Raw genomic sequence first — 55,894 nt, 5'->3', positions numbered from 1 at the left:
GGCGGGCGAGGGCGCGCACCTGGCCGTGGTCACGGACGAGGAGGCGGACACCGGGCTCGTCGGGCACACCATGGGCCGGCTCGTGGAGCAACTCGGCGAACACCTGAGCGCGCGGCCACGTACGCCATGAGACGGCCGGGCAGGGACGACGCGCCCGACCGGCTCTACACCCTCACCCAGGGGCGTACCCGGTCCGCGCGAGGCACCCCCTTCGACCTGCTGACGCTGGTCGTCGCCGAGTGCGATCCGGTGCCGGGCATGCAGTCGGAGCACGCGGCGATCCTGCGCCTGGCCGGGCGGCCCACCGCCGTCGCGGAGGTGGCCGCCGAGCTGGGGCTGCCGCTCACCATCACCAGGATCCTGCTCTCCGACCTGCTCGCCGAGGGCCGCGTCAGTGCCCGCCACCCCCGCCGGGCCGCCCTGGGCGGCCGTCCCGATCCCCACATCCTGGAGCAGGTGCTCGTTGGCCTCCGCAACCTCTGAAACCACCGCCCGACCGCTCCGGGCGGCCCGGTGAACCACCGTCCCGTACTGCTCGGCGGACGCCGGTTCCGGTCCGAACCGACCGCGCTCTACCGGGAGTTGCGGCGCGAGTACGGCGCCGTGGCCCCCGTGCTGCTCGACGCGGACATCCCGGCGTGGCTGGTCCTCGGCTACCGAGAACTGCACCAGGTCACCGGCGATCCGGCGCTGTTCAGCCGTGACTCCGCCCTCTGGAACCAGTGGGACCGCGTCCCCGACGGCTGGCCGATGCTGCCGATGGTCGGCCGCGGGCACGCCTCCGTCCTGCACTCCTCGGGCGAGCACCACCGCGCGCGTGCGGCGGTGATCGGCGGCGCGCTGGACGCCGTCGACCCCTTCGAGCTGCGCGCCCTGGCCGAGCGGTACGCCGACGAGCTGATCGACGCGGTGTGCGCCGACGGCACCGCCGACCTGGTGGCGCAGTACGCGGCGCTGCTGCCGGTACGCGTCCTCGCCGCCCTCTTCGGGTTCGCCGACGAGCAGGGTCCCGGCCTGGTCGCCGCCCTGAACGACATGGTCGACGGGCGCGAGGAGGCCGGCGCCGGCCAGCGGCACGTGGCCGCCTGCATGGCCCGGCTGGTGGCGGACCGGGCGGCGCTGCCCGCGGACGACGTGGCCGGCTGGATGGTCGCCTCGGGGCGTACGGCGCCGGGGCACGCCCTCACGCACGAGGAGATCGCCCAGGACCTGATCGTGATGCTCACGGCGGGCCACCAGCCGACCGCGGGCTGGATCGCCAACTCGCTGCGGCTGATGCTCACGGACGACCGCTTCGCGGCGTCGCTCCTCGGAGGGCGGCGCAGTGTCGCCGAGGCCATGAACGAGGTCCTGTGGGAGGACACGCCCACGCAGAACGTGGCCGGGCGGTGGGCGGTGCGGGACACGTGGCTCGGGGGGCGCGCCGTCCGGGCGGGCGACCTGCTGCTGCTCGGCGTCCAGGCCGCGAACCACGACCCGCAGGTCCGCACCTACGGCACCGCCCTCACCGGTGGCAACAGTGCCCACTTCTCTTTCGGACACGGTGAGCACCGGTGCCCGTTCCCGGCGCAGGAGATCGCGGAGGTCGTGGCCCGCACGGCGCTGGAGGTGGTCCTGGACCGTCTCCCGGACCTGGACCTGGCGGTCCCGCCCCGGATGGAAGCGTGGAGTCGCACGGCGGCCGACGGGACGAGTGTGCCGACTGCCCGACTCTTCGTTCGCCGGAGCCAACCGTGTGTCACACCCGATCGTCAAGTGAACGCCCGCATGGCCGGAGATGTGCACTTTTGATTTGAGCCGGCCCTGAGGATACGTGGGTCCCCCGCGCCCTCAGGGGCGCGGGGAACTGCGCGCTCAACCCCCACCGGGCCGCGGCCGGATCACCGCGCACCCGGCCGGAGGCTACCCCTTGCGGGCAATCGCCCCGTACATCGCGATGTCCTCGTCCCGGACACCCGCCTCCCCCGTACCGTCCGGACACCACTTGTGCACCTGCACGATCCCGGGCTCCACGAGGTCGAGCCCCTCGAAGAACTCCTCGGCCTCGCTCATCGTCCGCAGCCGCATCGGCATCCCGCGGGCCGCGTACTCGCGGGCGACCCGCCCCACCTCCTCGGGCGCGAACTCGGCGGTGCCGATGGTCATCGCCAGGTAGCTGCCCGGCGGCAGCGGGTCCAGGAGGCGGCGGACGATGCCCACCGCGTCGTCCTCGTCCAGCACGAAGTGGACGATCGCGATCACGGTCAGCGCGACCGGCTGCCCCAGGTCCAGGGTCTCCCGGAACTCCGCGGAGCCGAGCACCGCCTCCGGGTGCTGGAAGTCGGCCTCGATGTACGCCGTCCGGCCCTCGGGGGTGCTGGCGAGCAGCCCCTGGGACAGGGTGAGGACGATGGGGTCGTTGTCCACGTAGACCACCCGGGACTCGGGGGCCACCGACTGGGCGATCTCGTGGAGGTTGGGAGAGGTGGGGATGCCGGTCCCGATGTCCAGGAACTGGCGTATGCCCGCGCTCTCGGCGAGCCAGCGCACCGCGCGGTTCATCCAGTCGCGGTTGGCCCGCATGTGCACGGGCATGGCGGGCCACTCCCGCACCATGGCGTCGCCCGCCTCCTTGTCGGCGGGGTAGTAGTCCTTGCCTCCGAGGACGTAGTCGTAGATGCGTGCCGAGTGCGCGCTCTCGGTGTCGATCCGGTCGGCAGGCCATCCGTCGTTGTCGGGCAAGGCCGCTCTCCCCTCATGTCGTCGGTCCACGGTGAACGCTCCCGCACCGGCGGAAGTTTCGGAACGGCGCGCCGCACGACGGCGCGTCGGAGCAGGATGTCAGAGCAGGAAGTCCGCGCGGCCGGCTTTCACGCCCGCCAGGAAGCTCGTCATCTCGTGAGGGGTGAAGACCAGAGCGGGGCCGTCGGGGTCGGTGGACTGGCGCAGGGCGACCCGGCCGTCGCCGAGCTTCTTCGCCTCGACGCAGGCGCCGCCCGCGTCGTCGCTCCACGGCTTGGACCAGCCGCGGGTACCGAGGTCGCGGGACGGCATGCCGTTGCGTATGGGCTGGTGCACGTCAGAGCTCCTTGCGGATCGCACCGAGGACGGCTTCGGTCTTCCTGGCGGGCGCCGCCTGGGCACCCAGGCGGTCCAGGGCCTCGCGGTAGACCACGACGTCGTCGACCTTGTCCAGGTACACGGCGCCCACCAGGCCGTTGAGGTAGACGATGTCGGGCAGCTCGCGGGCCCGGAACCGGAAGAGGTGGAACGCGCCGGCCCGCATGGCGGGGTGCGGGCCGTTCCTGAACGGCATGATCTGCAGCGTCACGTGCGGCAGCGCGTTGACCTCGATCAGGTGGTCGATCTGGGCGCGCATCACGGCGGGGCCGCCGACCGGCCAGCGCAGCACCGTCTCGTCCATCACGATCCACACCCGCGGCGGCGAGGGCCGGGAGAGCAGCTCCTGGCGCCGCATCCGCAGCGCCACCCTGCGGTCCGTCGCCTCCTGGGAGGCGTGCGGGTTGCCGGCGCCCAGGAGTGCACGCGCGTAGCTCTCGGTCTGGACCAGGCCGTGCACGAACTGCGACTCGTACGCGCGGATCTGCAGCGCCGCCTGCTCCAGGCTCAGGTACGCGGCGAACCAGTCGGGCAGGACGTCACGGTAGGTGTGCCACCAGCCGCGCTTGTTCGCCTCCCGGACCGACTTCAGGAAGGTGTCGATCTCCTGCTGGTCGGTGACGCCGTAGATCTGGAGCAGCTTCTCCGCGTCCGGCAGGCGCAGCCGGGCCACCTTGGCGGCCTCCATGCGGCGGATGGTGGAGTGGCTGACCCCGAGCGCCTCACCGGCCTGCTCGAACGTCAGTCCGGCGCGGGTGCGCAGCTCCTCCAGCTGTCGGCCGAGGATCATGCGCAGCACGGAGGGCGCGCCGCCCCAGTCGGTTTCCGCGGTCACCCCGTACCCCCTCGCAGCGGCTTCGAAGTCGCAGTCTGTCACGATCACCCGTTCGACAGGCGAAGCATGCACGGGGCGGATTGCAAATTTCAACTTGCTGGTTGCGGGGTGATGTTGGCGGATGCCACAGTAGGGCGTACCGTCCGGCCCGGTGAACGGCGTGGCGAAGCGGCCCAGTTGGGGGAGAACGGGCCGCGGACCGTCACGGTGCGCAACGAGGTGCTCGTGCCTCGTGGTCCAGCCGTCCCGGCGGTACCGGCACCGGCTGACCACTGGTGCGAAGGCAGACGAAAGGCGAACGGCGATGGCTCCGCCCTCTCTCCCCAAGCCATTGGGCCGACTGCCCGCTGACCCGACCCGGAACAGATCAGGCGCGTTCGGCGTCCCCCCGGTGCCCGCCTCCGTGGGGCTGGCCCGCCGCAACGTGCGCGAGCTGCTCAGCACCTGGGGCACGGACCCCGAAGCATCCGACAACGCTGTCCTGGTGACCTCCGAGCTCGTCACCAACGCGCTCACCCACACGGCCAGCAAGTGGATCGTGTGCCGGCTGCGCACCGACGGACACCGCCTCCACCTGGAGGTCGAGGACCAGAACCGCGGGCTGGCGATCCCCGCGCAGCGCACCGCCGGACCCGACGACCAGGGCGGCCGCGGGCTGCTGCTGGTCGGCACGCTCAGCAGCGACTGGGGTGTGCGGGACACCGCGCACGGCTCCGGGCGTGTCGTCTGGGCGGTCCTGCCGGCGCGCGCCGTCGCGGCGCCGTCCGTGCCGGAGCCGCGGGACCTCGCCCCCACCGGGCTGCCCTATTTCGTCCCGGTCCCGGTCCGCCCGCGCCTCAGACGCAGTTGCGGACGAGCCATTCGTCGTCGTTGTACGCGGTGCGCGCGGGGTCCGGGGCGACGGCCTGCTTCTCCTCGACCGTGTCCGCGAGGCGGATCCGCTCCGGGAGCGCGCCGAACCGTGCGCGGCGCGCCGCCTCGGCGGCGTCCGGAACCTGCTCTTCATGCGTCATACCGGCCTCCTGCGTCTCGGACCCACGACTGCACGGTGTCAGTTGTCGGACTGTGATGATCGTCGCAGGGAATCCGTCACCGGTCAAGGGGGTGACGAACGGGCCGGGTCCGGGGCCGGGCCCTGCCAGGGTGCGGCGACCTGTCAGGATGCGACGGCCTCGCGTTCGCTCCGGGACAGGGGCGGGCCGGTGAGGGGCGGTTTCTTGGGGCCCAGGCAGATCAGGGCCAGCATGTCGGGCATGAGGAGCCGCGCGGGCGGCTTCTCCATGCTCATCACGTCCAGCAGGATGCGCAGGGCGCGGGGGTTGCGCGATCCGGCGTCGACCGCCCGGTCCACGAAGGCGGCGAGGGCCTTTTCGCGCCGGGTCGGGGGCTGGTCGCTGGCGCCCGGATAGAACACGTCCTGGCCGACGGCCAGGTTCCAGGCGTTGTCGACCGGGCGCGCCGCCCCCTTCTGGATGCGCCGGGCCGTGCCGGGCGTGCGCAGGTCCTGCTGTTCCAGGACGTGGCGCAGCGCGAGCACGCTCTGCGCGGCGGCGCTCAGCCCGTGGCCGTACACCGGGTTGTAGCCGGCCACCGCTTCACCGAGGACGGCGAACCCGTCGGGCCAGCGGGCCGCCTTCTCGTAGTAGCGCCGCCTGTTGGCCGTGCTGCGTGTAGTGACGACGTCCGTCAGGGGTTCGGCGTCTGCGAGAAGTTCGCCGATGACCGGGTGCGGCAGTGTCCGGGCGAAGGGCACGAACTGCGCGTTGTCGGCGCTCGGCCTGCCCTCCCGCGTGCCGGCCAGCGTGACCAGCCACCGGCCGCCCTCGATGGGGGTGATGATGCCGCCCCTGCCGGGGTTCTGCCGCGGGTCGGCCTGCACGTTGACGATCGGGAAGCCGTCGGCGGTCGTGCCGGGGGCGCGGTAGATGCGGCTGGCGTAGCCGAAGCCGGCGTCGACCGTGCGCTCCGCCACCGGCGGGAGCCCGAGGTCCCGCAGCCAGCCGGGGGCGCGGCTGGCCCGTCCGCCGGCGTCGATCACCAGGTCGGCCGCCAGGGTCTCCTCGGTGTCCGCCGAGCGGACGCGGACCCCGGACACCCGCCGGGCACCGCCGTGCAGGGCGAGCACCTCGGTCCCCTGGCGCAGGGTGATGCGGCCGTCCTCCAGCACCCTGGCGCGGATCACCGCGTCGAGCAGATCGCGGCTGCACAGGAGGGTGACGTGCCGGGTGTACGTGAAGCGGCGGAACCACTGGCCCGACGGCGCCTTGGACACCAGGCCGCCCATGACGGGGGTGCGGCGGGCGCCCCGCCGGACCAGTTCGTCGACGATGCCGGGCAGGAGCTCCTCCAGTGCTCCCACCCCGCCGGACCMCAGGACGTGCGCGTGCCGGGCCTGCGGCAGGCCCTTGCGGGGGCCGGGTTCCTCGGGGAGGAGGTCGCGCTCGACGACGGTGACGTCCGCGTGCCGCGCGAGCACCGATGCGGCGAGCATGCCCGTCATGCCCCCTCCGACGACGATCGCGCGGCGCACGGTGGCGGAGTGGGTGTCAGGCATGGGTGGGCCCTCTCTGTCGACGTCCGGCGGCGCACGGCTGCAGCACGCGGGTCGCGCGTGTGTCCGCGCTCGCCGGTGGGAACGCGGGAGCCGGGATCCCCTCGGCCCCGACCCGTCGATCGAACCATGATCGATCCACAAACCGCCATGGGCCTCCGGCGGTTGGTCGGTCCGGCGACCGGGCGGTCCGACGGCCGGGCGGTCCGGACCGACCAGCCCCCAAGCGTGCGCGCAGCCTTCACGTGAAGGGACCTGGGGGCGGTTCAGGCGTCAGGGGTTCGCTGACGTGTTGCGCGTTGGCGGGCCTCGGCCACCAGGGGGGACGAGGACAGGGCTCGGGCGAGTGCCACCATCAGGTGCGGTTGCGCGACGGAGCGCAGTCGGCCCACGTCGGAGGGGCGTTCCGCGTCCGGGCCCGCGGACACGCGCGTCCTGGCCACCGCGAGCATGGCCGCCTCGGCCACGATCTCCGCGTGGTCCGGCACCCGCCGCCCGCCGGAGGACGGATGCGGGTACGGGGCACCGGGCGCGGGGGCCGGCAGGGCCGTCTGCGCGCGTAGCGCCGAACAGGCGGTCCGGCCGACCTCGTTGTCGAGGTAGGGCGAGCACACCAGGATGCCGTCGAGGATCGCGATCTCCTGCTGGACCAGGCGCACCACGGGCAGGTCCCACCAGTGCGTGTCGGCCACCGGCGTCCTGAGGTCCCGCATCTCCAGCCACAGCGGCCGCAGCAGCCGGGAACGCCGCCAGGCACGGAAGTTGGCCGCGGCGGTGGGACCCACGCGCGGCAGCGCGAACCCGGCCGCGACGGTGACGCCCGCGACCGCCACCAGGGGCGGAGAGACGCTCGTGGAGAGGAAGTCCCAGTCGTGCCCCTGCCAACGGGCCCCGATGGCAAGGTACTTGGCGATCTGGTACGACAGGTCGAACAGCACACCGACCGCGATCAGGGCCAGCCCCGTACGGGTGAGGTCGCGTACCTTCCGCAGCCAGCTCAGGCACATGCACGCCAGGGCCGCGGTGGCCGCGGTGTGGGCCACCAGGTACAGCAGGATCATCTCGCGCATGTACGGCGTCCCGGCGTAGTACGTGTCCAGGTCACGGGTCCGCTCGACGGGCGCGTCGGCCAGGCCGAAGAGGACGACGATGCCGACGACCACCAGCGCGTAGACCCGGATCACCAGGCCGGACGAACGGGCCACCCGCCCGGGCTCCCCGCCCCGCCAGGCGATCATCAGAACGAGGTAGCAGGCGCTGAGCGCCGACATCCCCGAGTAGACGAGCGGCGCCGAGAAGTTCGCGATCCCGGTGAGCGCGTTGACGACGGCGATGGTGGGCGGCGCCGACAGGATGCACACGACGGCGCCGATGAGCAGGACGCAGAAGCTCGCCGCCATCAGGGGGTCGCGCCAGTACCCGCGCATGCCCGGCAGGTTGAGGACCGCGGTGACGAGGAGGATCACGCCGGGGACGTAGAAGACGAGGTCCATGGTTTCACCGGCCTTTCGGGACGGGCCGGCCGGTGGGGCCGGGTTCGGCTGCGGTGCCCGGACGGCTCATGTGGGGGACTTCTCGCCGTCCGCGACCGGTGCGGCCACGAGGTGCGCACGGGCCGCCGCGACGATCGGGGACGTCCGCAGCGCGGCCGACACGCCCACCGGTGCGGTGCGCACCGCGGTGATCCCGGCCTGGTCGGGGCGGGTGCGGGCGCCGACGGGCMCCCCCCGCCGGACGGCGCGGACGGCGGCGGCAACCATCGCCGCCTGCCCGATCCGGACGGCCTCGTCGCCGGTGCGGCCCGCGGCGGCCGCCTCGGCCTCGGCGCGCGTACGGACCTCGGTGTCGAACCACGGTGCCACGAGGCTGAGCCCGTCCTGGATGCCTGCCTCGCGCCGGGTGAGCCGCACCTGGGGCGAGGAGTACCAGGCGATGGGTCCCGCCAGCGGCGTACGGGGCGAGGCGCAGCCCAGTTCGCGCCAGAGCGGGCCGAGCCTGCGGTAGGTCCTGGCCGCCCGCCAGTTCCACACCACCCAGGGCCCCACCAGGGGCAGCAGGAACCCGACGGTGGCGCAGGGCGCGGACAGCGCGGACAGGAGGGGCGCCAGGGTCGTGCTGAGGGTCCCCCAGTCCTGGCCGGCCCAGCGCGCCGCCACCGCGGCCAGTTTGAGGCCGCTGAAGGCCAGGTTCAGCAGCCAGCCCGCGACCAGGATCCACAGCCCGGCCCGCAGCCATCCGCCGACCTGGCGCGCCCAGCGCCAGCACAGCACCGTCGTGACGAGCGCGGCGGACATGTGGGCGACCAGGTACAGCACGATCATCTCGCGGATGAAGGGCGTCGTCGCGTAGTAGGTGTCGAAGTCGGTGAGCCGGTCCTCGGGGGCGTCGCCGAGGGCGAAGAGGACGACCAGCAGGAGGACGACCAGGGCGTACGCGGCCTGCCAGCGCCGCGAGACGCGCCGCACGTACGCGGGCGGTCCCCCGCGCCAGTGGACGATGAGCAGCAGACAGGCCGCGCTGAAGGCGCTGATGATGCAGTACACCAGCGCGCTGGAGAAGTTGGCGGTGCCGGTGGCCTCGTTGACGGCGGTGATCGKGGGGGGCGCGGCGAAGAGGAAGCCCGCCCCGCCGAGGGCGATCACGAGGCAGACGGACCGTACGAGCGGGTCGCGCCAGTCCTTGACCAGGCCCGGCAGTTTGACGGCCAGGCCGATCAGCGTGGCGACGGCCGGTATGTAGTAGTCCGAGGAGTCCACGGCTCAGCCCTGTGGCCTGCGCTGTCCCAGTGACGCACCGATACGGCCGGCGAGCCGGCCCCGGTCCACGGCCGTGTCCGCGGCCTCCCCCTCCAGCCAGACGCGGAAGCGGGTGACCGCCAGCAGGCCGAACCGCTCGGCGTCCGCCTCCTCCCGCCGGTCGAACTCGGTGCGGGCGGCCACCTTGCGCACCGGCTCCTGCAGTTCGGGCAGTTCGGCGCCGGTCGAGAGCATCCGGGCCGCCACCGCCTTGCCCACCCCGTGGTTGCCGCAGTCGCCCTTGAGCATGTGCCAGACCTCGTGGAAGAAGATCGCCAGCTGGTGCAGCGGCGTGGCCCGCTTGTCCACCACGACGAGGTCGTAGGCGGGGAGGTCGAGCCACAGCCCGCTGGCGGTCTGCTGCGGGAACTCCTCCTTGACCAGCCGGACCTCCCGGCCCCGCAGTTCACTCACCCGCGCGATGAGCGCGGCGAAGAGCAGGTCGGGGTCGGTCGGCACGGGCAGACTGATCCCGTCGACCAGTTGGCCGATCAGGTTCCGCATCTCTCTGGTTCTGCCTGTGCGCACCGCTCTCCCCGTGAACCCTCAGCACGGGCACCGTCGCACGGCGTCCGCCGAATTCTCGATACTGACCACCGGCACGGGCTCCAGCGCGCCCCACTCGGTAGGCAAATATGTCAAACAAGAGCCGCGTCGGCCACACCGGTCGGGAAGAAGTGCGTCGCGCGGGGGCAGTTGAGACACCGGATTGTCTCGATCCGGCCGTTCCCCGCACGGGACGGCGCAGCGGCGTACGGAGTCTGCGGGGCGTACGAGGCGTATGCGGGGCGGTCCGCGGAACGCGAAGGGCGGCCGGGCCCGTGCGTACGGGTCCGGCCGCCCTCCTGGAGCGCGTGCGCCGGGGTCAGTTCGACCTGTTGGAGATGCGGCGCAGCAGGACGAAGCCACCGAGCACCAGCAGTGCGCCGGCCGCGGCCGGCCACAACTGCGTACCCGTCTCCGCGAGTCCGCCCGTGACCGCCTGGGGTTCGGTTACTCCGCCGGCCTCCGCGGGCTCGGGTCCGGGCAGGGCGGTGTCGGCTCCCGAACCGCCGGTGGAACCGGCCGCGTCGGTCTCGGCCGCCGACGGGGACGTGGCGGCCTTGGGAGCGTTGTCCTTGACCGCGTCGCCGTTGTCCGCGTTCCCGTTGTCCGCGTTCCCGTTGCCCTCGTCCGCATTGCCGTTGCCGGCGTCGCCCTGGTCCGCGTCGTCCGCGGGCGGGGCGCTGCTCTCGGAGGGCTCCGGCGCGTCGTCGCCGCCGTTGTCACCGCCACCGTTGTCGGCGCCGTTGTCGCCGCCACCGTTGTTGCCGCCGTCGTCCGCCGGGTCCTCGTCCTGGCCGCCGTCACCGGGCTGGTCGTCGCCGCCCGGCTGCTCGTTGCCGTCCGTCGGGTCCGGGGCGGGCTCCGTCGGAGCCGGCTCCTCGCCGCCACCACCGTTGCCGCCGTCGTTCCCGCCGTCGCCGTTGCCGCCGTCGTCGGCGCCGTCGCACTTACGGCCCTCGTTGATGCACTCCACCATCTCGTTCATCAGCGCCTCGTCGAAGACGTTGATGAAGTCACCGTGGTCGGTGACCGGCTTGTGGAGCTGCTCGGGGAAGGAGTCGACCGCGAAGAGCGGCTTGGTCTTGCCCCCGTCGGCGATGCTGGGCGCGTCCACGTCGTACACGATGCGCTGGACCAGCTGCGGAATGGCCTTGAAGTCGTTCGCGCAGTTGCCGTTGGCGTCGGCGAAGGCCACGTGCGTGCGGTGGTTGGCGCTGTCGATGTTCCGGCCGTCCCAGCAGCTCTGGAACCTGAAGGTGCGCACCACGTCGCTGCCCTGGGGGCAGAGGGGGTACTTGTCCTTCAGCTGCCGGTCCTCGAAGCCGGTGCAGCTCCACGAGGCGTTGGCGTTGGCCGGGCCGTTGACGAACGCCTTGGCGTCGCCGGTGATGATGCGCAGCAGCTTCGGCATGGCCGTGACCTCGCCGGTCGGGCTGCCCTCGAACGACATCGTGGCCGCCTTGGGCGTGACGATCTCGCCGGCGTTGCCCTCGATGCCGCCGCCGGGAGAGGCCGCGTCCTTCTCCTCGGTGCCGTTCTGCAGCCGCAGCACGGGCCAGAAGTACGAGGACTTGTCGCCCTGGTTCTCACAGGTCGTCTCGGCGTTCGCCAGGTCCTCGTCGCTCGCGAAGGCGTTGTTGGACTGGTTGCCGACGTAGTCGTGGAAGTGGTGGGCGCCGTTGGTGACACCCGGGGCCACGATCACGTTGTCGGAGTTGAACAGACCGTTCTCGTTCACACCGCAGGCGGTGGTGAAGGAGCCCTTGGAGGCGTTGCCCTGGGCGGCCGGCTTCGACACGTTGGGCTGGACGGTGGAGATGTCCACGAAGTCCGCCGCCACGGGGCCGTTCCCGGCCTGGCCGCCGTTGCCGGGAGGCTGCTCGCCCTGCCCCTGGTCGCCGCCCTGGTCCTGGCCGTCGCCCTGGTCCTGGCCTTGGTCCTGACCGGCACCGTCGCCCTGACCCTCGCCCTGGCCGTCGCCGTTCTGGCCGTCGCCGTTCTCCCCGCCGTCCTGGCCGTTCTCCGGCTGGTCCTGGTTGCCGGAGGCACGCAGGATGCAGGGGGCGAAGGCGTCCAGCCCCTCGGGGCGGTCGCCCGCGGCGTCGACGGCTCCCACGATGCGCTCGATCGTCGCCGCCCGCTTGTCCTTCAGCGGGTTCATGATCGAGTTCTCGGCGAAGGCGCCGTCCTGCCTGATGGCGTCCGCGGAGCTCTGCAGCTTCTGGTACGCCTCGGCGATCTGCTTGTCCAGGAGGGCGAGTTCCTTGTCGACCTCCGTCTTGGCACCTTCCGGCACCGCCGCCAGCTCACTGCCGACGTCCGGGCAGTCGATCGTGGCGGCGCCCGAGGCGAGGACCTGACCGGCCTGCCCCGACGTGCCTTCGGAGGCCGTGGCGTAGACGTTCGCCGCTACGATCCCGCCTCCTCCCAGCATCAGTGCGACCGCCCCGATGGTCGCGCGTCGTGCGCCTGTTGGGCGTCTGCGCGTGTTGCGTCCCAAGGATCTACTCCTACGCTTCGTTGCCGACCGTCATGGCAATCCCCCGCTTCATACGGAGATGAAGCTCCGAGTGTTCAGAGGCAACTCGAATTCTTGGAAACCTCTCATGAACCAGACGTTTACGGGGCCCGTGTCCGGGCAATCACGTTTTCCTGCGGTCCGGCCCCGGAAGAGACGTTCCGGCCGATGTCGGCGGCTCGATCACGCGGACACCGCCAAGGCCCGGCTAAGCGGGGCGGTTTGACCGACACGGGCCTGCGGGACCGACAAGGCCGACGCAGGTCGGCGAGGTCGGCAGGGCCGACGCGGACCGGCGAACTCGGCGCGGACCCGCGAGGCGGCGCAAGTCGGCGGGGCCGACGCGGACCGGCGGGGTCGACGCAGGTCGGCGGGACCGGCGGGATCGGCGGGACCGCAAGTCGGTGCGGACCGGCGAATCCAGCACAAGTCGACGGAATCGGAGGGGCCGACGCGAACCGGCGAGGTCTACGCAAGCCGTCGCGGACCCGCGAGGCCGGCGCAAGTCGGCAGGCAAGCCCGGCGGGACCGGCGAGGCCGACGCAAGTCGGCGAGGCCAACGGAATCAGCGCGCAGCGGCTCAGTCCCCCTCCGGGGAACCACCCCGGGGCGGCCGGGGGGTGGACAGCGGGCAGCGGGCTGCCGGCGTGCGCGGGGCCGACGGAGCCGAGGAGTGCGCGCATGCCGACGCGGCGGCCCGCCGTCGTGCGGCGGTCACGAGTCTTGGGCGCAAGTGCCCCTGGGGGCACTGCGACAACCACTCGGTCGTCCTGGCGGGACCGGGAGCGGTCGATCCGTACGGCGTGGGGGCGGGGCACCGAGTGCCACGGGAGCAGGAACAGGAGCTGAGGCGGCGGCTCKCAGCAGACTCTCCTTGAAGACAGAAGGGTACTTTTGCGGAGCCGCTTCCTGACTTCCCGACCATCCATTATGCCCTGTGCCGCGGACACGGACGGACGCCTCGGGAGGTATACGACGCCCACCGGCCGAACGCGCCCGCACCCGTACCGCGGACGCGTCGTACCTGCTCCGGGTGGTGGCGGGCGTCGGACGGCGCGGCTCGGCCGCCTCCGAACAGGGCGATCGTGCCGGCGTCGGTGAGACGCGGGGATTCCGCTTGTGCGACCACGGGGGCGGTGACGTCCGCGCGCGGCGCCACGGGCGGGATCGCACGCGGCCTGAACTCGTCGGCATGCAGGGGCCGTCCGTCGCCCTGGCAGGGCCGGTCGGTGGACGGCCCGGGGCGGACGGCGGTCCCGCCTGCCTCGCCGAGTGCTCCTCGGGTGGCGCCCCGAGCGCTCCTCGGGTGGCGCCCATGCCCAGGGAGGCGAGCCGGATCACGCGGGGCGCGGCCGGGTCTGCCTACTCTGGTGGCATGCGCATGCGTCCCACGTTGAGCTGGACCCCCACCGCGGACCTGCCGCCGGGCACCACGGACCCGCGGCCGGTCGTCGACGCGCTGCGCACCGGCGGTGTGCTGGTGCTCAGCGGGGCGGGCCTGTCCACGGAGTCGGGCATCCCCGACTACCGGGGCGAGGGCGGGAGTCTGAGCCGGCACACACCGATGACGTACCAGGACTTCGTCGGGGGCCCGCAGGCGCGGCGCAGGTACTGGGCGCGCAGCCACCTCGGCTGGCGCACCTTCGGCCGCGCCCGGCCCAACGCCGGACACCGGGCCGTCGCCGCCTTCGGGCGGCACGGTCTGCTCGGCGGGGTCGTCACCCAGAACGTCGACGGCCTGCACCAGGCCGCCGGCAGCGAGGAGACCGTCGAGCTCCACGGGAGCCTGGACCGGGTCGTCTGCCTGTCCTGCGGCACCCTGAGCCCGCGCCGGGAACTGGCCCGGCGGCTGGAGGAGGCCAACCCGGGCTTCGCGCCGGTGGCCGCCACCATCAACCCCGACGGCGACGCCGACCTGACCGACGAGCAGGTCGGCGACTTCCGGGTGGTGCCCTGCACGGTCTGCGGCGGCATCCTCAAGCCGGACGTGGTGTTCTTCGGTGAGTCCGTGCCCGCGCCGCGCGTCGAGCACTGCCGCGAGCTGGTGCGCGCGGCGACCTCGCTGCTGGTCCTCGGCTCCTCCCTGACGGTGATGTCGGGGCTGCGGTTCGTCCGCCAGGCGGCCCAGGAGGGCAAGCCGGTCCTGATCGTCAACCGGGACCCGACCCGCGGCGACGTGCACGCCCTCACCCGGATCGCGCTCCCGCTGGGTCCGACCCTCACCACCGTGGCCGACCGCCTGGGCATCCCGCTCGACGACGGAACGGCGGCCCGGGCCGACCACTGACGGCTGCCCGCCGGCCGCCAACCACTGACGCCGCGCCCCACCGATCGTTATGCTGTCCGAAAACGCTCAAACGAACATCGCAGAACGAACGTCGCAGGATGAACGTCCAGGGTGGGGGAAGCACAGTGCGGGAGCCGGTCGATCTCAGGCGTCAGCGGATCCTGGCGGCGGTCCAGGCACGCGGGGCCGCGCGGGTCCGGGACCTCGCCGACGAGCTGCAGGTCTCGGTCGTGACGGTGCGCCGGGACGTGGAGGAGCTGACCAGGGAGGGCAGGCTGCGCCGCGGGCACGGCGTCGTCCGCTCGACGCTGCCCGCCCAGGAGGCCCCCGCGGGCGACCTCGCCGACGGGGACCGGGTGGCCGTCGTGGTGCCGGAGCGCCACTCGTACCTGACCGAGACGCTGCACGGCGCCCGTACCGCGCTGGAGGAGGCGGGCATGCGCATGGCTCTGCACATCGCCCCTCAAGTGGCCGGTGCGGAACGCCCGCTGGTGGAGAGGGCGCTGGCCGACGGCGCCCGCGGCCTGCTGCTCGCCCCCCGGTGGCACACCAGGGCCGCCGAGGAGGGCGACTACGACTGGCTCGCCGCGCTGGAGGTGCCCACGGTCCTCATGGAGCGCCGGCCCCGGCGGGGCAGCGCGGCGCACGCCCTGGACTCGGTGTGCTCCGACCACTGGTACGGCGCGCACCTGGCGGTGGAGCACCTGGTGGGCCTGGGCCACCGCCGGATGGTGTTCGCCACCCGGGAGGACAGTCCCACGGCACGTACCCTGCGGGCGGCCTTCACGGACATCGCCGGGACGCATCCGCTGCTGGAGGAGTCGGCGTGGGCGCTGGTCTCGGAGCAGGCGGGGCGCGAGGGCCCGTACACCCCGGACGAGACGGCGGACCTGCCGAAGCTGCTGCGCGGGATGCGGGCCACGGCGGTGGTGCTGCACAGCGACGTGGACGCGCTGATGGTCGTGCAGCGCCTGGCGGACGACGGGGTGCGGGTGCCCGAGGACGTCTCGGTGGTGGCGTACGACGACGTGGTGGCCGCGCTCGCCACCGCTCCCCTGACGGCCGTGTCCCCACCCAAGGCGGAGGTCGGCCGGACGGCCGCCGAGCTGCTGGTACGGCGCCTCGGGGAGAGCGGCGGGCACCCCGCCCGCCGCGTCGAGCTGCTGCCCCGGCTGATGGTGCGCGGCTCCACCCGGCGGGTGGACGGGGACGGCACGGACGGCGGCGCGGACAGCGGCACGGACGGCGGCACCCCTCCCCGCGCATGAGCGTTTGAGCGTTTGTTTTTCTTCTGATCGATCTATTGACCGTTTGGGTCGACAGCATCGAGTATTCCCGTGTCCCGAACAGCCGTGCCCGCAGAGCCGCGGGTACGCAGGAGCCGCGGGAGGCGCCATGCCCGGACGACCCGATCGTCGGTCCGTGCTCGCCGCGATGGCCGCCGTACCGCTGACAGGAGCCGTGGGCGCCTGCAGCGGGAGGAACGGAGCCTCGTCGGCCGGTACGGGCCGCACCACGCGCATCACCTTCTGGTCCGCCCTGCGCGGCAGCCAGGAGGTGGTCGACGCCTTCAACCGCACGCACACCACCGTGCAGGTGGACTTCCAGCAGATCCCCTCCGGCGGGCAGGGCGGCTACGCCAAGCTCAGCAACGCCGCCCGGGCGGGCAACGCGCCCGACGTCGCGACCATCGAGTACCCGCAGGTGCCGGGGTTCGCCATCGACGGGGTCGCCCGGGACCTCACCGGCCTCGTCGGTGACGCGCTGCGCCGCAAGCTGCTGCCGCAGGCGCTGGAGCAGACCACGTTCGAGGGCCGGGTGTTCAGCATCCCGCTGGACGTCGAGCCCATGGTGATGCACTACCGCGCCGACCTCTTCGAACGGTACGGGCTGCGGCCGGCGCGCACCTGGGACGAGTTCGCCGAGCAGGCGGCCACCGTGCGCCGCAAGGCCCGCGGCCGGCGGCTCGTGCTGTTCCCGACGGACGGGATGACGCAGTTCGCCGCCTACGCCTGGCAGGCCGGCGCCCACTGGTTCGACACCTCCCGGGGTGCCTGGAACGTCTCCCTCGCCGACGCCCCCTCCCGCCGCGTCGCGCGGTACTGGCAGCGGCTCATCGACCGGGACGACGTGTTCGTGAACGCGGTCGAGAGCAGGCAGTCCGACGCGCAGATCGGCAACGGACTGGTCCTCACCCGGCTCAGCGGCGCCTGGGACGCCGGCGCGCAGATGAACGCGCGGCCCGCGCAGAAGGGCCGGTGGCGGATCGCCCCGCTCCCCCAGTGGGACACCGGCAGTCCGTCCGTCGGCACCCACGGCGGTTCCKCCTTCGCCGTCACCAAGGACAGCCGCAGACCCGAGGCCGCGATGGAGTTCATCGAGTGGCAGGTCTCCCACCCCGACGCCCTGCGGGCCCGCCTCTCCAGCGGCACCAGCAGCCAGTACCCGGCCGCCCCCGGCCTGGTCGCCGTGGGCCGCAAGGCCTTCGACCGGTCGTACTACGGCGGGCAGGACATCTACGGCCTGTTCGAGCAGGAGGCGGAGAAGATCGGTGCGGGCTGGCTGTGGGGACCGCGGATGAGCGCCACCCAGCGGGTCATGCAGGACTCCTTCGCCCGCGTCGGCGGCGGCCAGGGCTCGCTGACCGAGTCCCTGCGCACCGCGCAGGAGGGCACCATGCCCGACCTCAGGGCCCTCGGTCTGTCCACCACCCAGCGCTCCACCTGAGCTGACGAGAAGGCAGGTGAACACCGCATGACCACCACCACTGCCCGGTCCCGGGTGCCGGCCGGCGGGCCCCGCACCGGCGACCCGGCCCTGTCCGCGTCCGGCCGGCGCGCCCGCAGAGCCGCCGGACGCCGTCAGTCCCTCGCCGCCGTCGTCCTCATGGCGCCGTTCTTCGCGCTGCTGACGACCGTCTTCCTGATCCCCGTCGGCACGGCCCTCTACCTCAGTTTCTTCAGCGACGACCAGCCCGGCCTCGGCTTCGGCCCCGAACGCACCGTCTTCGTCGGCCTGCGCAGCTACGCCGCCGTCCTGACCGACCCCACCTTCCTCGGCGGTCTCGGCACGGTCGCGCTCTACTGCCTGATCTACCTCCCGCTCATGGTCGGCGGGGCGCTCGCCCTGGCCCTGCTGCTGGACTCCGGAGCGGCCCGGCTGCGCGCCTTCGCCCAGCTCGGCCTCTTCCTCCCGCACGCCGTGCCCGGCATCATCGCCGCGCTGATCTGGCTGTACCTCTACACCCCCGGCATCAGCCCGGTGATCGACCTGTTCGCCCGCGCGGACGTCACGATCGACTTCCTCGGCATCCACACCGTCGTCCCGTCCATCGTGAACATCGCCCTGTGGAGCAACCTCGGCTACAACATGGTGGTCTTCTACGCCGCCCTGCAGGCCGTGCCCCGCGAGGTGATCGAGGCCTCCGTCGTCGACGGAGCGGGGCCGGTGCGTACGGCGCTGCAGGTCAAGACGCCGCTGGTGCGCGCCTCGATCGTGATGGTGGCGATCTTCACCCTGATCTGGGCGCTGCAGCTGTTCACCGAGCCGATGCTGCTCAGCCAGTCCTCCCCCATGATCAGCGCCCGCTTCTCGCCGAGCATGTACATCTACGACGCGGCCTTCACCCGCAACAACTACAGCCTGGCGGCGGCCGCCTCGGTGGTCCTGCTGGTGTGCACGATCGCGCTGTCGTACGGCGTCACCCGCTTCACCGGCCGCGCCGACACCGAGGAGACCCGATGAGCGCCACGGACAGTTCCCTGCTGCGCCCCGGTCTGCTGGGGCGGGCGACGGTCAACGTGGTCGTCGCGGTCTCCGTCCTCTACACCCTGCTGCCCGTGCTGTGGCTGGTGCTGGCCGCCACCAAGGACCGGGACGCGCTGTTCAGCAGCGACCTGCTGTCGCTGGGCGACTTCTCCCTCGTACGCAACCTGCGGGACCTGTTCGCCATGGACGGCGGGCTGTACGGCCGCTGGTACCTCAACAGCCTGCTGTACGCGGTGCTCGGCGCCGCGCTCGGCGCGCTGCTGAGCACGGCCTGCGGGTACGCCTTCGACAAGTACCGCTTCCGGCACAAGGAGAAGCTGTTCGGCCTGGTCCTCGCGGCGGTCATGGTGCCGCAGACGGTCCTGGCGCTGCCGCTGTACCTGATGGCCTCCGAGGCGGGCCTGGTCAACACCTTCTGGGCGGTGTTCGTGCCCGTGCTGTTCAACCCCTTCGGCGTCTACCTGGGCCGCATCTTCAGCCGGGGTTACGTGCCCGACGAGGTGCTCGAGGCGGCGCGGGTGGACGGGGCGGGCGAGCTGACCACGTACGTCCGGGTCAGTCTGCGGATGCTCGGCCCCGGTCTGGTCACCGTCTTCCTGTTCCAGCTGACCGCGATCTGGAACAACTTCTTCCTGCCCATGGTGATGCTCTCCGACCAGGACCTGTATCCCGTCAGCCTCGGCCTGTACCAGTGGAACAGCTCGGCGTCCGTGTCGCCCGAGTACTACCCGGTGGTGATCATGGGATCGTTGCTCGCCGTGCTGCCCCTCATCCTCGCCTTCGTGCTGCTCCAGAGGTTCTGGCGCAGCGGACTGACCGCCGGAGCCGTCAAGTGACCCCGCACGCCCCCGGCCCCGGTTTCCGGCCCCGTGCCGCCGTGGCCATGTCCCGGGACGCCGCCGCGGCCGTCCTCGACCGGCACACGCTCGACGCGTTCCGCCGGGTCTGCGACCTCGCGCCCGGCCCGGTCCTCGACGACCTGTCGGCCCCGCGGGCCAGGTCGGTGCTGGCCGACGTGGACCTGCTGATCACCGGGTGGGGCTGCCCGGTGCTGGACGCGGAGGTGCTGCGGGCGGCGCCCCGGCTGCGGGCGGTGGTGCACACCGCGGGCAGCGTGCGCGGACACGTCACGGACGCCTGCTGGGAGCGCGGGATCGAGGTGTCCTCGGCCGCCGCGGCCAACGCGCTGCCGGTCGCCGAGTACACGCTCGCCATGATCCTGCTCTCCGGCAAGCGGGTCCTGGAGCGGGCCCGCGACTTCCGGGAGTCGCGCACGCGCGGCAACTGGCTGCGCACCCCGCGCGGCGTCGGCAACTACCGCAGCACCGTCGGCATCCTCTCCGCCTCGCTGATCGGCCGCCGGGTCGTGGAGCTGCTGCGTCCGCACGACATCGAGGTGCTGCTGCACGACCCGTACGTCAGCGACGTGGACGCCGCCGAACTGGGCGTGGAGCGGGTCGGTCTTGCGGAGCTGTTCGCGCGCTGCGACACGGTCAGCGTGCACACCCCGCTGCTGCCCACCACCCGCGGCCTGGTCGGCCGGTCGCTGATCGACTCGATGCCGGCCGGTGCGCTGCTCGTCAACACCTCCCGCGGGGCGGTCGTGGACCAGGAGGCGCTCACCGACGCCGCCGTGGCGGGCCGGATCAGGGCCGTCCTCGACGTCACCGACCCCGAGGTGCTGCCCGCGGACCATCCGCTGTGGGAGTGCGGGAACGTGCTGATCACCCCCCATCTGGCGGGCTCGGAGGGCAACGAGTGGCGGCGCCTGGCCGACCTCGCGCTCGACGAGACCACCCGCTGGGCGTCCGGTACCGGCTTCCTGCACCCCGTACGACGCGAAAGGCTGGCGTTCCTGGCATGAGCATCCCCTTCGAACTCCCCTCCGAGGACCGTGCGTCGAGCCCGTGCACCGGCTGGACCCGGGCCCACTGGGAGGCCGTCGCCGACGGGCTCCTGACCGCCGCCTGGCGCTGGAGCACCCCGGGCGGCGCCCTGCTCGACCTGCCGGGACGGCCGTCGCGCTCGGGAGTGCGCTCCGACGGTCTGGAGGGCTTCGCCCGGACGTTCCTCGCGGCCGGCTTCCGGGTCGCGGGCGCGGGCGGCGACGATCCCCACAACTGGCTGGAGCGGTACGCGCGGGGGCTGGCCTCGGGCACCCGCTCGCCGGGCCGCGACGACACCGAGTCCTGGCCGCTGATACGCGACCACGACGTCCAGGGCCAGCCCATGGTCGAGTCGGCGTCGGTCGCGCTGGCCCTGCGCCTGACCGCGCCCTGGCTCTGGAAACGCCTCGACGCCGGCGTCCAGGACCGGGTGGAGGAGTGGCTGCGCGACGCGCTGCGGCACGTGCCCGCGCCCAATAACTGGTACCTCTTCCCCTACACGGTCGCCGGCTTCCTGGAGTCGGTGGGACGCGGCGACGCGGAGACGGCCGCGGTCCGGCGGCGGGCCCTGGACCTGCTGGAGGGCTGGTACCGGGGCGACGGCTGGTACGCCGACGGGGACGGGCGCGCCTTCGACCACTACAACGGCTGGGCGCTGCACCTGTATCCGGTGCTCGACGCCCACCTGGCCGGGGACACCGGACTGCTCGCGCGGTACGGCGGCCGGCTGCGCGAGCACCTCGACGGCTTCGGGCTGATGTTCGGCGCGGACGGGGCGCCCCTGCACTTCGGCCGGTCGCTCACCTACCGCTTCGCCGCCTCCGCGGCCGTCGGCCTGGGTGCGGTGACCGGGCACACGCCGCTGACGCCGGGTGCCTCGCGCCGGCTGGTGAGCGGCAGCCTGCGGCACTTCCTCGACCGCGGTGCGCTCACCGGCGACGGACTGCTCGGGCTCGGCTGGTACGGCCCGAACGAGGCCGTCCTGCAGTCGTACTCGGGCCCTTCCTCGCCGTACTGGGCGTCGAAGGCGTTCGTCGCCCTCCTCGCGCCCGTCGGACACCCCTTGTGGACGGCGACGGAGGAGCCCGCGCCGGTGGAGGAGGCCGACCGCGTGCTGGCCCTGCCCGCGCCGGGCCTGCTCGTGCAGGCGACGCGCGGGGACGGGATCGTACGGCTGCACAACCACGGCAGCGACCACGTGCGCCCGCACGAGGCGGAGGCGGCCGGCGCGGACGACCCGCACTACGGGCGCCAGGCCTACTCGACCCGGACCGGGCCGACCGCGCCCGGGAACACCGCGGACAACCACTTCTCGGTGGAGGTGGCCGGCCGGCGCAGCGTGCGGCGCCGTATCCATCCGCTCGGCGCGGGGCACGGTGACGGCTGGGGGTGGGCGGCCTCATGGCACCGGCCCGTCTTCGCCGGCGGCCCGCCCATGGTGCCGGGGCTGCGGGTGGAGAGCGTGACCGTGGCGCGCGGTCCGTACGAGCTGCGGGTGCACCGCGTGGTGGGGGCGCCCCCGGGGGCCCGTGTCACCCACACGGGGTGGGCGACCGGCCCGGAGGAGCCTCTGGTCTCGGCACTGCACGGTCTGCACGGATGGGACCCCGGGGCCGGGACGGTCCGCGCGCCGCAGGGGACGGCGTACGTGCCGTGGGCCTCGATGCCCCGTCTGACCGGTACGGCGGAGGGCACCTCGCTCCATGTGTCCCTGGCCGTCCTCACCGGCGCGCCGGGCCCAGGCCCCCTGGCGGAGGCCGTCACGGACGTCCTGGCCGACGGCACCGGTGCCGAGGTGGTCTGGACGGACGGCGGCGGGCGTACGCGGGTGTCGTTCGACCCGGTCCGGGTGACGCACGAGTGACGGGCCGTCGCGGAAAAGCGAGGCCAATGGGTGGAATTACGGCGTTGTCGCTTCGACGTGGACAGGCCGGGCATGCGTGTCGTCGTACGTCCCGAGCCGAGGAACTGGTGACGCGATGACCGAGTACGAACGCTCACGCACGATGCCCGCCCTGCCCGAGCACGTTTTCGACCAGGCGGCCGATGTCGGCCGGCTGGACGCCTGGATGCCTCAGGAGTTGCACGTGCACGCCGGGGACCTGCCCGCCGTCACCGTGCACGAGGACCGCACCGACCAGGACGTCTCCGCCGTGCTGAGCGCCCGGCCCGAACAGATGCGGCTCGAATGGGGCACCCGTGAGCAGGGCGGTTACACCGGCTGGCTCCAGGTGTCCGGTATCGACGGCGGGGCCAGCGAGGTGATCGTGCACCTGTCGTTCTTCGACGAGAGCCACGACCCGGGCGAGGAGGCCGTGCACGCCGCCCTCGACAGCAGCCTCCAGCGGCTCCAGGAACAGGTGCGGTTGCGCGTCGACGACGTCGCCGGCTGACCGACGGCCCGCGGGCGGCGCGCCGTGTAGGGCCGGGGCGCCGCCGCGACGGACCGCAGATCTGCCGTCATGCTCGCTGTGGGGTTCAGGTGTGTGCGGCGTTCGGCTTCAGCCCGCGAACGGGCCCGTCCAGTTCGCGCCGGTAGAAGTCGATGAAACCGTCCGGGTCGGGGCCGGCGTTCTGCATGACCAGGCGGTCGAAGCCCGCGTCGACGAAACTCTGCGCCACTTCGAGGTACCGGGCGGGGTCCGGGCCGCAGGCGAACTTCTCCAGGATGTCCTCCTGACGCACCGTCGTGGTGGCCGCGTCGAAGTTGACCGGATTGGGCAGCTCGCTCATGACCTTCCACCCCGTCAGCGCCCAGCGCGAGGTCTCCAGGGCAGCCTGCGCCGCGGTGTGCTCGTCGTCCGCCCAGGCCATCGGGACCTCCGCGTAGCGCGGACCGGAACCACCGGCCTCGCGGTACTGCCGGACGATCTCCGGCTTGCCCTCGGTGGCGAACAGGCCGTCCCCGAGTTCCGCGGCGATCCGCGTCGACGCCTTGCCGCTGGCGGCCACGGCGATCAGGGGAAGCTCGTCGGGCAGATCGAACACCCTGGCGTCCTCAAGGCGCAGGTGCTTGCCGTCGTAGGACCGGTACCCGCCGCTCCACAACAGCCGGATGATCTCCAGCGCCTCCCTGAGCAGCTCGTGGCGGGTGCGGACGGTATCGGGGAAACCACGGCCGACGACGTGTTCGTTCAGCCGCTCGCCCGAACCGACGCCGAGGACGAAACGGCCTTCCGACAGCAGGGCGAGGGTCGCGGCCGCCTGGGCGATGATCGCCGGGTGGTAGCGCACGGTCGGGCAGGTCACGCCGGTCGCCAGCCCGATCCGCGAGGTCTTGGCCGCGATGCTTCCCAGTACCGTCCACGCGAACGGCGAATGCCCCTGGTTGTCCAGCCAGGGGTGGTAGTGGTCGCTGATCTCGACGAAGTCGAAGCCCGCCTGCTCCGCGAGAACCGCCTGCCGTACCAGTTCCGCCGGTCCGAACGCCTCGGCCGCCAGCTTGTAGCCAATCTGCACGTCTTCCTCATTTCCTCACGTGCCGCTTCCGGACGTGCCGCTTCCTCGTGCGCCGAAGACACACCCCGTCCGCATCCGCGCAGGGGTACCCGTCGGCGCCGACGGCATAACGCGGCCTGTCGTCCATCGGGGATGCGGGCCGCCGCACCGGCAGGGAAAAGGAACCGAATGGCCCAGGAGCAATGAGGACGCCGGCTGGGTATCCATCCCGGGGACGGCAACCGCGGCGTTGGGGGGACTGGCACTGTGGCACGCCTGTCGTGGACGTCCAGCCCTCCCCGGTCGTCGCGGTCGTCCCGTTCGAGCAGACGGCACACCGTGCGCCGACTGCGGGCCGAGGGCCTGTACGGGCCCAGGTTCCGTGACGTCCTGCCCGGTTTCACCGGCGCCGCCGCCGTTGTGTGCGCGACGGTCGCGGGCCTCGTGGCGGCGTACCGGGCCGTCGGGATCCTCGCCCCGGTCATCGGTGTCTGCCTGCTGGCCCTCGTCGTCGCCGTCGGGATCCGGCGCCGCCGCCCGGACGCACGCCGCCGGCGCGGTCGCTACACCGCGGACGAACTGCGTGAACTCGACATCCACGGGCTGGCGCTGGCCGTCGCGCGGATGTTGCGCAGGGACGGCTGGCGGGTCCGGCTGCTGCCCGCCCCGGACCGGCCGCGGCTGTACGCGCGGGACGCGGCCGGCCGGCAACTGGACGTGGTCTTCCGCCCGGTGGCGGAGCCCTTACCCGACGAGGGCCTCCCGGACCCGCGCACGGGCGAGCGCGCCACGGGACCGCGCCGCCAACTGGTCGTGCACCGGGGTACCTTCAGGGAGCGCGACGTCCGGTGGGCCCTGCGCCAGGGGGACACCGGCCTCCTCGACGGCCCCGCGCTCGAACGCTGGGCCCGGGGTGTCCGCCTTCACGACCTGCTGGCACCGGGCCTGTGGGACGACACCCCGACCGACTGACGGAGCACGGGGATCCGGCCGTCAGGGGCTGTCGCCCGACCAGTCGAAGTGTTCCGGATCGCCGGGACGCGGGTCGTACAGGGCCCGGCCACCCGCGCCGAACCGGCCCAGCTCGGTGGCGAGGGCGATACCGCTCGCCCGCTGGTCCGGCGACCAGTCCGTGACGTCGAGGAACAGTCCGTCCAGGGGCCCGCCGACCAGGGTGGCGTAGGAGCGGCCCGGGCGGGGGCCCGGGTCGGGGTCGTCGTGGTCGTGGCCGTATATCCGACCGCGCAGCAGCTGCTCGTCGCCGTTCATGGCATCCAGCCTTGCAGCCACCACTGACATCGCACTCCGGCGCCGGCGCCGACGCGGGGCCTCGGGGGCCGGTCTCAGGAGTGCCGGTGGTAGGCCTTGTTGGCGATGCGCCAGCCGTCGGTGGCATGGACCAGCAGGAAGACGTCCGTGAAGGTGTCCGCGCCGTGCCGGAGCGTCATCGTCGCCGTGGCCACGGTGCCGTGCGCGTCGACCGTGTCGYCACGGCGCGACCGGCCCGGTTCGTCCGGCGCCGGTCCGCCCGGGAAGAGGGCGCAGTAGTCGTCCAGGGACCACGAGACGAACACGCCGTCCCGGATCCCCTCGATGCGGGCGGTGGGCAGGAACGCCGCCCGGAAGTGGCCGGGGTCGCCCGTGGCGTGTCCGCGGATGTAGGCGCGGAGCGGTTCGAGGACGGCGTCGGGCACCGCGGGAACCGTGGCAGCGGCCGCGATGTCGGCCTCGGGACCGTCGAGGGCGCCGTCCAGGGCCGGGCCGGCGCGCAGCGGGGTGTGCGACGCGGCGGCCAGCAGCGTCATGTCCTTCGCCAGGGCGCCGATCGTGAAGTGCGCCGCCGGGACGCCGGYTCCGGAGGTGCCTGCCCCGCCGGACCCGGTGGCCCGTCCGTCCAGGAACGGGCGCTTGCGGGTCACCAGTGCGCCGAGCTGCCCGAGTTCGAGCACGTCCAGTACCTGGGCGCGGGGCAGTCCGAGGGCGTCCGCCTGCCGCAGCGCGTCGCGCAGCGCGGTGAGGGCCCCGGCGAGGCCGCTGTTGGCGACCAGTTTGAGCGCGGCCGCGGTGGAGGCGTCGTCGACGCGTCGCACGGTGCCCAGGGCCGCCAGCACCGGGCGGGCGCGGTCGAACGCCTCCTCGTCGTCGGCGGCGGCGAGTATCTGCAGGGCGCCGGCTTCGACGGCCGGCACGGAGCCGAGCACGGGCGCGTGGACGTAGGGGGGACCCGGCCGCCGGGCCAGTTCCGCGGCCTCGGCGGGGGCGACGGTGCTGGTGTTCAGCACGATCGCGTCCGGTCGCAGCGAGTCCCGTACGGCGTCGAGGACCTGCCGGCAGGCCGGGCCGTCGAACAGGGCCAGGAGGACGACGTCCGCCTTCGCGACGGCCTCCCCGGGGTCGGTGGTCGTCGGGACGGCCGCCGGGGTCCGTCCCGAGCGCGTCCAGCCGATGACGTCCCGGTCCTGCCCGGCGAGTCGTGTCGCGACGGCCGTGCCCATGCGTCCCAGGCCCAGGACGGCGATCGTGTGCTGTGCGGTCATGTCCGCCACCGTGGTGCAGGACGGCACCTGCGACAAGCGCAGATCCCGCATGGTCGCCCTGCGGCAGGCGCATACCGCAAGGTCGGCAGGGATACTGCCTCCATGGAGCCTTCATGGAACTGACGGTGTGGCGGACCTTCGTGACGGTGTGCCGGCTCGGATCGCTGTCGGCGGCCGCCGCCGAGCTCCATCACACGCAGTCGGCCGTCTCCCGGCAGATCGCCGGTCTCGAACGGCAGCTCGGCGTGGTCCTGATCCGGCGTCATGCGCGGGGTGTCCGTCCGACGGCGGCCGGTGAGGTCTTCCGGCACCACGCCCTGGCGACCCTCAACGAGGCCGACCGTGCCGTGCGCGCCGCACGGGAGGCGCACGACGGCGTCCTCGCCCGGCCGCTGGCCGTCGGCGCGACACCGTCCCTGGCCGCGGGCATCGTCCCCGGGGCGGTCCGCGACCTGCTGGAGCGGACCGGGCCCCGGCGGTGGAGCCTGCTGCCCGGCCTGAGCGCGCACCTGCACCGGCGTGTGAGCACCGGCGGCCTCGACCTCGCCGTCGTCACCGACGCACCGCCCGGCCTGTCCCCCGACCCGCGCGTCGAACGCCGGTTCCTCGGCCTCGACGACATGGTCGTGGTCCTGCCCGTCGGCCACCCGCGGGCCGGACGCGACCCGGTGCCGATACAGGAGCTGGCCGACCAGACCTGGGTCGAGGACAACGACGGTTCGGCCGCCCTGCTCGAACAGCACGCCGCCCGCGCCGGGGTGGACGCCCGGATCGACCTCTCCGCGGCCGACCTGCCCGGGAAGCTGGCCATGGTCGCCACCGGCCACGCCGTCGCGCTGGTCCCCGGGGTGCTGACGGGTGCGCTGCGGGCCGACGTCACCACCGTGCCGCTCGTCGATCCCCCGACCCGCGGCATCTACACGATCACCCCGCGCCGCGACACCCATCCGTGCGCCCCGCTCCTGCACGACCTGCTCGCCGCGGCCTTCGCGTAGGAGCGTCGCCCCGGCCGCCCAGGCCACTCCGAAGCCGCGTCGGGCCGAATCTTTGACATGAGCACGCCTTGTGTGGGGCATGCATGTCCTGCGGCTCCTCCAGAGAGGCGGTACGTCATGGTGGTACGCCCCCGTCCCCTCCTCGGCGCGCTCCTGGCCCTGGCGCTCGCCCTGACCGGTCTCGTCGCCCTCCCCTCCCCCGCCCGCGCCGCGACAGCGGTCTGCGCGCTCGCCTGCGACACCCTCGACCCCTCGAAGGCGCAGCGGGACACGTTCCCGGTGCCGGACCGGACCGTCAACGGCAGGGTCGTGCGGCTGCACGTGTCCGACCCGGACAGCATGGCCTGGGCGAGCATCGACGGCGGCGCGGCAGGCGACGCCGTCTGGCTGGACCGCTCCTGGGACCGGGGCGCCACCTGGGAGGGCCTGCTCGGCAAGGCGAGCGTCCCCGGCTCGTGGACCGGCACCCGCACCCTCATGTACAACATCACCGACCCGGTGGGTCACCGGCGCGGTTGGCTCCGGGCCTGCGGCGACGCCGCCGGTGTGACCTGCACCGACTGGGTGTACCCGAAGGTGTGCGACGGCACGGTCTGCGACGGCGCCGACCCGGGCACGGCGGCCGGTGACGACACCCCCGTCCCTTCCACCACCCTCTTCGGACGCACCATCAGCCTGCACGTCGACCACCGCAACGGCACGGCCTGGGGCGTCGTCGCGAACGGCGGCGCGGGCGACGAGATCTGGCTGGACCGTTCCTGGGACGGCGGCGCGAGTCATCCCGAGGGCTCCTCGCTGGGCCGTACGAGCGTGCCGGCCGGGGCGACCTCCACCAGGACCGCGCTGTTCGCCACCCGGGACCCGCGCGGGCTGCTGTACGGCGGGGCGGTCCGCGCCTGCGGCCGCGAGGCGGCGCACCAGGAGGGCAGCTGCACGGCCTGGGCCCGGCCCGCACCGACCCGGGCCCGCGTGGCGGCGGACGCGCTGATGGCCTCGTACCACACGAACGAGGGCTGGTGGCGGAGCAGTTGGTGGAACTCCGCCGTCGCGCTCACCTCGGTGATCGACTTCGCCGAGCGGAGCGGCCGGCACGACTACGACTGGGTGATCGCCCGCACCTACGAGCAGAACAAGGGCGTCTTCCCGGCGGGCGGCCGCAGTTCGGACCCGATCGAGGGCCACTTCATCAGCCGGGCGATCGACGACGCGGGCTGGTGGGCGGTGGCCTGGCTGACCGCGTACGACTACACCGGCGAGCGGCGCTACCTCGACGAAGCGGTCACCATCACCGAGTACGTGCACCGGTACTGGGACACCGGTACCTGCGGCGGCGGGGTGTGGTGGGACCGGGAGCGCACCTACAAGAACGCGGTGACCAACGGGCTGTACCTCTGGCTCACGACCTCGCTGCACCGGCGGATCGGCGGCGACACCGTGTGGGGTGCCCGGGCGGCCACGGCGGCCGACTGGTACCTGGCCAGTGGGATGATCAATTCGTCGGGTCTGGTCAACGACGGGATCACCACGGGCTGCGCCAACAACGGGCAGACGGTGTGGAGTTACAACCAGGGGCTCGCCATCGGCGCCTTCACCCAGCTGTGGCGGTCCACCGGGAGCGCCCGGTACCTGGACACGGCCGAGCGGCTGGCGGACGCCGCGATCTCCTCGCCCGCGCTGACCCGCGGCGGCGTGCTGACGGAGTCGTGCGACCTCGGCACGGCCTCCTGCGACGACAACCAGAAGCAGTTCAAGGGCATCTTCGTACGGCACCTCGCGGACCTGGCGGACGCCACCGGCTCGGCCGCGTACGACACGTACCTGGCGAAGCAGGCCGACTCGGTCTGGACGACGGACCGGGACCCGCTCAACCGCCTCGGTCAGCGCTGGGCCGGGACCGCCCCCAATCCGTCGGACTGGCGCACCCAGGCCAGCGCGCTGGGGGCGCTGACGGCTGCCTCCGGCTGACGGTTGCCCCTGGCGGACGACTGTCCCCGGCTGACCGCTGCCCCTGGCTGACGGACCGGTGCCGCCTGCCCGACGGGCCCGCGGGCGGTCGAACAGGCGGCGTGTTCCGGGCGTACCGGGTCACCGGGTCGCCGCGTCAGCGGTCGCGCAGTCTCCGGGCCGGGAGGGCGACGACGGCCGCCGCCGCGAGGGTCTCCTCGTCGTTGGCGAAGGCGGCGATGGCCTCCTTGTCGTCGAGGTCGCCGCCGGGCCACGGGCGCGTGGTGAGGACGAGGCACGCGCAGCCGCGCTCCGCGACGGACTCGATCCACTGCGCCGAAGGCACGATCTGGGCGTTGATCTGCGGCATGGTGAGGACGATCGAGCTGTCCACGACGAGCAGGCTGATCGGCAGGGCCGGGCGGGTGGAGGCGTCGACGAGGCCCTCCTCCGTGGAGAGCCCGCAGTTCTGCACCAGTTGTGCGACGGACGCCGACGACCCCTCCGGGCCCTGCTCGCCGTCCCCGAGGGAGCAGGCGAGGATGTAGGGGACATGGCCCTGGGGCGTCGGACGGCTCCAGGACATGGCCACGAGCGTGCCCAGTTCGGCGGAGCGCACCGGGCGCGCTTCTGTTGAGTTCGAGGTCATCGGGGAACCGTAGCGACGCCGCGCGGCACCGCCCGCCGACGTTCACCCGACCGGGCGATGCCGCTCGACAGCTCCACCCGAACGAAGGACGGCCGGGCCGGGGCGGGGCCCTGCCCGGCCTCAGGCCGGCACGGTCATCCTCGGCAGCGACCGGTCGGTGTCGGCGACCTGCGTCAGCTTCGCGGTCAGGGGTGCCAGGGGCGCCGAGACCAGGGCCTTGCTGACCAGGTTGCGCAGGGCCAGTGCGGGCCGGGTCCGCGGGTAGGCCATGTGCGTGAGTCCGGGCGGAAGCTTCTGGACGCTGTCGACGAGGGGCCGCATCCAGCCCTCGTACGCGGCCAGTGCGGCTTCGAGGCCGGCGGGTCCGGCAGGCCCGGCGGATCCGGCGGTGGACAGGTGGGCGGCGAGGACGTATCCGCCGGTGAGGGCGAGGGAGGCGCCGCCGCCTCCCATCGGGGTGACGCACCAGGCGGCGTCACCCACCAGGCAGACCCGTCCGCGGTGCCACGTCCGCATCCGGATCTGGGTGAGGCGGTCGACGTAAACGTCCTCGGAGGTGTCGAATCCGTCCAGGACGCGGGGCGCCTCCCAGCCCGCGCCGGCGTAGCAGGCGCGGATCCGGGCCAGGGCCTCGTCGTGGTCGAGCGCGGAGAAGTCCTCGTCGTGGGCGTGGGCGAGTATGGCGCGGGTGGTGCCGTGGTTGTCGGGGCGCAGGTGGACCTGCCGTCCGCCGACCGTGTTGTACCAGCGCCAGCGGTCGTCGTCGCCCGGCGTGCGCGGGATCGTGCCGAACACCATGTTGATCCCGAGGTCGCGACGGTTCACCGTCCCGCCGAAGAGACGGTCCCGCGTCGCGGAGCGGACGCCCTCGGCGACCACGAGCAGGTCGGCGTGCAGCACCCGCCCGGAGGCCGTGGTCACGGTGATCGCGCCGCCGTGTTCGTCGCGCTCGTCATGTTCGTCGCGCTCGTCGTGTTCGTCGACGTCGGCGACGGTGTCGCCGTAGACGATCTCGACCCCCGGGGGCAGGTGGTCGAGAATCGCGCGGGCGAAGTCGCCGCGCAGGACCTCCAGTTCCGCCGTGGCGCCGTCCGGGCCGTTCGACGGCAGTTCGGCGATCGTCCCGCCCCGGCCGTCGACGAGGACCGTGCCGGTCTCGGTGGTGTTCAGCGCCTTCACGGCGTCGAACAGGCCCATCCGGTCGAGAACCTCGCGTGCGACGCCACGGACGTCGACGTTCTGCCCGCCGTCGCGGAAAGCGGGTGCACGCTCCAGGAGCGTGACCTCCCAGCCGATCCGCCGCAGCCAGTGGGCGGCCGAGAGACCGGCGATGCTCGCGCCGGAGATCACGGCGTGTGATGCGGCGTGCGATGAGGTCATGGTCCGCTCCTGGATTCGTCGTCGCCCGACACCTACCCGAATGCTTTACAGTAAAGCTACTTTAGAGCGAAGGGATACTCGTGACCGACCTGGATCCCCTGACGTCGGAGTGGGCGCCGGAACAGATCGAGGTGATGCAGCGTCTGCGTGACTGGGCGATCGCCTTCGGCGAGCTGAACCAGCACCTCGCGTCCTGGATGGACCTGCCGGGCTCGGACGCGCTCGCCCTGGGCCGCATCGTCTTCGCGGCCGAGTCCGGCACGCCGCTGTCGCCGGCCCAGCTGTCACGGCAGATCGGCATGACCTCGGGCGCGACCACGGTGCTGCTGAACCGGCTGGAGACCGCCGGACACATCCACCGCAGCCGGGAGAGCAGCGACCGCCGGCGCGTCACCCTGCGCCCCACCCCGGCGGCCCGCGAACGGGCCGGCCGGTTCCTCGCCTTCGCGGGCACCGAGATCGCGGCGACCCTGCGCGGCGCGGCTCCGGGCGAGCTCCGGGGCGCCGCGGACCTCCTCGCGCGCATGACCGCGGCCGCCACCGAGGCCACCGAACGCCTGGCCCGGGAGAAGCGGCTGCCTGACGCGTCGCCGCCCCCGGGCCGCACCGGCTCGTAACCGCGCCGTCGCACCTCTGCCGCACACCGCGCGAGTCTTTGTGAGGGGCGCGGGGTGCTGGGTGTTAGGTACCCGGTACGGAGTGCACGCTCGTGTGTACGAGGGGCGCGCCCCATGATCGCTTCGTGTGGATACCGGGAAGGTGGACACCTGACACGGACCGAGGGAAGCGGCGACGGGAGACGGCAAGTGAGTCAGCTGGAGGGACGTGACTGGACGCGCATGACCCCGGACGACTTCGACGAGGACGCGCCGCCGCGTCCGGACACGCCCGCCGGGCCGCCCACCGTCCCGGCGGTGCCCGACGAGTGCGGCACGGCCCCGCTGTTCGGCGACGAGACGCAGGGGCCGCACCTGGATCAGCTCGAACTGTTCTGATCGGACCTGATCAGGAGGGCGCCGATCAGCCCTGCCGGTGCCGGGCCGCAGTGCAGCTCCGCCCGGCGAGCGGCGCCGCGGACAGGCCCTTAGCAGGTCCTGAGCAGAACCTGCGTGGGCGCATCTCGCGTGCGTCCTCCGCCTGCCGTTCTCGCACGGGCCCCCGCGTCCGCGTCGCCTGGTGCTAGCGTGAGGGGCATGACCGCGTACCCGATCCTGTGTGACGAACGGCCGCAGAGCCGTGTCGCACATGGCGCGTGCGCTCCCCGCGGCCTGTGCTTCCTGCGCCGCCGCGGCCGGGTCGGGTCTCCCCCGGTCCCCGCCCTACACTGCCGGGGCCCGCCCGCGGCACCGCACCACGGGGTGCCTCTCGCCTCCCGGCCCCCGGCAGTGTAGACATGGGCATATGGTCCGACTCTCGGGTCGATCCTGGGCCCGGTCGATCCCCCGCCCCGGCGGCCTCCGCGCGCGGCACCCGCGTGCCCGCTCCGCGCAGGAGCCGCGACAGCCGCAGCAGCCGCGAAGCCCCCGACAGTCCCCGCAGTCCGGGCAGTCCGGGCGGTCCGGGCAGGACGCGCCCCGGCGCGGGCCCGCCTGGCTGCGCCCGTTCCTGACCGGCCGCAGCGTCGCGGGGCAGGTCTTCCTGCTGCAGGTGGCGATCGTGCTGCTGCTGGTGGTGGCCGCGGCGGGCGCGCTGGTCCTGCAGGTGCGCCACGACAGCACGACGGAGGCGCGCAACCGCTCGCTGGCCGTCGCCGAGACCTTCGCCAACGCCCCGGGCACCCGCGAGGCCCTGACCGCCCCCGACCCCACCGCGGTGCTCCAGCCGCGCGCCGAGGCGGCCCGCGTGCGGTCCAAGGTGGACTTCGTCGTGGTCATGAACACCGACGGCGTGCGCTACACCCATCCCCGGCCCGACCGGATCGGCAAGAAGTTCGTCGGCACGCTCGGTCCGGCGCTGGCCGGCCGGCCCTTCACCGAGGAGATCACCGGGACCATCGGGCCCCTGGTGCAGGCCGTGGTGCCCGTCCAGGCGGACGACGGCACGGTGGTGGGCCTGGTGTCGGCGGGCATCACGACCGAGAACGTGGGAGGCGTCGGGGACCGGCAGATGCCTCTCCTGCTGACCGCCGCCGGCGCCGCGCTCGTGGTGGCCCTGGCGGGCACGGCCCTGGTGAGCAGGCGGCTGCTGCGCCAGACCCACGGCCTGGGGCCGTTCGAGATGACCCGGATGTACGAACACCACGACGCGGTGCTGCACGCGGTGCGCGAGGGCGTGCTCATCGTCGGCGGCGAGGGGCGCCTGCTGCTCGCCAACGACGAGGCGCACCGCCTGCTGGACCTCCCCGAGGACGCCGAGGGCCGCCACGTCCTCGAACTCGGCCTGGACGCCGACACCGCCGCCCTGCTGTCCTCGGGGCGCGTCGCCACGGACGAGGTGCACCTCGTCGGGGACCGGCTGCTGGCGATCAACCAGCGCCCCACGGACCTGGAGGGCGGCCCGGCCGGCAGCGTCGCGACGCTGCGCGACTCGACCGAACTGCGCGCGCTGTCCGGCCGGGCCGAGGTGGCCCGGGAGCACCTCAAGCTCCTGTACGACGCCGGGGTGGGCATCGGCACGACGCTGGACGTGACCCGGACCGCGCAGGAGCTGGCGGAGGTGGCCGTACCGCGCTTCGCCGACTTCGCGACGGTGGACCTGGCCGAGGCCGTGCTGGAGGGGGAGGAGCCGGACGCGGGCACCTCGCTGCGGCGTACGGCGTTCAGCGGGATCCGCAAGGACGCCCCCCTGTACCCGGTGGGCGAGCGGATCGGGTTCATCGCCTCCACGCCGCAGGCGCACAGCCTCGGCACCGGCGAGGCGGTGGTGGCGCCCGACCTCAGGCAGGCGCACGGCTGGCTCGCCCAGGACCAGGAGCGCACCGCGCGCATCGTGGAGTACGGCATCCACTCGCTGATCACGGTCCCGCTGCGGGCGGGGCACCTGGTGCTGGGCGTGGCGAACTTCTGGCGCTCGGTCAAGGCCGACCCGTTCGACGAGGAGGAGCTGGCCCTCGCGGAGGAGCTGGTCGCCCGGGCCGCGGTCTCCATCGACAACGCCCGCCGCTACACGCGCGAGCACACCATGGCCGTGACCCTGCAGCGCAGCCTGCTGCCGCGCACCCTGCCCGCGCAGAACGCCCTGGACATCGGCTTCCGCTACCTCCCCGCGCAGGCGGGGGTGGGCGGCGACTGGTTCGACGTGCTGCCGCTGTCCGGCGCGCGGGTCGCGCTGGTGGTGGGCGACGTGGTGGGCCACGGTCTGCACGCGGCGGCCACGATGGGGCGGCTGCGGACGGCGGTGCACAACTTCTCCGCGCTGGACCTGCCGCCCGACGAGCTGCTGGGTCTGCTGGACGAGCTGGTGGGCCGCATCGACCAGGACGAGGCGGACGACGAGAGCAGCGCCGCCGTCACGGGCGCGACCTGCCTGTACGCCGTCTACGACCCGATCTCCCGGCAGTGCACCGTCGCCCGGGCCGGCCATCCGCCGCCCGCGGTGATCCGCCCGGACGGCGGTGTCGAGTTCCCGGAGGTGCCCGCCGGGCCGCCGCTCGGCCTGGGCGGCCTGCCCTTCGAGACGGCCGAGCTCACGCTGGAGGAGGGCAGCCGGCTGGTCCTCTACACGGACGGGCTCGTCGAGAACCGGGAGCGGGACATCGACGTCGGCCTCGAACTGCTGCGCACCGCCCTCACCGGGGCCGGCCGGTCACCGGAGGAGACGTGCCGGGCCGTCCTCGACGAGCTGCTGCCGTCCAAGCCGGGCGACGACATCGCGCTGATCGTCGCGGGTACCCGGGCGCTCGACCCCGAGCGCGTCGCCGAGTGGGAAGTGAGGCCCGATCCGGCGGCCGTCGGCGAGGTCCGCGCCTCGGTCACCCGGCAGCTGACCGAGTGGGGCCTGGAGGACATGGAGTTCACGACGGAGCTGATCCTGAGCGAGCTGGTCACCAACGCGATCCGCTACGGGAACGGCCCCATCCGGGTCCGCATGCTGTTCGACCTCAGCCTGATCTGCGAGGTCTTCGACGGCAGCAGCACCTCGCCCCACCTGCGCTACGCCGCGACGACGGACGAGGGCGGGCGCGGTCTGTTCCTCGTCGCCCAGCTGACCGAGCGGTGGGGCACCCGCTACACGCCCGACGGCAAGGTCATCTGGGCCGAACAGCCGCTGCCGTGAGTCAGTCCTCGCCCCGGACTATGTTGCCTTCCGGTTCCGCCGCGGAGCGGCGCGTGTCCTTGTCGGCAGTGGCGGGCAGGCACAGGCGCACGCCGCCGACGCGGCGGCGGTGGGCCTTCGCCCAGCCGGTCTCGGGACGGCGGACGGCGGTGTGCCGGGTACTGGCGTAAGTGGTCACGACTCTCACGTTCCTTCCGCGCCCGGCCCTCGAACGGGGCCGGGTTCGCGTCGTCTTGTGGCGTAGGTCGGATGACCGCTACCGGGTCCCCCTCGGCACCGGCCGGAAACCCGGCCGGGGACGCCTCAGGAACCCTCCGCGGGAGTGTCCGCGGCCGGGGCGCCGGAACCGGGCACGGCACGCCGTTCCAGCGGCTTGGTCGCGGGGCCCTGGAGGACCGCGCCGTCCGTCCCGAAGCGGGAGCCGTGGCAGGGGCACTCCCAGGCCCGCTCGGCGCGGTTGAAGGCGACCAGGCAGCCCAGGTGCGTACAGCGGGCCGAGACGGCGTGGACCGTGCCGTCGTCGTCGCGGTAGGCGGCGCAGCGGTGGCCGTCGATGCGCACGAGCGCGCCGTCCCCGGGGGCGAGGTCGTCCACCGTGCCCGACGTGGGCGGCAGCCGGTCGCCGACGAAGTGCTTGGCGACCTGGGCCTGGTGCTTGAGGAAGGCGGGCGCCTCCCGCACGGCCGAACGCACCCGCCGGGGGTCGTACAGCCCGGCCCACGGCGGGGTGCTCCGCCCGGTGATCAGGTCCGTCAGGAGGCGGCCCGCCATGATGCCGTTGCTCATGCCCCAGCCGCCGAAGCCGGTCGCGACGTAGGTGTGGTGGCTGCCGGCGTGGAACGGGCCGACCAGCGGTACGGAGTCGGTGGAGCTGTTGTCCTGCGTCGCCCAGCGGTGGGTGAAGTCGAGCGGCCCGAAGCGTTCGGTGGCCCAGCCGGCGAGCCGCCCGAACCGTTCCTCGGTGTCGGCGGTCCCCGGCAGGAAGCTCTCCCCGGTGATGATGAGCAGCCGCCGCCCGTCCGCGTACGGAGCGCTGCGCACCGAGCGTTTGCCCTCCTCCGGGGTGATGTACATGCCCAGCGGGGCCAGGTCTGCCGCCACGGGGGCGGTGAGGACCAGCTCGCGGTGCGGGGAGAGACGGGTGAACAGGAGCGCGCGGTCGAAGATCGGGTAGTGCGTGGCGACCACCACGTCCGTGGCGGTCACGGTCGGTCCCGCCTCGGTCGTGAGGCGGCACGGCTTGCCCTCCTTCAGCCCGACGACCCTGGTGTGCTCGTACACCTGGGCGCCGTGCCGGAGCATGTCGTCGGTGAGCGCGAGCAGGTACTTGCGCGGATGGAACTGGGCCTGCTCGGCCACCCGGACGGCGCCCGTGACGGCGAACGGCAGGTCCGTCTCCGTCACGTACCGCGCGGGCAGCCCGGCCTCGCGGGCGGCGTCCGCCTCGGCCTCCAGCTCCCCGGTCTTCGCGGGGTCCAGGGTGTACGTGTAGGAGTCGGCGTCCTCCCAGTCGCAGTCGATGCCCAGCTCGGCCACGAGCGCCGCCGCATGGCGGATCGCCTCGGACTGGGAGCGCCCGTACAGCTTGGCGGCCTCGGCGCCCTGGGTGCGCCGCAGCTGTTCGTAGACAAGGGTGTGCTGGGCACTCAGCTTGGCGGTGGTGTGCCCGGTGACGCCGGTGGCGATCCGGTCGGCCTCCAGCACGGCCACGGTACGGCCCGCGCGGGCCAGTTCCCGGGCGGTGCTGAGCCCGGCGATGCCCGCGCCGATCACCGCGACGTCCACCGTGATGTCGCTCGCCAGTGGCGGGTGGAGGGGGCCGGGGGGTGCCGTCTCGATCCAGTACGACGTCTGCTCGTCCGCGTTACCAGTCATGGGCGCCGAGTTCCCCCTGCCCGCCGACCGAACCGGGCGCGCGGCGGTCCGCAAAGAGGGCCGCCGGCGGGTCCGTGGGACACGGGCCCGCCGGGTCCGGCCGCCGTTACGGCAGGGGGGTGCCGCCGGTGGCGTTGACGATGTCCGCGGTGATGAAGCTCGCCCGCTGGGAGGCCAGGAAGACGTAGGCGGGCGCCATCTCGGCGGGCTGGGCGGGCCGGCCCATCGGCGACTGCTTGCCGAACTCGGAGGTGTCCGGCATGGTCGCCGGGATCAGCGGCGTCCACACCGGTCCGGGAGCGACCGCGTTGACCCGGATGCCGTCCTCGGCGACCATCTGCGCCAGTCCCTGGGTGAACGTCACGATCGCGCCCTTGGTCATGGCGTAGTCGAGCAGGTGCGGGCTGGGCTGGTAGGCCTGCACGGAGGTGGTGTTGATGATCGAGCCGCCCGCCGGCATGTGCTCCAGGGACATCTTGCTCAGCCAGAACATGCCGTAGAGGTTGGTGCGCATCACGCGGTCGAACTGCTCGGTGGTGATGGCACTGATGCCGTCGGGCTGCGACATCTGGTACGCGGCGTTGTTGACCAGGATGTCGATGCGCCCGAATTCCTCGACCGCGCGCTCGACGAGCCGGCGGCACTGCTCCTCCTCGCGGATGTCGCAGGGCACGGCGACCGCCTTGCGGCCCGCTTCCTCGACGAGCCGTGCGGTCTCCCGGGCCTCGCCGGCCTCCTCGGGGAGGTGGGTGAAGAGGACGTCCGCGCCCTCCCTGGCGAAGGCGATCGCGACGGCCCGGCCGATCCCGGAGTCCCCTCCGGTCAGGACCGCCTTCCTGTCCGTGAGCTGGCCGCTGCCCTCGTACGACTCCTCGCCGTGGTCCGGCGGCGGGTCCATCGGGCCGGTCCACCCGGGGTGCTGCTGCTCCTGCTGGGGGAAGTCGGGCCGGGGGTGCTGGTCGACGGGGTTGCGCTGCTCGGAGTCCTTCATGGGGGTGCGCCTCTCTGGCCGGTTCCGCTCGGTGACACCCCTGCCAGTCCCCCGTACGGATGGACCCACACATGGCCGCCGGCGGACCGTGCGCGGCCGCGATGTCACCGGTCGGACGCCGGGGGTCCCTGTTCGGGGACGGCGGCCGGCCGCGGCTCCTGCGGCGGCGCGTCGTGCCGGGTGTCGTACCGGGCGAGGACCGCCAGCAGGCCCGAGACGCTCAGTCCCGCGTCGGCCGGGTGCCGCAGGATCGTCCCCGGTTCGATGCGGTACTCGTTGCTGCGTCCCTGCCGCGTGTGGGTGAGGTAGCCGCCCTGCTCCAGATCGGAAATGATCTTCTGGACGGCGCGCTCGGTCAGCCGGCAGCGCGCCGCGATGTCCCGGATGCGGACGTTCTGGTCCTCGGCGATCGCCGCCAGCACCCGGGCGTGGTTGGTGAGGAACGTCCAGCCGGAATGTGTCTCAGGTACTTCACCCATGGCCCGCATCATACGACTTGCGATTCACGTAAGACAAAGGGTGAATCATTTTTCGTGTATCTCTTGACGGGTGAAATCCTGGAGCCGAACCTGGAGGAGACAGTGACGGTGGATGCCCGGGGAGCGGCGGCCATGTCGGAACCAGTGCTTTCAGTCCGCCCCGCGGGCCGGGGCGTCGCCTCCCCCACGGCGTCGCCCGGCCCCGCCGGTGGACACCCGCCGGCGCGCCTGCGGATCGCGACCCGCCCAGCCGGGGAGCGGACGACCGTCGTGGCGGTCGGCGACATCGACATGAACACCCGCGAGGACCTGCGGCAGGCCCTGGGCACGGCTCTCAGCGCCTCGGGCCGCGGCATCGACCTCGATCTGAGCGGCGTCGGCTTCTGCGACTGTTCCGGGCTGAACGTGCTGCTGCTGGTCCACCGACTCGCGGTCGCGGAGGGCAGGACGGTCGCCGTCCGGTCCGCGAGTCCCGCCGTCGAGCGGCTGCTCGACCTCACGGGAACGGCGCCGCTGTTCGCGTCGGCGCACCGCGTCGCGCCCCGCGCCGCGGAGGGCGCCGACGCCGAGCGCGAACTGCGCGCCGAGGTCGTCCAGTTGAAGCGTGCCATGCGGACCCGGCCGGTCATCGACCTGGCCCGCGGAGTCCTGATGGCGACCTTCGGGCTGAGCCCCGAGGACGCGTGGAGCGTCCTGGTGACGGTCTCGCAGAACGCCAACATCAAGCTGCACCACCTCGCCGAGGGCACGGTGGGCACCGTCCGGGGCGAACCGCTGCCCCGGTCCCTGCGGCGGCAGCTGTACGCGGCCGTCGCCCAGCTCTCCACGGACCGGACGGACCGGGCGAATGGCCCGGACTACGCGGACGACGCGGACCGTCCGGGCCGGGAGAGGGAACCCTGAAGCGCGGTGTACGCGGGCTCAGGGTGTACGCGGGCTCAGACGGGGTCGAGCCGCCTGCGCAGGAGGCAGAACTCGTTGCCCTCCGGGTCGGCCAGGGGGTACCAGGTCTCGGTGCCGGTCTGGCCGACGTCGGCGTGCCGCGCGCCGAGCGCGAGCAGCCGTGCCAGCTCGGCGTCCTGGTCGCGGTCGGTGGCGTTGACGTCGATGTGCAGCCGCAGCTTCTTCGGCCGCGGGTCGTCGGTCGGGCTGAGGACGAGGGTGGGCTGCGGACCGCCGAACCCGGCGCCGGGCGGGCCGATCTCGATGCTCCCGTCGTCCTCGCGGCCGAGCTCGACGTAGCCGAGGACGTCGCTCCAGAAGGCGGCCAGCCGTTCGGGGTCCACGGCGTCGATGACGAGTTCACTGATGCGGCATGCCATGACCGTCAGCCTACGAGACGGCCGGCCCGGGCGGCGGTGCGGTCGTGCCCCGTACCTCCAGGGCGGGCGTGCCGAGCACGGTCCGCGCGGGACGGGCGGGGTCGGCGATCCGGTCCAGCAGGCACTGCGCGGCGCGGCGGCCGACGTCGTGGCCCGCGCTGTCGACGGTGGTGAGCCAGAGGTGGCGCAGCCGGGCGAGGTAGGTGTTGTCGTAGCCGACGAGCGAGAGGTCCCGGGGGACCCGCAGGCCGAGTTCCTCCGCGGCGGTGAGCGCGCCGACGCAGGCGATGTCGTTGAAGGCGAAGACGGCGGTGGGCCGCTCGGGGGCGCTGAGCAGGCGGACCGCGGCCCGGTAGCCGCCCTCCTCGGTGAGGTCGCCCCGCTCCACGACGGCGCTGCCGGCCAGCCCGTGCTCGCGCATGACGGTCTCGAAGCTGCGGCGGCGCAGTTCGCCGACCGTCCCCACGCCGGCGATGTGGGCGATGCGCCGGTGGCCGAGTCCGATGAGGTGCTCCGTGGCGAGCCGGGCACCGCACTCGTCGTCGTTGGCGACGATGTCCGCGTGGGGCAGGACCGGCTCGCGGGCGCCCGCGACGACGGTCGGCAGCCGGGCCGCGGCGGTCCGCAGCATCTGCGGACCGGGCAGGGTCCCGACCGCGACGAGCCCGTCGACCCGCAGGTCCGTGAAGGTGCGGGTGAGGTCCTCGCCGAGCCGCCGGTTCAGGTGGCCGTCGGCCAGCAGCATGTGCGCACCGCGGGCGTCCAGGAGGGAGTTGAGGCCGTCGAGCAGCTCGACGAACCACGGGTTGCGCAGGTCGTTGAGGAGCACTCCGACCAGCGGCCTGCCGCCCGGCCCCGCGTGGCCCCGGGTCTCGGGCGCGCGGCGTTCGCTCAGGCTGCGCGCGGCGGCGTTGGGCCGGTAGCCGAGCTCCTCGACGGCGGCCAGGACGGCCCGGCGCCGCTCGGGGCCCACCCGGTCGGAGCCGCGCAGCACGAGCGAGACCAGGGACTTCGACACTCCGGCCCGTTCGGCGACGTCGCGGATCGTGGGCGGCCTCATGATTGGACCGTTCCACAGGGTTCCGTGGGAAGTCAAAGGGGTTGACACCTGCGGTGACGAACTCCAGTGTGATCCGGAACGGCTGTGGACCGATCCAATCCACGAGGCCGCCACCGGTCCGCCACCGATCCGAAGAGGGACAGTCATGGGGAGTGCGTTCGGCGTCGCCGTCGTGGGGTTCGGCTGGATGGGACGGGTGCACACCCAGGCGTACGCGCGCGTGCCGCACCACTTCCCCGGGCTGTCCCTGCGGCCCGAACTGATCGCCGTCGCCGACGAGGTGCCGGGCCGCGCCGAGGAGGCCGCCGCGCAGTACGGGTTCGCCACCGCGGCCCGGGACTGGCGGGAGGTCGCCGCCGATCCCCGGGTCCGCGCCGTCAGCGTGGCCGCCCCGAACTTCCTGCACCGCGAGATCGGCGTCGCCCTGGCCGAGGCGGGCAAGCACCTGTGGATCGAGAAGCCGGTCGGCCTCGACGCGGCGGACGCGCGGGCCGTCGCGGACGCCGTCGCCGCGGCGGGCGTCCAGGGCACGGTCGGCTTCAACTACCGCAACGCGCCCGCCGTCGCGGCCGCGCGCGAGCTGATCGCGGCCGGGGAGATCGGCACCGTCACCCATGTCCGCATCCGCCTCTTCAGCGACTACGCCGCCCATCCCGAAGGAGCCCTGACCTGGCGTTACGAACGCGAGCGCGGCGGCAGCGGGGTGCTCGGGGACCTCGCCTCGCACGGCGTGGACCTGGCCCGCTTCCTGCTGGGCGAGATCGCGTCGCTGACCGCCGACACGGCCGTCTTCGTCCCGCAGCGGGCCCGGCCCACCGGCGCGACCGCGGGCCACATCCGTGCCACGGGCGGCGAACTGGGCCCCGTGGAGAACGACGACTACGTGTCCTGCCTGCTGCGCTTCGCCTCCGGCGCCCGGGGCGTCCTGGAGGCCTGCCGGGTCTCGGTCGGCGAGCAGAACAACTACGGCTTCGAGATCCACGGCACGAAGGGCGCGGTCTCCTGGGATTTCCGTCGTATGGGTGAACTGGGTGTCAGCCGCGGCACGTCGTTCCAGGACCAGCCGGTCAGCACCGTGTACGTCGGGCCGGGGCACGGCGCGTACGCGGCCTTCCAGCCGGGCGCGGCCAACAGCATGGGCTACGACGACCTGAAGGTGATCGAGGCGTACAACTTCCTGCGCTCCGTCGAGGAGGGCACGCCGTACGGGGCCACCCTGGAGGACGCCGTGCACAGCGTGGCGGCGCTGGACGCGATGGTCCGCTCCGCCGAGAAGGGCACCTGGACGAGCCCCGCCGGGTGACTTTGGCATAACCGGCGGGTACGTGCCGCCGCGCGCCGTGAGGCCGCGGGATCGTCCGTAGGATTGCCTGTTCATGGACACACGCGTGGTGTACGAGATGATCGCTGTCCCTGCCGGCCGGGTCATGCTGTCCGACCGGCGGACGCAGCGCAGTTGGTCGGTCGAGGTCGCCCCCTACCGGCTCGGGGCCTTCCCGGTCACGCAGGCGCTGTACGCGCGGGTCACGGGACTGCGGCCGAGCAGCGCCGACGGGGACCAGCTGCCCGTCGAGGGCGTGTCGTGGTGGGACGCGGTCCGGTTCTGCAACGCCCTGTCGCGGCACGAAGGGCTCACCCCCGCCTACGCGTTACACGCCGGCGGCGAGGACGTCGCCTGGGACCCGGCCGCCGACGGCTACCGGCTGCCCACCGAGGCCGAGTGGGAGCACGGCTGCCGTGCCGGTACGCCCGGACCGCGCTACGGGCCGCTCGACGAGATCGCCTGGTACCGCGACAACGCGCAGGAGCGGGTGCACGACGTGGGCGGCAAGCGGCCCAACCCGTGGGGCCTGCACGACATGCTGGGCAATGTCTGGGACTGGTGCTGGGACGTCTACGACGCGGAGGCCTACGGCACGTACCGGGTGCTGCGGGGCGGGGGCTGGTTCGACGAGCACTGGAGCTGCCGCGCGTCCGTGCGGCGGCGCAGCCACCCGGGGTACCAGGTGGACGACGTGGGCTTCCGCCTGGCCCGGACGCCTGCGGGGGGCTCCGCCGGCCGTTCGTAGGGTGCGGCCCGGCGGGGGCCGATCGCGCAGTTCCCCGCGCCCCTCAAAAAGCGGGGCTGCGCCCCTGCTTCCGTCCGCGCGGAGGGCCCCGCCCCGTCAGGGGCGCGGGGAACTGCGCGGCCCGCCCCCACCGGCCCGCGGTGGCGAACGATCCACAAGCCGTCCGCAGGACACCCGTCACCTGTTCACCCTTTCGGGTGGCCCGCCCGGCTGACAGACTCTGGTGGTGCGCGACTTCGACTTGCTCGTCATCGGATCCGGCCCGGGCGGCCAGAAGGCCGCCATCGCCGCGGCCAAGCTCGGCCGCCGGGTCGCCGTCGTCGACCGCCCCGACATGGTCGGAGGGGTCTCCATCCACACCGGGACCATCCCCTCCAAGACCCTGCGGGAAGCGGTCCTCTACCTCACCGGCCTCACCCAACGCGACCTCTACGGCCAGAGCTACCGGCTGAAGGAGGACATCACCGTCGCCGACCTGACCGCGCGCACCCAGCACGTGGTCGGCCGCGAGGTCGACGTCATCCGCAGCCAGCTCTCCCGCAACCACGTCTCCCTGTTCGCCGGCACCGGCCGCTTCGTGGACGCCCACACCGTCGCCCTGCGCGAGGTGACCGGCAACGAGAAGCTGCTGACCGCGGACACCGTCGTCATCGCCACCGGGACCCGGCCGGCCAGGCCCGCGGCTGTGGAGTTCGACGAGTCGACGGTCCTGGACTCCGACAACGTCCTCAACCTGGAGCGGGTGCCCCGGTCCATGGTCATCGTCGGGGCCGGCGTGATCGGCATGGAGTACGCCTCCATGTTCGCCGCCCTCGGCAGCAAGATCACCGTGGTCGAACAGCGGCCCGGCATGCTCGACTTCTGCGACGTCGAGGTGATCGAGTCGCTCAAGTACCACCTCAGGGACCTGGCCGTCACCTTCCGCTTCGGCGAGACGGTCGCCGCCGTCGAACGCCACGCGCGGGGCACCCTCACCGTCCTGGAGAGCGGCAAGAAGATCCCGGCGGACGCCGTGATGTACTCCGCGGGCCGGCAGGGCCTCACCGACGACCTCGACCTCGACAAGGCCGGCCTGTCCGCCGACGCGCGCGGCCGGATCAAGGTCGACGAGAACTACCGCACCGAGGTGCCGCACATCTACGCCGTCGGCGACGTCATCGGCTTCCCGGCGCTGGCGGCGACCTCGATGGAACAGGGCCGCACGGCCGCGTACCACGCGTGCGGCGAGCCGGTGAGCCGGATGCACGACCTCCAGCCGATCGGCATCTACACGATCCCCGAGATCAGTTTCATCGGGAAGACCGAGGACCAGCTCACCGAGGAGCGCGTGCCGTTCGAGGTCGGCATCTCCCGCTACCGCGAACTGGCCCGGGGGCAGATCATCGGTGACTCGCACGGCATGCTGAAGCTGCTCGTCTCCCCCGACGACCGCAAGCTGCTCGGCGTGCACTGCTTCGGCACGGGGGCCACCGAGCTGATCCACATCGGCCAGTCGGTGATGGGCTGCGGCGGCACGGTCGACTACCTGGTCGACGCCGTCTTCAACTATCCGACGCTCGCGGAGTCCTACAAGGTCGCCGCGCTCGACGCCACCAACAAGATCCGGCAGATCGACCGGCTCCGGGACTGAGCGTTCGCCTGCCGACGGGTGGGGAAGGTGCGGACGGTGCGGGCCGGTGGGGGCTGGGCGCGCGGTTCCCCGTGCCCCTCAGGCGCGGAAGCAGGGGCACAGCCCCTGCTTCCGCGCTCAGGGGCGCCTGGGGCATAAGCTCGGCGTGTGGCCAAGTACTTCGATGTTCATCCCGACAATCCGCAGGCGCGCACCATCACCCAGGTCGCCGACTCCATCCGCGCGGGTGCGCTCGTCGCGTACCCCACGGACTCCTGCTACGCGCTGGGGTGCCAGCTGGGCAGCCGTGACGGCATCGACCGGATCCGCTCCATCCGCCGGCTCGACGACCGTCACCACTTCACGCTCGTGTGCCAGAACTTCGCCCAGCTCGGCCAGTTCGTCCAGGTCGACAACGACGTGTTCCGTGCCGTGAAGGCGTCCACGCCCGGCCAGTACACCTTCATCCTCCCCGCGACCAGGGAGGTCCCGCGCAAGCTGCTCCACCCGAAGAAGAAGACGGTCGGTGTGCGCATCCCGGACCACACGGTCGCGCAGGCCCTGCTCGCCGAGCTGGGTGAGCCGCTGCTCTCCAGCACGCTCCTGCTGCCCGACGAGGAGGAGCCGATGACCCAGGGCTGGGAGATCAAGGAACGGCTCGACCACTCCGTCGACGCAGTGATCGACTCCGGCGACTGCGGCACCGAGCCGACGACGGTCATCGACTTCTCCAGCGGCGAGGCCGAGATCGTCCGCAAGGGAGCGGGCGMCGTCAACACCGTCGTCGGCTCCGGGACCCTGATCACCTTCCCGGTCCTGCTCGCCACCGGGCTGCCGCCCGTCACCGCGACGGTCTCCAATGCGCTCGGCCTGATCCCCGGCGCCGTCAGCGGAGCCTTCGGCTACCGGCGGGAACTGCGCGGTCAGCGGCGGCGCATCCTCAAGCTGGGCGTCGGCGCCCTGCTGGGCGGCTTCACGGGCGCCGTGCTCCTGCTCGCCCTGCCCGCGACGGCGTTCGAGAGGATCGTGCCGGTTGTGGTCGGCCTCGCCCTGGTCCTGGTCGCGTTCCAGCCGCTGATCACCCGGTACCTGCGCCGCCGCCGCGCGCCGGCCACGGTCACCGCGCCGGACACCGGCGCCGGCGCCGTCCGGGAGCGGGCCCCCGCCCGCGGCGACGGGGGGCCGCTGCTGTTCGTCGGCCTGACGCTCGCCAGCGTCTACGGCGGCTACTTCGCCGCGGCGCAGGGGATCATCTACATGTCGCTGATGGGGGTGCTCCTGGAGGAGCCCCTGCAGCGCCTGACCGCCGTCAAGAACGTCCTGGTCGCGATCGTCAACACCGTCGCCGCGACCTTCTTCCTCTTCGTCGCCGACTTCGACTGGACGGCGGTCGCGCTGATCGCCGTCGGTTCCGCGCTCGGCGGCCAGCTGGGGGCCGCGGTCGGCCGCCGCTTCAGCCCGCTGGTCCTGCGCGTCCTCATCGTGACGGTCGGCACGGCCGCCCTCATCCAGCTGCTGCTGCGCTGAACGGCCCCTCCAGCGCCGCCCACTGCAGCAGCATGATGGTCTTCGCGTCGGCGATCTCGCCGGTGCGGATCATGGCCAGGGCCTGCCGGAAGGGCAGTTCGACGGTCTCGATGACCTCGCCCTCCTCGTCGAGGCCACCGCCCGCGTGGGTACGGGTGGCCGGGCCGTAGGAGGCCGCGTAGAAGGTCACGCGCTCGGTGACCGAGCCCGGGCTCATGTAGACGTCGAAGACGCGCTGGACCTCGCCGACCGTGTGCCCGGTCTCCTCGATCACCTCGCGGCGCACGGCGCGCTCAGGGTGCTCGGACTGCTCGTCCTCCTCGTCGAGCAGGCCGCCCGGTGTCTCCACGAGCATGCCGTCGGGGTGGCCGTTGACGTACACGGGGTAGCGGAACTGCCGCGTGAGCAGCACGGTCCCGCGCTCGGTGTCGTACAGCAGGATCGTGGCGCCGTTGCCCCGGTCGTGCGTCTCGCGTTCCTGGGTGGACCAGGTGCCGTCGGCGAGCTGGAGGTCGAAGGTCGTGGTGCGCTCCACGTACCAGTGGCAGGACAGCAGGGTCACGTCCCGCACCTTTACCCGGGGGTTGCCCGTCAGGTCCAGGCCGGTCCGGTCGAGTCCGGTGCGGCCCCTGCGGTCGGGGGTGTCGATGCCGGCGGTCACCGGGCGCCGCCCGCGGAGGAGCGCCGGACGGCGGCGGCGGAGGTCGAGCGGGTACCCGTGCGGGTGGGACAAGTGGTCATGTCCCGCTTCTACCATCCCGTGCGGGCCGGCGGGGTCCCGACGGCCCATCAGGTCATCCGTCCCGGACCCTTGACTCACCCCGCGGCGGCCGGGATTCTCGTCCCAGAGTTTTGCACGAGCCATGACAAGTCGTGACCACCGAAGACGTAGGTGATGACCATGACCCGGCAGCCCCTCCTCCGGCGCGGACCTCTCATGGTCATGGCGCTGCTGCTCGTCGTGACGGCGATGTCGCTCGGGCCCACGCCCAGTTCGGCGGCCGGCGCCGACTGGTGGGACCCGGTCGCGCGGCCCGCGCCCGACTCGCAGATCAACGTGAGCGGGGAGCCGTTCCGGGGCACCGACGCGCAGGGCGAGGTGCGCGGGTTCGTCGACGCGCACAACCACATCATGGCCAACGAGGCGTTCGGCGGACGGCTCATCTGCGGCAAGCCGTTCTCGGCGGCGGGGGTGGCCGCCGCCCTCAAGGACTGCCCCGAGCACTACCCCGACGGCTCGCTGGCGCTCTTCGACTTCATCACCAACGGCGGCGACGGCAAGCACGACCCGGACGGCTGGCCCACGTTCAAGGACTGGCCCGCCCACGACTCGCTGACCCACCAGCAGAACTACTACGCCTGGGTCGAGCGGGCCTGGCGCGGCGGCCAGCGCGTCCTCGTCAACGACCTCGTCACCAACGGCGTGATCTGCTCGGTCTACCCGTTCAAGGACCGCAGCTGCGACGAGATGACCTCGATCCGGCTGCAGGCGAAGCTCACCTACGACATGCAGGACTACATCGACGCGATGTACGGCGGTCCCGGCAAGGGCTGGTTCCGGATCGTCACCGACAGCGCGCAGGCCCGTGAGGTCGCCCGGCAGGGCAAACTCGCCGTCGTCCTGGGCGTGGAGACCTCCGAACCCTTCGGCTGCAAGCAGGTCCTGGACATCGCGCAGTGCGACAAGGCGGACATCGACGCCGGACTGGACGAGCTGTACGACCTGGGTGTGCGCAGCATGTTCCTGTGCCACAAGTTCGACAACGCCCTGTGCGGGGTCAGGTTCGACGAGGGCGGCCTCGGTACGGCCATCAACGTCGGCCAGTTCCTGTCGACGGGCACCTTCTGGCAGACGGAGAAGTGCACGGGTCCGCAGCACGACAACCCCATCGGGGGCGCGGCGGCGCCGGGGGCGGAGAAGGAACTCCCGGCGGGCGTGAAGGTCCCGTCGTACGCCGCGGACGCGCAGTGCAACAAGCGCGGGCTCACCGATCTCGGCGAGTACGCCGTGCGCGGTCTGATGCAGCGCAAGATGATGCTGGAGATCGACCACATGGGCGTCAAGGCCACCGGCCGCGCCCTCGACATCTTCGAGGCCGAGTCCTACCCCGGCGTGATCTCCTCGCACAGCTGGATGGACCTGAACTGGACCGAACGGGTCTACCGGCTCGGCGGGTTCATCGCCCAGTACATGCACGGCTCCGAGCAGTTCGGTGCGGAGGCCGCGCGGACGAAGGCCCTGCGTGACAAGTACGACGTGGGCTACGGCTACGGCACCGACATGAACGGTGTCGGCGGCTGGCCCGCCCCGCGCGGCGCCGACGCCCCGAACCCCGTGCGGTACCCGTTCCGCAGCACCGACGGCAGCGCCGTGCTCGACCGGCAGACCACCGGGCAGCGCACCTGGGACATCAACACCGACGGGGCCGCCCACTACGGGCTCGTACCGGACTGGATCGAGGACGTCCGGCTGGTCGCGGGGCAGGGAGTGGTGGACGACCTGTTCCGGGGCGCGGAGTCCTACCTCGACACCTGGGGCGCGTCCGAGCGGCACCGGGCCGGGGTGAACCTCGCCAAGGGGTCGCCAGCATCGGCCAGTTCGTCGGAGTCGGGCATCTTCACCAGTTACGCGCCCGGCCGGGCCGTGGACGGCGACCGGGGTACCCGCTGGGCCAGCGACTGGAGCGACGACCAGTGGCTGCGGGTCGACCTCGGCTCCACCCGCACGGTCGGGCGCGTCACCCTCGACTGGGAACGCGCCTACGCGAAGGCGTACCGCGTGGAGGTGTCCGCCGACGGCGCCGACTGGCGGTCCGTGTGGTCCACCACCACCGGGGACGGCGGCCTGGACACGGCCCTGTTCCCCGCCGTGCCCGCCCGCTACGTACGGGTGCACGCGCTGGACCGCGGCACCGACTGGGGCTATTCCCTGTACGAGGTGGGCGTCCACGGCGGGTGACGTCCACGACCGGAGACGTCCACGGCAGGTGACATCCACGACCGGAGACGTCCACGGCAGATGGCGTCCGCCGCCGTCCGGCAGCAGGTCCGAAAGGGGCTCCATGGTCCGCAGGCCGTCGGCGGAACGGCGCCGTCAGCTCACCGAGGCGGCCATCCGCGTGATGACCCGGGACGGCGTCGCCGGGGCGACGACCCGGGCCGTCGCGGCCGAGGCGGGCGTGTCACTGAGCGTCTTCCACTACTGCTTCGACTCCAAGCAGGAGCTCGTCGAGTCGGTGATCGAGACGATCACGAGCCACTCCGTCACGGTGGTGCGCGAGGCGATCCGCCCGAGGGGGACCCTGCGGGAGACCGTCGCGGCCGGCTTCCGGGCCTACTGGGACCATGTGTCCGCCCACCCGGGCGAGCACATGCTGACCTACGAGCTGACGCAGTACGCGCTGCGCCGGCCGGGGTTCGAGCACCTGGCCCGGCGGCAGTACGAGCTGTACCGCGACACGTACACCGAACTGCTCGGGCAGCTCGCCCGCGACATGGACTTCGCGCTGCGGGTGCCCGTGCCGGTGCTGGCCCGCTACCTGGCCGCCATGACCGACGGGCTGACCCTCAACTTCCTGGTCCTGGGCGACGACGCGGCGTGGGCGGAGATCCTCGACACGATCACCGACCACGTCGCCGGTCTGGTGCGCGACACGGACGAGGTGCCGCACGGGCCCTGACCTGCACGGTCCCTGGCCCGGATGTTCCCCGACCCGGATGCTCGCTGCCCGGACGCTCCCTGCCCGAATGCTCCTTACGAACGGCGGCGGGGCTTGCCGCCCTTCGCTCCCCGCGCGCCCTTGGTCCCCTTGCCGCCCTTGGACGAGCCGGAGCCGGAGCCGGTCCGGGGACTCTTGCCGGTGGCCTTGCCCGCGGCGGGCCTGCGCCGGGCCGAGCCCTTGTCGGCGGCCGCCGCCTTCGGCTGGGCGGCGGCGGGCTGGGAGCGGCCCCGGGAGCTGTTGGCGGTGCGTCCCCGGACGATCCCGATGAAGTCCTCGACCAGGTCCGTGGTCCTGTCCTCGGGCCACGACAGGGCGACCCGCGACGCGACGGCGTCGGTGACCGGCCGATAGGTCAGGTCCTTGCGGTGGTGCAGGCGGGCGAGCGACTGCGGAACGACCAGGAGGCCGATCCCGGCCGCCACCAGCTCGATCGCGTCGGCCGTCGTGGCGGGGCGCTCGATCGCGGGGCGGCCCGGCGGGCGCTCCCAGTCGAGGGGGTCGTCCAGCGGGTGCAGCACGACGTCGTCGGCCAGGTCCTCGGCGGTGACCTCGTCCACCGCGGCCACCACATGGTCCTTCGGGACGACGACCACGCTGGTCTCGGCGTAGAGGGGGATCGCGCTCAGATCCGTACCGTCGACGGGCAGGCGCACGAAACCGGCGTCGGCGTCACCGCGCCGCAGCACGTCGAGGACCTCGTCCGCGGCGACCGCGAGGAGTGTCAGGGGGACGTCGGGCAGCCGCTCGTTCCAGATCCGCACCCATTTGCCGGGCGTCACTCCCGGAACGTACGCGAGCCGGAACGGAGGGGGGTCCTGGGCGCCTGTCACCTGGCCAGGTTACCCGCCGTGGTCGGGGCAGGTTCACATGCTCGATACCCTTGACCGCATGACGTCGCACCAGAACACCCAGACGATGAAGCCCGCGACCGCGGCGAAGAAACTGGGTGTGTACCTAGAGGCCACACCCGCCGAGTTCCGGGAGGGTGTCGTCTCGCGCGCCGAGCTCGCCGCGCTGCAGGCCGAGCCGCCCGCGTGGCTGCAGGAGCTGCGGCGCAACGGCCCGCACCCGCGGCCGGTGGTCGCCGCGAAGCTCGGCGTCTCCATCTCCGGTCTCGCCCGCGGCGGCGTGACCGAGGCCCTCACCACGGAGCAGATCGAGGCGCTGAAGCAGGACTCCCCGGAGTGGCTGCGCAAGGAGCGCGCCACCCAGGCCGAGGTCCGCAAGGAGGCGGCCCGCGTCAAGGACAAGCAGGCCGAACGCGCGTCCGGGTGATCGCCTGCCAGAATGGGATCAGCGCGTACGTTCGACGGTATGCGCCCCGGACGATGGAGGAGTCCCCGTGCCGCTGCCTTCGCAACCGTTGCGGAAACTGGGTTTCCTGACCATCGGTCTGTTCGACGAGGCCGACCCGCGTACGGGGCACGAGTCGACGCTGGAGATCATCGAGCTGGGTGAGCGGCTGGGCTTCGACAGCGCCTGGCTGCGCCACCGCCACCTGCAGTACGGGATCTCCTCCCCCGTGGCGGTCCTGGCGGCGGCCTCGCAGCGCACCACCCGCATCGAGCTGGGCACCGCGGTCATTCCGCTGGGCTGGGAGAACCCGCTGCGTCTCGCGGAGGACCTGGCCACGGTCGACCTGCTGTCCGGGGGCCGCCTGAACCCCGGCGTCAGCGTCGGTCCGCCGATGCACTACGACCAGGTCAAGGGCGCGCTGTACCCGGACACCGCCGACGCCGAGGACTTCGGCTACGACCGGGTGTCGCGGCTGCTGGACTTCGTGCGCGGCAAGCCCGCCACCGACTTCAGCGGGGTCGAGGGCTTCGAGGTGTTCTCCGACCGCGTCCAGCCGCACGCCGCGGGGCTCGGGCGGCGTCTCTGGTACGGCGGCGGCAGTCTGCGCTCGGCCCGGTGGGCCGGCGAGAACGCGATGAACTTCCTGACCAGCAGTGTCGTGAAGGCGGAGGATTCCGAGGACTTCGCCGAGATCCAGCTGTCCCACGTACGCGCCTTCCGCGCCGCACACCCCGACGGCGACCGTGCCCGTGTCTCCCAGGGGCTCGTCGTCATCCCCACCGACAGCGCCACCCCGCAGCAGCGCGCGAAGTACGCGGCGTACGCCGAGAAGCGGACGCCGCGCACCGCGGTCCCCCAGGGTCCCGCGCGCATGATGTTCGCGCCCGACCTGGTCGGGACCTCCGCGGAGATCGCCGAACGGCTGTACGCGCACGCCGCGTTCCGGGAGATCGACGAGGTGGCGTTCGCGCTGCCGTTCACCTTCGAGCACGCGGACTACGTCCAGATCCTCACCGACATCGCGACCGTCCTGGGCCCGGCCCTGGGCTGGCGGCCAGCGGCCCAGGGATAGCGGCCGACGGCCCGGAGGCAGCGGGCCGCCGGTGCCGGGGCTCAGTCGCTGACGTTGCTGCGGGCCTGGTACAGCAGGTCGGCGTACTCGGGGTGGCGGGCGATGTAACCGGCGTAGAACGGGCAGGTGGCCAGCACCCGCAGGCCGGCGGCGCGCGCCTCGTCGAGGGAGGCCCGGGCCAGCGCGGAGCCGACCCCCTTGCCCTCGCACTCCGGGCTCACCTCGGTGTGCAGGAACGCGATGAGTTCCGGGGTGCGCAGGTAGTCCGCGAAGCCGGCGACCTCGGACGCCCCGTCGAGCCGCGCCTCGTAGCGCCGCGCCTCGGGAACGTCCCGTACTTCGACCGCCATGTGTCCTCCTCGTGTGCCACGTCCGCCCCGCCACTGCCGTGACCTGCGGGTGCCGCGGTGTGCCGATCAAGAGTTCGACCCTAACCGACGGCGCCGGGTGACCCGGATCACAGCGCGGGGGCGATGATTCCGGGCCCTGCCCGGGGTCCACACCATCACGACCACGGCGCGACACCCAGAGACAGGACACGCACATGAGCGAGACCGTGAAGGGCCCCGCGAGCTACTTCCCCTCGATCGAGGCGAAGTACGGCCGCCCCGTCGCCGAGTGGAAGGAGCTGATCCGCTCCTCGCCCCTGACGAAGCACATGGAACTGGTGTCCTGGCTCAAGACCGAGCACGGGATCGGCCACGGCCACGCCAACGCACTGGTCGCGCACACGCTCGCCGAGGACAGCGGCAGGTGACCGGAGCGGACCGGGCCGGGGTCGTACGGGGGTCCGGGGTCCCGTGACCTGATCGCCGTTCCCGGGCGTACGGGTCCAGGGTGTCGTGCACCCAGGAGAACGGCGGCCTGGTCACGGCGCCGGGCCGCGGCGACCGTTGGACCCATGACGACCACGAGGAAGACCACGAACCCGGGCCCCGACGGCAGCTCCTCCCCCGCTCCGCACCCGTACGTCGGGATGTGGGTGACCGCGGACGGCCACATCCGCCAGGAGCTGCGGGCCGACGGCCGCTACGACGAGGCCCGCGGCACCCGCGCGAGCGCCTACACCGGCCGGTACACGGTGACCGGCAGCCACATCGACTACGTCGACGACACGGGCTTCACCGCCACCGGCGACGTCCGCGACGGGGTCCTGTTCCACGAGCACCTGGTGCTCCACCGCGAGACGGACGAGGGCGCTTCAGAGGTGACGCATCAGGGGTGACACGGACCCCCGGTCCGTCCCGCCGCCGGCGGCGCTACCCCGACGGGCGTACGCCAGGGGGGTACCCCGAGCACAGCCGCCGACGGAGAAAAGTCCTGGTCCGGGGGTACGGGAGCGCCGTGCCCCTGGCGTCCGGCGGGCGCGCGACCGGTTGCGGCGGACGCGGGGGTTTTCCACGGTGGGGCCAAACGACAGCCGTTCTGGAAAGGAACCTGTATGCGCGCCCTGGTATCCCGCGGCCTGCTCCTCCCGCCCCTCGTCTGCGCCGCGCTCGTCCTCGGTCCGGTGGGGGCCGCCACCGCCGCCGAGGCCCCGTCCGACGCGCCGGACACCCGTGTCGCCCGGTCGCTGCTCTCCGAGGCCGGCCTCACGCCGGAACGGCTGCGGGCGCTGCCGGCCGACACGGAGCAGGGTGACGCGCTCTCCTCTCTCCTGACCTCGCTGACCAGCCTGATCGGCCTGACCGGCGCGGACAAGGACACCATCGACGCGGTCGTGGCCGCCGAGCAGGCGCAGGCCGTGGAGCAGGCCACCGCCCAGCTGCAGGAGCAGCTCGGGGACATGACGGGCACCATGACGCCCAACGGGACGACGATCGATCCCGCGCCGTCGGTGGGGACCCCCGCGGACGTCCCCGCGCGGGACACCTCGGCCGCTCTGGAGACGTCGGTCGACGGCCTGGTCTCCTCGCTGGCCGCCCTCGACGTGGGCGGGGTCGCCGGTGCGGTGCCGAAGGTCCTGTCGTCCGTGCTCGGGCTGCTGACCGGGGTCTCGGGCGGCGGCCTCGCCCAGCTCCCCACGTCTCCGACCACCTGAGCCACCTGATTGCGCCGGAACGTCCCCGGTCCTGCCGGGGACGTTCACGGACATGCCACGAATCCGCACTCGTCGGACGGTCTCGCGCGGGTACCCGTATCTCATGACTGACGTGGTGGACTCCGACGAACTCCTGCGCCGCATCCAGCGGGCCCGGTCCTGGGCCGGCCGGGAGGAGCAGACCTGGAAGACGCGCAGCGAGGAGCTCAGGCCCGGCGATCCGGACGCCGCGCGCGACGCCGAACTGCGCGGGCAGACCTACGAGGCCGTGCGCAAGGCCCTGGACGAGATAGTGACCCCGGGGACGCACGACGCGGACGGCTGATCCCGGACGGCCTGCCCCGCACGACCTGCCCCTACGACCTGCCCGGACGGACCCGTCGCGGGCGGCCCGGTACGTCGGTCCGCCCGCGCATGACCCGCGCGGCGCATGGAACCCGTCATGGTCATGAGCACCACACAGGGATCGCGCGCGGAACCGATCACCACGGTCTTCACCTGGCAGGTACGCCCCGGTCATGAGGCCGACTTCGAGGAGTGGACGCAGGGCGTCACCGACTGCGTCACGCGGTTCCCCGGCAGCCAGGGGGTGTCCTGGCTGCGCCCGGAGCCGGGGCACCGGTTCCACGCGGTGCTCCGCTTCTCCGACCCGCAGCGGCTGACCGACTGGCTGGAATCGGACGAGCGCGCGCGGTGGCACGCGCGGATCGAGGGCATCGCCACCGAGGTACGCGACGAACGCCAGTCGACCACCGGGATGGAGAGCTGGTTCCGGCTGCCCGGCACCACCGTGGAGGCCCCGCCGCGCTGGAAGATGGTCGTGACGACGTTCCTCGGCGCCTATCCGATGACCCTCCTCGTCCAGTGGCTGGTGGTGCCCGTCACCGCGAGCTGGCCCCTGCCGTTGCGCGCCGCCGTCTTCCCGCTCGTGCTGCTGCCCGTGCTCACGTACCTGCTCATGCCGGGGCTCAGCCGGCTGCTGCGGCTGTGGCTGTACGGCACACCCGACAGCTGACACGGCGACAGGCCCCGCTCCCGGCCCGCGTCACACGTGTGCCGCATCCCGTTGGCGGCCTTCGGCGCGGGCGCTTAGAAAGAAGGTCGAACAGCAACTCTCGGGCCGCGCGTCCGGGCCACGACAGTGACTGCACCCTTCGTAGGGAGCCGAGTATGACAACCCGTTCGCCTTTCGACTCCGACCGACCTGGCATATCCCCCGAGAGCGTGGTCGAGGCCCCCATGCCGCCGCCACCCGTCTCCGCCCCCTGGCAGACGCCGCCGGACGAGGTGCCGGACCGGCCGACGCGCAGGGCTGAACACCGGTACCCCGACGCGGTGGAGCGCCGCCGGTACGCCGAGGCCGCCGACTCCGTCGAGCACCGGTACGC

General features: G+C 72.9%; 55 protein-coding genes and 2 pseudogenes (1 of these 57 running past the window's edge). 34 read left to right on the top strand and 23 right to left on the bottom strand.

Annotated features, from left to right (window positions below; translation table 11 throughout):
- The 3 genes in view from FGF04_RS03965 to FGF04_RS03955 are tightly spaced (at most 30 nt apart) and all read left to right on the top strand, a layout consistent with a single transcriptional unit that may run on beyond the window.
- Positions 1 to 130: the final stretch of a roadblock/LC7 domain-containing protein gene (locus tag FGF04_RS03965; protein ID WP_149509804.1), read on the top strand. Its footprint begins 236 nt before the window's first position; 130 of the gene's 366 nt are visible here — the last part of the coding sequence; its start codon lies off the left edge, out of view; its stop codon occupies positions 128 to 130.
- On the top strand, positions 127 to 483 hold the full coding sequence (locus tag FGF04_RS03960) for a DUF742 domain-containing protein (protein ID WP_149509792.1): 357 nt from the start codon (positions 127 to 129) through the stop codon (positions 481 to 483). Before FGF04_RS03965 ends, FGF04_RS03960 begins: the two co-directional genes overlap by 4 nt.
- A gap of 30 nt (positions 484 to 513) precedes the next feature.
- Positions 514 to 1,791 carry a cytochrome P450 gene (locus tag FGF04_RS03955; protein ID WP_235882178.1) on the top strand — a complete coding sequence of 426 codons (1,278 nt, stop codon included), beginning with the start codon at positions 514 to 516 and terminating at the stop codon, positions 1,789 to 1,791.
- Between the two features lie 111 nt (positions 1,792 to 1,902).
- Here FGF04_RS03955 and FGF04_RS03950 read toward each other — a convergent pair whose 3' ends face one another.
- The 3 genes from FGF04_RS03950 to FGF04_RS03940 all read right to left on the bottom strand — a co-directional run bounded on the left by FGF04_RS03950 (position 1,903) and on the right by FGF04_RS03940 (position 3,934).
- Positions 1,903 to 2,721 (bottom strand): SAM-dependent methyltransferase, encoded by an 819-nt coding sequence (locus FGF04_RS03950; protein ID WP_149509791.1) that lies wholly within the window; start codon positions 2,719 to 2,721, stop codon positions 1,903 to 1,905.
- Between the two features lie 99 nt (positions 2,722 to 2,820).
- Positions 2,821 to 3,033: a DUF397 domain-containing protein gene (locus FGF04_RS03945; RefSeq protein WP_149509803.1), complete on the bottom strand. Its 213-nt coding sequence runs from the start codon at positions 3,031 to 3,033 to the stop codon at positions 2,821 to 2,823.
- 25 nt (positions 3,034 to 3,058) lie between these two features.
- Positions 3,059 to 3,934 (bottom strand): helix-turn-helix domain-containing protein, encoded by an 876-nt coding sequence (locus FGF04_RS03940; protein ID WP_149509790.1) that lies wholly within the window; start codon positions 3,932 to 3,934, stop codon positions 3,059 to 3,061.
- 304 nt (positions 3,935 to 4,238) lie between these two features.
- On the opposite strand from FGF04_RS03940, the pseudogene FGF04_RS03935 reads away from it, so the two are divergent.
- Positions 4,239 to 4,619: pseudogene (locus FGF04_RS03935) on the top strand (ATP-binding protein); the annotation flags it as partial.
- Positions 4,620 to 4,770: 151 nt separating this feature from the next.
- Here the strand turns inward: FGF04_RS03935 and FGF04_RS39915 are convergent.
- The 6 genes from FGF04_RS39915 to FGF04_RS03910 form a co-directional block, all read right to left on the bottom strand.
- Positions 4,771 to 4,947 carry a hypothetical protein gene (locus FGF04_RS39915; protein WP_188113949.1) on the bottom strand — a complete coding sequence of 59 codons (177 nt, stop codon included), beginning with the start codon at positions 4,945 to 4,947 and terminating at the stop codon, positions 4,771 to 4,773.
- Between the two features lie 143 nt (positions 4,948 to 5,090).
- Positions 5,091 to 6,488 carry an FAD-dependent oxidoreductase gene (locus tag FGF04_RS03930; protein WP_149509789.1) on the bottom strand — a complete coding sequence of 466 codons (1,398 nt, stop codon included), beginning with the start codon at positions 6,486 to 6,488 and terminating at the stop codon, positions 5,091 to 5,093.
- Between the two features lie 263 nt (positions 6,489 to 6,751).
- The gene (locus tag FGF04_RS03925) at positions 6,752 to 7,978 is read right to left on the bottom strand and encodes a hypothetical protein (RefSeq protein WP_149509788.1); all 1,227 of its coding nucleotides are present in this window, start codon (positions 7,976 to 7,978) and stop codon (positions 6,752 to 6,754) included.
- Positions 7,979 to 8,044: 66 nt separating this feature from the next.
- A complete protein-coding gene (locus FGF04_RS03920) occupies positions 8,045 to 9,241 on the bottom strand; it encodes an MAB_1171c family putative transporter (protein WP_149509787.1) in 1,197 nt (398 codons plus the stop codon).
- Between the two features lie 3 nt (positions 9,242 to 9,244).
- Positions 9,245 to 9,784 carry a toxin-antitoxin system, toxin component gene (locus FGF04_RS03915; RefSeq protein ID WP_149509786.1) on the bottom strand — a complete coding sequence of 180 codons (540 nt, stop codon included), beginning with the start codon at positions 9,782 to 9,784 and terminating at the stop codon, positions 9,245 to 9,247.
- A gap of 361 nt (positions 9,785 to 10,145) precedes the next feature.
- Positions 10,146 to 12,326, bottom strand: a complete 2,181-nt coding sequence (locus FGF04_RS03910; protein ID WP_235882177.1) for a DUF1996 domain-containing protein — start codon at positions 12,324 to 12,326, stop codon at positions 10,146 to 10,148.
- A 1,393-nt stretch (positions 12,327 to 13,719) separates the two neighbouring features.
- On the opposite strand from FGF04_RS03910, the gene FGF04_RS03905 reads away from it, so the two are divergent.
- The 8 genes from FGF04_RS03905 to FGF04_RS03870 all read left to right on the top strand — a co-directional run bounded on the left by FGF04_RS03905 (position 13,720) and on the right by FGF04_RS03870 (position 22,678).
- Positions 13,720 to 14,631 (top strand): NAD-dependent protein deacetylase, encoded by a 912-nt coding sequence (locus FGF04_RS03905; RefSeq protein WP_149509785.1) that lies wholly within the window; start codon positions 13,720 to 13,722, stop codon positions 14,629 to 14,631.
- A 125-nt stretch (positions 14,632 to 14,756) separates the two neighbouring features.
- Positions 14,757 to 15,899: a substrate-binding domain-containing protein gene (locus tag FGF04_RS03900; protein ID WP_149509801.1), complete on the top strand. Its 1,143-nt coding sequence runs from the start codon at positions 14,757 to 14,759 to the stop codon at positions 15,897 to 15,899.
- Positions 15,900 to 16,026: 127 nt separating this feature from the next.
- Complete coding sequence (locus tag FGF04_RS03895) at positions 16,027 to 17,358, top strand: ABC transporter substrate-binding protein (RefSeq protein WP_149509784.1); 1,332 nt, start codon at positions 16,027 to 16,029, stop codon at positions 17,356 to 17,358.
- 27 nt (positions 17,359 to 17,385) lie between these two features.
- Positions 17,386 to 18,375 carry a carbohydrate ABC transporter permease gene (locus tag FGF04_RS03890; protein ID WP_149509783.1) on the top strand — a complete coding sequence of 330 codons (990 nt, stop codon included), beginning with the start codon at positions 17,386 to 17,388 and terminating at the stop codon, positions 18,373 to 18,375.
- Positions 18,372 to 19,235, top strand: a complete 864-nt coding sequence (locus tag FGF04_RS03885) for a carbohydrate ABC transporter permease (RefSeq protein WP_149509782.1) — start codon at positions 18,372 to 18,374, stop codon at positions 19,233 to 19,235. Before FGF04_RS03890 ends, FGF04_RS03885 begins: the two co-directional genes overlap by 4 nt.
- Complete coding sequence (locus FGF04_RS03880) at positions 19,232 to 20,263, top strand: hydroxyacid dehydrogenase (protein WP_149509781.1); 1,032 nt, start codon at positions 19,232 to 19,234, stop codon at positions 20,261 to 20,263. Before FGF04_RS03885 ends, FGF04_RS03880 begins: the two co-directional genes overlap by 4 nt.
- Positions 20,260 to 22,149, top strand: a complete 1,890-nt coding sequence (locus tag FGF04_RS03875; RefSeq protein WP_149509780.1) for a DUF2264 domain-containing protein — start codon at positions 20,260 to 20,262, stop codon at positions 22,147 to 22,149. Before FGF04_RS03880 ends, FGF04_RS03875 begins: the two co-directional genes overlap by 4 nt.
- A 115-nt stretch (positions 22,150 to 22,264) precedes the next feature.
- Positions 22,265 to 22,678, top strand: a complete 414-nt coding sequence (locus tag FGF04_RS03870; protein ID WP_149509779.1) for an SRPBCC family protein — start codon at positions 22,265 to 22,267, stop codon at positions 22,676 to 22,678.
- Positions 22,679 to 22,763: 85 nt separating this feature from the next.
- On the opposite strand, the gene FGF04_RS03865 is transcribed toward FGF04_RS03870, so the two are convergent.
- Positions 22,764 to 23,744, bottom strand: a complete 981-nt coding sequence (locus FGF04_RS03865) for a TIGR03557 family F420-dependent LLM class oxidoreductase (RefSeq protein ID WP_149509778.1) — start codon at positions 23,742 to 23,744, stop codon at positions 22,764 to 22,766.
- A 318-nt stretch (positions 23,745 to 24,062) separates the two neighbouring features.
- On the opposite strand from FGF04_RS03865, the gene FGF04_RS03860 reads away from it, so the two are divergent.
- On the top strand, positions 24,063 to 24,695 hold the full coding sequence (locus FGF04_RS03860) for a hypothetical protein (RefSeq protein WP_235882176.1): 633 nt from the start codon (positions 24,063 to 24,065) through the stop codon (positions 24,693 to 24,695).
- Between the two features lie 21 nt (positions 24,696 to 24,716).
- On the opposite strand, the gene FGF04_RS03855 is transcribed toward FGF04_RS03860, so the two are convergent.
- The gene (locus FGF04_RS03855) at positions 24,717 to 24,992 is read right to left on the bottom strand and encodes a hypothetical protein (RefSeq protein WP_149509800.1); all 276 of its coding nucleotides are present in this window, start codon (positions 24,990 to 24,992) and stop codon (positions 24,717 to 24,719) included.
- A 74-nt stretch (positions 24,993 to 25,066) separates the two neighbouring features.
- Positions 25,067 to 26,260, bottom strand: coding sequence for a nuclear transport factor 2 family protein (locus tag FGF04_RS03850; RefSeq protein ID WP_149509776.1), 1,194 nt, complete (start codon positions 26,258 to 26,260; stop codon positions 25,067 to 25,069).
- Between the two features lie 113 nt (positions 26,261 to 26,373).
- On the opposite strand from FGF04_RS03850, the gene FGF04_RS03845 reads away from it, so the two are divergent.
- Complete coding sequence (locus FGF04_RS03845) at positions 26,374 to 27,255, top strand: LysR family transcriptional regulator (protein ID WP_149509775.1); 882 nt, start codon at positions 26,374 to 26,376, stop codon at positions 27,253 to 27,255.
- A gap of 117 nt (positions 27,256 to 27,372) precedes the next feature.
- Positions 27,373 to 29,220 carry a glycoside hydrolase family 76 protein gene (locus FGF04_RS03840; protein WP_149509774.1) on the top strand — a complete coding sequence of 616 codons (1,848 nt, stop codon included), beginning with the start codon at positions 27,373 to 27,375 and terminating at the stop codon, positions 29,218 to 29,220.
- Between the two features lie 136 nt (positions 29,221 to 29,356).
- Here FGF04_RS03840 and FGF04_RS03835 read toward each other — a convergent pair whose 3' ends face one another.
- Together FGF04_RS03835 and FGF04_RS03830 are read right to left on the bottom strand one after the other, a co-directional pair.
- Entirely contained in the window at positions 29,357 to 29,848 is a 492-nt protein-coding gene (locus FGF04_RS03835) for a DUF5949 family protein (RefSeq protein WP_149509773.1), read from the bottom strand.
- A 120-nt stretch (positions 29,849 to 29,968) separates the two neighbouring features.
- On the bottom strand, positions 29,969 to 31,228 hold the full coding sequence (locus tag FGF04_RS03830; protein WP_149509772.1) for an FAD-dependent monooxygenase: 1,260 nt from the start codon (positions 31,226 to 31,228) through the stop codon (positions 29,969 to 29,971).
- A gap of 80 nt (positions 31,229 to 31,308) precedes the next feature.
- Between FGF04_RS03830 and FGF04_RS03825 the strand changes: the two genes are divergently transcribed.
- From FGF04_RS03825 to FGF04_RS03815, 3 genes are all read left to right on the top strand, one after another.
- A complete protein-coding gene (locus tag FGF04_RS03825) occupies positions 31,309 to 31,845 on the top strand; it encodes a MarR family winged helix-turn-helix transcriptional regulator (protein WP_149509771.1) in 537 nt (178 codons plus the stop codon).
- A 189-nt stretch (positions 31,846 to 32,034) separates the two neighbouring features.
- On the top strand, positions 32,035 to 32,223 hold the full coding sequence (locus FGF04_RS03820) for a hypothetical protein (RefSeq protein ID WP_149509770.1): 189 nt from the start codon (positions 32,035 to 32,037) through the stop codon (positions 32,221 to 32,223).
- A gap of 406 nt (positions 32,224 to 32,629) precedes the next feature.
- Entirely contained in the window at positions 32,630 to 35,443 is a 2,814-nt protein-coding gene (locus FGF04_RS03815; RefSeq protein WP_188113948.1) for a SpoIIE family protein phosphatase, read from the top strand.
- Between the two features lies 1 nt (position 35,444).
- Here FGF04_RS03815 and FGF04_RS39910 read toward each other — a convergent pair whose 3' ends face one another.
- From FGF04_RS39910 to FGF04_RS03800, 4 genes are all read right to left on the bottom strand, one after another.
- Positions 35,445 to 35,621 (bottom strand): hypothetical protein, encoded by a 177-nt coding sequence (locus FGF04_RS39910; protein ID WP_188113947.1) that lies wholly within the window; start codon positions 35,619 to 35,621, stop codon positions 35,445 to 35,447.
- 125 nt (positions 35,622 to 35,746) lie between these two features.
- Positions 35,747 to 37,318: an FAD-dependent oxidoreductase gene (locus tag FGF04_RS03810; protein ID WP_149509769.1), complete on the bottom strand. Its 1,572-nt coding sequence runs from the start codon at positions 37,316 to 37,318 to the stop codon at positions 35,747 to 35,749.
- A gap of 106 nt (positions 37,319 to 37,424) precedes the next feature.
- Entirely contained in the window at positions 37,425 to 38,309 is an 885-nt protein-coding gene (locus FGF04_RS03805; protein ID WP_149509768.1) for an SDR family oxidoreductase, read from the bottom strand.
- 104 nt (positions 38,310 to 38,413) lie between these two features.
- Positions 38,414 to 38,788, bottom strand: a complete 375-nt coding sequence (locus FGF04_RS03800) for a helix-turn-helix transcriptional regulator (protein ID WP_149509767.1) — start codon at positions 38,786 to 38,788, stop codon at positions 38,414 to 38,416.
- Between the two features lie 132 nt (positions 38,789 to 38,920).
- On the opposite strand from FGF04_RS03800, the gene FGF04_RS03795 reads away from it, so the two are divergent.
- On the top strand, positions 38,921 to 39,691 hold the full coding sequence (locus FGF04_RS03795) for an ANTAR domain-containing protein (protein WP_149509766.1): 771 nt from the start codon (positions 38,921 to 38,923) through the stop codon (positions 39,689 to 39,691).
- A 35-nt stretch (positions 39,692 to 39,726) separates the two neighbouring features.
- Here the strand turns inward: FGF04_RS03795 and FGF04_RS03790 are convergent, their stop codons facing one another.
- Both FGF04_RS03790 and FGF04_RS03785 read right to left on the bottom strand, forming a co-directional pair.
- Entirely contained in the window at positions 39,727 to 40,110 is a 384-nt protein-coding gene (locus FGF04_RS03790) for a VOC family protein (RefSeq protein WP_149509765.1), read from the bottom strand.
- A gap of 10 nt (positions 40,111 to 40,120) precedes the next feature.
- Positions 40,121 to 41,170: a LacI family DNA-binding transcriptional regulator gene (locus FGF04_RS03785; RefSeq protein WP_149509764.1), complete on the bottom strand. Its 1,050-nt coding sequence runs from the start codon at positions 41,168 to 41,170 to the stop codon at positions 40,121 to 40,123.
- A 145-nt stretch (positions 41,171 to 41,315) separates the two neighbouring features.
- Here FGF04_RS03785 and FGF04_RS03780 point away from each other — a divergent pair, with 145 nt between their 5' ends.
- The 5 genes and pseudogenes from FGF04_RS03780 (at position 41,316) to FGF04_RS39905 (ending at position 46,375) form a co-directional block, all read left to right on the top strand.
- Complete coding sequence (locus FGF04_RS03780; protein WP_149509763.1) at positions 41,316 to 42,473, top strand: Gfo/Idh/MocA family protein; 1,158 nt, start codon at positions 41,316 to 41,318, stop codon at positions 42,471 to 42,473.
- A gap of 73 nt (positions 42,474 to 42,546) precedes the next feature.
- Positions 42,547 to 43,239 (top strand): formylglycine-generating enzyme family protein, encoded by a 693-nt coding sequence (locus FGF04_RS03775; RefSeq protein WP_235882175.1) that lies wholly within the window; start codon positions 42,547 to 42,549, stop codon positions 43,237 to 43,239.
- A 226-nt stretch (positions 43,240 to 43,465) separates the two neighbouring features.
- A complete protein-coding gene (gene sthA / locus FGF04_RS03770) occupies positions 43,466 to 44,869 on the top strand; it encodes a Si-specific NAD(P)(+) transhydrogenase (protein WP_149509762.1) in 1,404 nt (467 codons plus the stop codon).
- Positions 44,870 to 45,016: 147 nt separating this feature from the next.
- A pseudogene (locus FGF04_RS40865) lies at positions 45,017 to 45,616 on the top strand (L-threonylcarbamoyladenylate synthase); the annotation flags it as partial.
- A complete protein-coding gene (locus FGF04_RS39905; protein ID WP_235882182.1) occupies positions 45,596 to 46,375 on the top strand; it encodes a sulfite exporter TauE/SafE family protein in 780 nt (259 codons plus the stop codon). The pseudogene FGF04_RS40865 and the gene FGF04_RS39905, both read left to right, overlap by 21 nt.
- On the opposite strand, the gene FGF04_RS03760 is transcribed toward FGF04_RS39905, so the two are convergent.
- On the bottom strand, positions 46,353 to 47,036 hold the full coding sequence (locus tag FGF04_RS03760) for an NUDIX domain-containing protein (RefSeq protein ID WP_149509760.1): 684 nt from the start codon (positions 47,034 to 47,036) through the stop codon (positions 46,353 to 46,355). The genes FGF04_RS39905 and FGF04_RS03760 overlap by 23 nt on opposite strands.
- A gap of 240 nt (positions 47,037 to 47,276) precedes the next feature.
- Here FGF04_RS03760 and FGF04_RS03755 point away from each other — a divergent pair, with 240 nt between their 5' ends.
- Together FGF04_RS03755 and FGF04_RS03750 are read left to right on the top strand one after the other, a co-directional pair.
- Entirely contained in the window at positions 47,277 to 49,334 is a 2,058-nt protein-coding gene (locus FGF04_RS03755; RefSeq protein WP_149509759.1) for a discoidin domain-containing protein, read from the top strand.
- Between the two features lie 103 nt (positions 49,335 to 49,437).
- Complete coding sequence (locus FGF04_RS03750) at positions 49,438 to 50,055, top strand: TetR/AcrR family transcriptional regulator (protein ID WP_149509758.1); 618 nt, start codon at positions 49,438 to 49,440, stop codon at positions 50,053 to 50,055.
- A gap of 74 nt (positions 50,056 to 50,129) precedes the next feature.
- Here FGF04_RS03750 and FGF04_RS03745 read toward each other — a convergent pair whose 3' ends face one another.
- Positions 50,130 to 50,927 (bottom strand): LysR substrate-binding domain-containing protein, encoded by a 798-nt coding sequence (locus FGF04_RS03745; RefSeq protein ID WP_149509757.1) that lies wholly within the window; start codon positions 50,925 to 50,927, stop codon positions 50,130 to 50,132.
- Positions 50,928 to 50,985: 58 nt separating this feature from the next.
- Here FGF04_RS03745 and FGF04_RS03740 point away from each other — a divergent pair, with 58 nt between their 5' ends.
- Positions 50,986 to 51,372: a DUF5997 family protein gene (locus FGF04_RS03740; RefSeq protein ID WP_223146341.1), complete on the top strand. Its 387-nt coding sequence runs from the start codon at positions 50,986 to 50,988 to the stop codon at positions 51,370 to 51,372.
- Between the two features lie 67 nt (positions 51,373 to 51,439).
- Positions 51,440 to 52,465 carry an LLM class flavin-dependent oxidoreductase gene (locus tag FGF04_RS03735; protein ID WP_149509755.1) on the top strand — a complete coding sequence of 342 codons (1,026 nt, stop codon included), beginning with the start codon at positions 51,440 to 51,442 and terminating at the stop codon, positions 52,463 to 52,465.
- Positions 52,466 to 52,506: 41 nt separating this feature from the next.
- On the opposite strand, the gene FGF04_RS03730 is transcribed toward FGF04_RS03735, so the two are convergent.
- On the bottom strand, positions 52,507 to 52,815 hold the full coding sequence (locus FGF04_RS03730) for a GNAT family N-acetyltransferase (protein ID WP_149509754.1): 309 nt from the start codon (positions 52,813 to 52,815) through the stop codon (positions 52,507 to 52,509).
- 194 nt (positions 52,816 to 53,009) lie between these two features.
- On the opposite strand from FGF04_RS03730, the gene FGF04_RS03725 reads away from it, so the two are divergent.
- The 6 genes from FGF04_RS03725 to FGF04_RS39900 form a co-directional block, all read left to right on the top strand.
- Positions 53,010 to 53,222 (top strand): DUF4287 domain-containing protein, encoded by a 213-nt coding sequence (locus FGF04_RS03725; RefSeq protein WP_149509753.1) that lies wholly within the window; start codon positions 53,010 to 53,012, stop codon positions 53,220 to 53,222.
- A 144-nt stretch (positions 53,223 to 53,366) separates the two neighbouring features.
- A complete protein-coding gene (locus FGF04_RS03720; RefSeq protein WP_268893762.1) occupies positions 53,367 to 53,690 on the top strand; it encodes an Atu4866 domain-containing protein in 324 nt (107 codons plus the stop codon).
- Between the two features lie 216 nt (positions 53,691 to 53,906).
- Complete coding sequence (locus tag FGF04_RS03715; protein ID WP_149509752.1) at positions 53,907 to 54,506, top strand: hypothetical protein; 600 nt, start codon at positions 53,907 to 53,909, stop codon at positions 54,504 to 54,506.
- 103 nt (positions 54,507 to 54,609) lie between these two features.
- A complete protein-coding gene (locus FGF04_RS03710) occupies positions 54,610 to 54,831 on the top strand; it encodes a hypothetical protein (protein WP_149509751.1) in 222 nt (73 codons plus the stop codon).
- A gap of 123 nt (positions 54,832 to 54,954) precedes the next feature.
- On the top strand, positions 54,955 to 55,521 hold the full coding sequence (locus tag FGF04_RS03705; RefSeq protein WP_149509750.1) for an antibiotic biosynthesis monooxygenase: 567 nt from the start codon (positions 54,955 to 54,957) through the stop codon (positions 55,519 to 55,521).
- 155 nt (positions 55,522 to 55,676) lie between these two features.
- On the top strand, positions 55,677 to 55,894 hold a 218-nt coding region (locus FGF04_RS39900; RefSeq protein ID WP_223146340.1), incomplete at its 3' end, for a hypothetical protein.

This window comes from Streptomyces apricus, from assembly GCF_008369065.1.
Taxonomy (GTDB): domain Bacteria; phylum Actinomycetota; class Actinomycetes; order Streptomycetales; family Streptomycetaceae; genus Streptomyces; species Streptomyces apricus.
Note: the sequence above shows the minus strand (reverse complement) of the source record. Positions and strands in the feature narration are given on the sequence as shown.

Excerpts from the sequence above, each read along its gene's own strand:
- FGF04_RS03905 (WP_149509785.1), top strand. The coding sequence starts at position 13,720 with ATGCGCATGCGTCCCACGTTGAGCTGGACCCCCACCGCGGACCTGCCG.
- FGF04_RS03915 (WP_149509786.1), bottom strand. The coding sequence starts at position 9,784 with ATGCGGAACCTGATCGGCCAACTGGTCGACGGGATCAGTCTGCCCGTG.
- FGF04_RS03835 (WP_149509773.1), bottom strand. The coding sequence starts at position 29,848 with ATGACCTCGAACTCAACAGAAGCGCGCCCGGTGCGCTCCGCCGAACTG.
- FGF04_RS03815 (WP_188113948.1), top strand. The coding sequence starts at position 32,630 with ATGGTCCGACTCTCGGGTCGATCCTGGGCCCGGTCGATCCCCCGCCCC.
- FGF04_RS03800 (WP_149509767.1), bottom strand. The coding sequence starts at position 38,788 with ATGGGTGAAGTACCTGAGACACATTCCGGCTGGACGTTCCTCACCAAC.
- FGF04_RS03875 (WP_149509780.1), top strand. The coding sequence starts at position 20,260 with ATGAGCATCCCCTTCGAACTCCCCTCCGAGGACCGTGCGTCGAGCCCG.
- FGF04_RS03750 (WP_149509758.1), top strand. The coding sequence starts at position 49,438 with ATGGTCCGCAGGCCGTCGGCGGAACGGCGCCGTCAGCTCACCGAGGCG.
- FGF04_RS03945 (WP_149509803.1), bottom strand. The coding sequence starts at position 3,033 with ATGCCGTCCCGCGACCTCGGTACCCGCGGCTGGTCCAAGCCGTGGAGC.
- FGF04_RS03810 (WP_149509769.1), bottom strand. The coding sequence starts at position 37,318 with ATGACTGGTAACGCGGACGAGCAGACGTCGTACTGGATCGAGACGGCA.
- FGF04_RS03755 (WP_149509759.1), top strand. The coding sequence starts at position 47,277 with ATGACCCGGCAGCCCCTCCTCCGGCGCGGACCTCTCATGGTCATGGCG.
- FGF04_RS03870 (WP_149509779.1), top strand. The coding sequence starts at position 22,265 with ATGACCGAGTACGAACGCTCACGCACGATGCCCGCCCTGCCCGAGCAC.
- FGF04_RS03795 (WP_149509766.1), top strand. The coding sequence starts at position 38,921 with ATGTCGGAACCAGTGCTTTCAGTCCGCCCCGCGGGCCGGGGCGTCGCC.
- FGF04_RS03775 (WP_235882175.1), top strand. The coding sequence starts at position 42,547 with ATGGACACACGCGTGGTGTACGAGATGATCGCTGTCCCTGCCGGCCGG.
- FGF04_RS03710 (WP_149509751.1), top strand. The coding sequence starts at position 54,610 with ATGACTGACGTGGTGGACTCCGACGAACTCCTGCGCCGCATCCAGCGG.
- FGF04_RS03845 (WP_149509775.1), top strand. The coding sequence starts at position 26,374 with ATGGAACTGACGGTGTGGCGGACCTTCGTGACGGTGTGCCGGCTCGGA.
- FGF04_RS03780 (WP_149509763.1), top strand. The coding sequence starts at position 41,316 with ATGGGGAGTGCGTTCGGCGTCGCCGTCGTGGGGTTCGGCTGGATGGGA.
- FGF04_RS03740 (WP_223146341.1), top strand. The coding sequence starts at position 50,986 with ATGACGTCGCACCAGAACACCCAGACGATGAAGCCCGCGACCGCGGCG.
- FGF04_RS03715 (WP_149509752.1), top strand. The coding sequence starts at position 53,907 with ATGCGCGCCCTGGTATCCCGCGGCCTGCTCCTCCCGCCCCTCGTCTGC.
- FGF04_RS03840 (WP_149509774.1), top strand. The coding sequence starts at position 27,373 with ATGGTGGTACGCCCCCGTCCCCTCCTCGGCGCGCTCCTGGCCCTGGCG.
- FGF04_RS03960 (WP_149509792.1), top strand. The coding sequence starts at position 127 with ATGAGACGGCCGGGCAGGGACGACGCGCCCGACCGGCTCTACACCCTC.
- FGF04_RS03705 (WP_149509750.1), top strand. The coding sequence starts at position 54,955 with ATGAGCACCACACAGGGATCGCGCGCGGAACCGATCACCACGGTCTTC.
- FGF04_RS39915 (WP_188113949.1), bottom strand. The coding sequence starts at position 4,947 with ATGACGCATGAAGAGCAGGTTCCGGACGCCGCCGAGGCGGCGCGCCGC.
- FGF04_RS03730 (WP_149509754.1), bottom strand. The coding sequence starts at position 52,815 with ATGGCGGTCGAAGTACGGGACGTTCCCGAGGCGCGGCGCTACGAGGCG.
- FGF04_RS03830 (WP_149509772.1), bottom strand. The coding sequence starts at position 31,228 with ATGACCTCATCGCACGCCGCATCACACGCCGTGATCTCCGGCGCGAGC.
- FGF04_RS03790 (WP_149509765.1), bottom strand. The coding sequence starts at position 40,110 with ATGGCATGCCGCATCAGTGAACTCGTCATCGACGCCGTGGACCCCGAA.
- FGF04_RS03805 (WP_149509768.1), bottom strand. The coding sequence starts at position 38,309 with ATGAAGGACTCCGAGCAGCGCAACCCCGTCGACCAGCACCCCCGGCCC.
- FGF04_RS03725 (WP_149509753.1), top strand. The coding sequence starts at position 53,010 with ATGAGCGAGACCGTGAAGGGCCCCGCGAGCTACTTCCCCTCGATCGAG.
- FGF04_RS03720 (WP_268893762.1), top strand. The coding sequence starts at position 53,367 with ATGACGACCACGAGGAAGACCACGAACCCGGGCCCCGACGGCAGCTCC.
- FGF04_RS03925 (WP_149509788.1), bottom strand. The coding sequence starts at position 7,978 with ATGGACCTCGTCTTCTACGTCCCCGGCGTGATCCTCCTCGTCACCGCG.
- FGF04_RS03890 (WP_149509783.1), top strand. The coding sequence starts at position 17,386 with ATGACCACCACCACTGCCCGGTCCCGGGTGCCGGCCGGCGGGCCCCGC.
- FGF04_RS03855 (WP_149509800.1), bottom strand. The coding sequence starts at position 24,992 with ATGAACGGCGACGAGCAGCTGCTGCGCGGTCGGATATACGGCCACGAC.
- FGF04_RS03785 (WP_149509764.1), bottom strand. The coding sequence starts at position 41,170 with ATGAGGCCGCCCACGATCCGCGACGTCGCCGAACGGGCCGGAGTGTCG.
- FGF04_RS03885 (WP_149509782.1), top strand. The coding sequence starts at position 18,372 with ATGAGCGCCACGGACAGTTCCCTGCTGCGCCCCGGTCTGCTGGGGCGG.